This is a genomic window from Allosalinactinospora lopnorensis, from assembly GCF_000981225.1.
GTDB lineage: Bacteria > Actinomycetota > Actinomycetes > Streptosporangiales > Streptosporangiaceae > Allosalinactinospora > Allosalinactinospora lopnorensis.
The window spans coordinates 1-52,287 of sequence record NZ_LAJC01000039.1 but is presented as its reverse complement, the minus strand read 5'-3'; the positions used below and the strand labels follow the sequence as shown (position 1 = coordinate 52,287).

38 protein-coding genes and 5 pseudogenes are annotated in these 52,287 nt (G+C 68.5%); 22 read left to right on the top strand and 21 right to left on the bottom strand.

Annotation, left to right across the window (positions count from 1 at the left end):
* The 8 genes and pseudogenes from infB to VS93_RS15290 form a co-directional block, all read left to right on the top strand.
* Positions 1-1,947: translation initiation factor IF-2 (gene infB, locus VS93_RS15325; RefSeq protein ID WP_052745787.1), on the top strand; the 1,947-nt coding region annotated here is incomplete at its 5' end.
* Between the two features lie 124 nt (positions 1,948-2,071).
* Positions 2,072-2,368: a DUF503 domain-containing protein gene (locus VS93_RS15320; RefSeq protein WP_046470600.1), complete on the top strand. Its 297-nt coding sequence runs from the start codon at positions 2,072-2,074 to the stop codon at positions 2,366-2,368.
* Between the two features lie 5 nt (positions 2,369-2,373).
* The gene (gene rbfA / locus VS93_RS15315) at positions 2,374-2,814 is read left to right on the top strand and encodes a 30S ribosome-binding factor RbfA (protein WP_046470599.1); all 441 of its coding nucleotides are present in this window, start codon (positions 2,374-2,376) and stop codon (positions 2,812-2,814) included.
* Between the two features lie 37 nt (positions 2,815-2,851).
* Positions 2,852-3,739 carry a tRNA pseudouridine(55) synthase TruB gene (truB, locus tag VS93_RS15310; RefSeq protein ID WP_046470598.1) on the top strand — a complete coding sequence of 296 codons (888 nt, stop codon included), beginning with the start codon at positions 2,852-2,854 and terminating at the stop codon, positions 3,737-3,739.
* A 102-nt stretch (positions 3,740-3,841) separates the two neighbouring features.
* On the top strand, positions 3,842-4,792 hold the full coding sequence (locus VS93_RS15305) for a bifunctional riboflavin kinase/FAD synthetase (protein WP_046470597.1): 951 nt from the start codon (positions 3,842-3,844) through the stop codon (positions 4,790-4,792).
* 255 nt (positions 4,793-5,047) lie between these two features.
* The gene (gene rpsO, locus VS93_RS15300; RefSeq protein WP_046470596.1) at positions 5,048-5,317 is read left to right on the top strand and encodes a 30S ribosomal protein S15; all 270 of its coding nucleotides are present in this window, start codon (positions 5,048-5,050) and stop codon (positions 5,315-5,317) included.
* A gap of 366 nt (positions 5,318-5,683) precedes the next feature.
* Complete coding sequence (locus tag VS93_RS15295; protein WP_046470595.1) at positions 5,684-7,969, top strand: polyribonucleotide nucleotidyltransferase; 2,286 nt, start codon at positions 5,684-5,686, stop codon at positions 7,967-7,969.
* Between the two features lie 100 nt (positions 7,970-8,069).
* Positions 8,070-9,403: pseudogene (locus VS93_RS15290) on the top strand (M16 family metallopeptidase).
* Between the two features lie 86 nt (positions 9,404-9,489).
* Here the strand turns inward: VS93_RS15290 and VS93_RS15285 are convergent.
* From VS93_RS15285 to VS93_RS15265, 5 genes are all read right to left on the bottom strand, one after another.
* Positions 9,490-9,909, bottom strand: a complete 420-nt coding sequence (locus VS93_RS15285) for an Hsp20/alpha crystallin family protein (RefSeq protein WP_046470594.1) — start codon at positions 9,907-9,909, stop codon at positions 9,490-9,492.
* 64 nt (positions 9,910-9,973) lie between these two features.
* Positions 9,974-11,629 (bottom strand): BCCT family transporter, encoded by a 1,656-nt coding sequence (locus VS93_RS15280; protein WP_394298825.1) that lies wholly within the window; start codon positions 11,627-11,629, stop codon positions 9,974-9,976.
* A gap of 796 nt (positions 11,630-12,425) precedes the next feature.
* The gene (locus VS93_RS15275; protein WP_046470593.1) at positions 12,426-13,367 is read right to left on the bottom strand and encodes a glycine betaine ABC transporter substrate-binding protein; all 942 of its coding nucleotides are present in this window, start codon (positions 13,365-13,367) and stop codon (positions 12,426-12,428) included.
* Between the two features lie 129 nt (positions 13,368-13,496).
* On the bottom strand, positions 13,497-14,747 hold the full coding sequence (locus VS93_RS15270; RefSeq protein WP_046470592.1) for an ABC transporter permease: 1,251 nt from the start codon (positions 14,745-14,747) through the stop codon (positions 13,497-13,499).
* Entirely contained in the window at positions 14,744-16,021 is a 1,278-nt protein-coding gene (locus VS93_RS15265; protein WP_046470591.1) for a quaternary amine ABC transporter ATP-binding protein, read from the bottom strand. The genes VS93_RS15270 and VS93_RS15265 overlap by 4 nt, the downstream gene beginning before the upstream one ends.
* A 766-nt stretch (positions 16,022-16,787) precedes the next feature.
* Between VS93_RS15265 and VS93_RS15260 the strand changes: the two genes are divergently transcribed.
* On the top strand, positions 16,788-17,099 hold the full coding sequence (locus VS93_RS15260) for a hypothetical protein (protein ID WP_156184855.1): 312 nt from the start codon (positions 16,788-16,790) through the stop codon (positions 17,097-17,099).
* Positions 17,100-17,676: 577 nt separating this feature from the next.
* Here the strand turns inward: VS93_RS15260 and VS93_RS27050 are convergent.
* The gene (locus tag VS93_RS27050; protein ID WP_082126912.1) at positions 17,677-18,741 is read right to left on the bottom strand and encodes a DUF917 domain-containing protein; all 1,065 of its coding nucleotides are present in this window, start codon (positions 18,739-18,741) and stop codon (positions 17,677-17,679) included.
* A 1,447-nt stretch (positions 18,742-20,188) separates the two neighbouring features.
* On the opposite strand from VS93_RS27050, the gene VS93_RS15250 reads away from it, so the two are divergent.
* A complete protein-coding gene (locus VS93_RS15250) occupies positions 20,189-21,442 on the top strand; it encodes a cytosine permease (protein WP_201776655.1) in 1,254 nt (417 codons plus the stop codon).
* 428 nt (positions 21,443-21,870) lie between these two features.
* Here VS93_RS15250 and VS93_RS15245 read toward each other — a convergent pair whose 3' ends face one another.
* From VS93_RS15245 to rpe, 12 genes and pseudogenes are all read right to left on the bottom strand, one after another.
* Positions 21,871-23,469, bottom strand: a complete 1,599-nt coding sequence (locus VS93_RS15245) for a hydantoinase/oxoprolinase family protein (protein WP_236700568.1) — start codon at positions 23,467-23,469, stop codon at positions 21,871-21,873.
* A complete protein-coding gene (locus VS93_RS33030; protein ID WP_338022750.1) occupies positions 23,466-24,068 on the bottom strand; it encodes a DUF917 domain-containing protein in 603 nt (200 codons plus the stop codon). The genes VS93_RS15245 and VS93_RS33030 overlap by 4 nt, the downstream gene beginning before the upstream one ends.
* A gap of 63 nt (positions 24,069-24,131) precedes the next feature.
* Positions 24,132-24,556: pseudogene (locus VS93_RS33025) on the bottom strand (S-methyl thiohydantoin desulfurase domain-containing protein); the annotation flags it as partial.
* A 142-nt stretch (positions 24,557-24,698) separates the two neighbouring features.
* A complete protein-coding gene (locus VS93_RS15235; RefSeq protein ID WP_052745782.1) occupies positions 24,699-25,166 on the bottom strand; it encodes an ATP-binding protein in 468 nt (155 codons plus the stop codon).
* Positions 25,163-26,251, bottom strand: coding sequence for a DUF917 domain-containing protein (locus VS93_RS15230; protein WP_046470589.1), 1,089 nt, complete (start codon positions 26,249-26,251; stop codon positions 25,163-25,165). Before VS93_RS15230 ends, VS93_RS15235 begins: the two co-directional genes overlap by 4 nt.
* A gap of 517 nt (positions 26,252-26,768) precedes the next feature.
* Positions 26,769-27,095: a hypothetical protein gene (locus VS93_RS31760; protein WP_236700567.1), complete on the bottom strand. Its 327-nt coding sequence runs from the start codon at positions 27,093-27,095 to the stop codon at positions 26,769-26,771.
* A complete protein-coding gene (locus tag VS93_RS15225; RefSeq protein WP_236700566.1) occupies positions 27,074-27,994 on the bottom strand; it encodes a helix-turn-helix domain-containing protein in 921 nt (306 codons plus the stop codon). Before VS93_RS15225 ends, VS93_RS31760 begins: the two co-directional genes overlap by 22 nt.
* A 219-nt stretch (positions 27,995-28,213) precedes the next feature.
* A complete protein-coding gene (locus tag VS93_RS15220; protein ID WP_162231688.1) occupies positions 28,214-29,653 on the bottom strand; it encodes a PucR family transcriptional regulator in 1,440 nt (479 codons plus the stop codon).
* Positions 29,654-30,567: 914 nt separating this feature from the next.
* Positions 30,568-31,515 carry a phosphoribulokinase gene (locus VS93_RS15215; RefSeq protein ID WP_046470587.1) on the bottom strand — a complete coding sequence of 316 codons (948 nt, stop codon included), beginning with the start codon at positions 31,513-31,515 and terminating at the stop codon, positions 30,568-30,570.
* Between the two features lies 1 nt (position 31,516).
* Positions 31,517-31,894 (bottom strand): transketolase-like TK C-terminal-containing protein, encoded by a 378-nt coding sequence (locus VS93_RS33020; RefSeq protein WP_394298824.1) that lies wholly within the window; start codon positions 31,892-31,894, stop codon positions 31,517-31,519.
* A 113-nt stretch (positions 31,895-32,007) separates the two neighbouring features.
* Positions 32,008-33,474 (bottom strand): annotated as a pseudogene (locus tag VS93_RS15210) (transketolase family protein); the annotation flags it as partial.
* A gap of 116 nt (positions 33,475-33,590) precedes the next feature.
* On the bottom strand, positions 33,591-34,283 hold the full coding sequence (gene rpe / locus VS93_RS15205) for a ribulose-phosphate 3-epimerase (protein WP_046470586.1): 693 nt from the start codon (positions 34,281-34,283) through the stop codon (positions 33,591-33,593).
* Positions 34,284-34,468: 185 nt separating this feature from the next.
* On the opposite strand from rpe, the gene VS93_RS15200 reads away from it, so the two are divergent.
* The 3 genes and pseudogenes from VS93_RS15200 (at position 34,469) to VS93_RS15195 (ending at position 36,361) form a co-directional block, all read left to right on the top strand.
* Positions 34,469-34,966: a response regulator gene (locus VS93_RS15200; protein WP_236700565.1), complete on the top strand. Its 498-nt coding sequence runs from the start codon at positions 34,469-34,471 to the stop codon at positions 34,964-34,966.
* Positions 34,957-35,067 (top strand): annotated as a pseudogene (locus VS93_RS31755) (response regulator transcription factor); the annotation flags it as partial. The gene VS93_RS15200 and the pseudogene VS93_RS31755, both read left to right, overlap by 10 nt.
* A gap of 79 nt (positions 35,068-35,146) precedes the next feature.
* On the top strand, positions 35,147-36,361 hold the full coding sequence (locus tag VS93_RS15195) for a GAF domain-containing sensor histidine kinase (protein ID WP_046470585.1): 1,215 nt from the start codon (positions 35,147-35,149) through the stop codon (positions 36,359-36,361).
* A 7-nt stretch (positions 36,362-36,368) separates the two neighbouring features.
* Here VS93_RS15195 and VS93_RS15190 read toward each other — a convergent pair whose 3' ends face one another.
* Positions 36,369-37,289, bottom strand: a complete 921-nt coding sequence (locus VS93_RS15190) for a LysR family transcriptional regulator (RefSeq protein WP_046470584.1) — start codon at positions 37,287-37,289, stop codon at positions 36,369-36,371.
* Positions 37,290-37,407: 118 nt separating this feature from the next.
* Between VS93_RS15190 and VS93_RS15185 the strand changes: the two genes are divergently transcribed.
* From VS93_RS15185 to VS93_RS15170, 4 genes are all read left to right on the top strand, one after another.
* Complete coding sequence (locus VS93_RS15185; protein WP_046470583.1) at positions 37,408-38,844, top strand: form I ribulose bisphosphate carboxylase large subunit; 1,437 nt, start codon at positions 37,408-37,410, stop codon at positions 38,842-38,844.
* Between the two features lie 13 nt (positions 38,845-38,857).
* On the top strand, positions 38,858-39,292 hold the full coding sequence (locus VS93_RS15180; protein ID WP_046470582.1) for a ribulose bisphosphate carboxylase small subunit: 435 nt from the start codon (positions 38,858-38,860) through the stop codon (positions 39,290-39,292).
* On the top strand, positions 39,289-40,347 hold the full coding sequence (gene cbbX, locus VS93_RS15175) for a CbbX protein (RefSeq protein WP_046470581.1): 1,059 nt from the start codon (positions 39,289-39,291) through the stop codon (positions 40,345-40,347). Before VS93_RS15180 ends, cbbX begins: the two co-directional genes overlap by 4 nt.
* Positions 40,348-40,740: 393 nt before the next feature.
* Positions 40,741-41,280 (top strand): hypothetical protein, encoded by a 540-nt coding sequence (locus tag VS93_RS15170; protein WP_046470580.1) that lies wholly within the window; start codon positions 40,741-40,743, stop codon positions 41,278-41,280.
* Positions 41,281-41,586: 306 nt separating this feature from the next.
* On the opposite strand, the pseudogene VS93_RS15165 reads toward VS93_RS15170, so the two are convergent.
* Positions 41,587-43,853: pseudogene (locus VS93_RS15165) on the bottom strand (glycosyl hydrolase).
* Positions 43,854-44,625: 772 nt separating this feature from the next.
* Between VS93_RS15165 and VS93_RS15160 the strand changes: the two are divergent.
* From VS93_RS15160 to VS93_RS15140, 5 genes are all read left to right on the top strand, one after another.
* Positions 44,626-45,528, top strand: coding sequence for an ABC transporter substrate-binding protein (locus VS93_RS15160; protein ID WP_236700564.1), 903 nt, complete (start codon positions 44,626-44,628; stop codon positions 45,526-45,528).
* A gap of 300 nt (positions 45,529-45,828) precedes the next feature.
* Positions 45,829-46,818 carry a carbohydrate ABC transporter permease gene (locus VS93_RS15155; protein ID WP_082126909.1) on the top strand — a complete coding sequence of 330 codons (990 nt, stop codon included), beginning with the start codon at positions 45,829-45,831 and terminating at the stop codon, positions 46,816-46,818.
* 21 nt (positions 46,819-46,839) lie between these two features.
* Positions 46,840-47,757, top strand: coding sequence for a carbohydrate ABC transporter permease (locus tag VS93_RS15150; RefSeq protein WP_236700563.1), 918 nt, complete (start codon positions 46,840-46,842; stop codon positions 47,755-47,757).
* Between the two features lie 35 nt (positions 47,758-47,792).
* Positions 47,793-49,244, top strand: a complete 1,452-nt coding sequence (locus tag VS93_RS15145) for a GH1 family beta-glucosidase (RefSeq protein WP_046470602.1) — start codon at positions 47,793-47,795, stop codon at positions 49,242-49,244.
* 97 nt (positions 49,245-49,341) lie between these two features.
* A complete protein-coding gene (locus VS93_RS15140; RefSeq protein WP_046470579.1) occupies positions 49,342-50,388 on the top strand; it encodes a LacI family DNA-binding transcriptional regulator in 1,047 nt (348 codons plus the stop codon).
* A 105-nt stretch (positions 50,389-50,493) separates the two neighbouring features.
* On the opposite strand, the gene VS93_RS15135 is transcribed toward VS93_RS15140, so the two are convergent.
* Positions 50,494-51,717 carry a styrene monooxygenase/indole monooxygenase family protein gene (locus VS93_RS15135; RefSeq protein WP_046470578.1) on the bottom strand — a complete coding sequence of 408 codons (1,224 nt, stop codon included), beginning with the start codon at positions 51,715-51,717 and terminating at the stop codon, positions 50,494-50,496.
* Positions 51,718-52,287: the final 570 nt, after the last annotated feature.

Below are 52,287 nucleotides of genomic sequence, written 5' to 3'. Positions count from 1 at the left end.
GGCCGTGGCCGCGGCGGCGGTACGGCGGGTGCGTTCGGCCGTCCGGGCGGTCGGCCGGGCCGCGCGCGCAAGTCGAAGAAGCAGCGCCGCCAAGAGTTCAACGACATGCAGGCGCCGTCATTCGGCGGTGTCAAGATCCCGGGCGGGAACAACCAGACGATCCGACTGTCGCGCGGTGCCTCCCTCTCGGACTTCGGCGACAAGATCGGTGTCAACCCGGCTTCCCTGGTCCAGGTCATGATGCACCTGGGCGAGATGACGACCGCGACCCAGTCGCTGCCGGACGAGACCCTGCAGTTGCTGGGTGAGGAGCTCAAGTACAAGGTCGAGGTCGTCAGCCCCGAGGACGAGGACCGCGAGCTGCTGGAGTCGTTCTCGATCGAGTTCGGCGAGGACACCGGGTCCGACCAGGACTTGCGTCCGCGCCCGCCGGTCGTGACCGTCATGGGCCACGTCGACCACGGTAAGACCAAGCTGCTGGACACCATCCGGAACAGCAACGTGGTCAGCGGCGAGGCCGGCGGCATCACCCAGCACATCGGTGCCTACCAGGTCGGGACCCGGGTCGACGAGGAAGACCGCAAGATCACCTTCATCGACACCCCGGGCCACGAGGCGTTCACCGCTATGCGTGCCCGCGGTGCGCAGGCGACCGACATCGCTGTGCTGGTGGTCGCCGCCGACGACGGCGTGAAGCCCCAGACGGCCGAGGCCATCGACCACGCCAAGGCGGCCGACGTGCCGATCGTGGTGGCGGTCAACAAGATCGACGTCGAGGGCGCCGATCCGCAGCGGGTGCGGGCCCAGCTCACCGAGTACGGTGTGGTCGCCGAGGAACTCGGCGGCGACGTGCAGTTCGTCGACATCTCCGCCCTGAGGGGCCAGAACCTCGACGCACTGCTGGAAGCCGTGGTCCTCACCTCCGACGCCGCTCTGGACCTGCGGGCCAACCCCGACATGGACGCCCAGGGGCTGGCGATCGAGGCCTATCTCGACCGCGGCCGCGGCTCCATGGCCACGGTCCTGGTGCAGCGCGGCCGGCTGAAGGTGGGCGACTCGATCGTCTGCGGCGACGCCTACGGCCGCGTGCGCGCCATGCTCGACGAGCACGGGAAGAACGTGCAGGAGGCGGAGCCGTCCCGGCCCGTCCAGGTGCTCGGTCTGACCAACGTGCCCAGCGCGGGCGACAGCTTCCTGGTCGTCAAGGACGACCGGGTGGCGCGCCAGATCGCCCAGCAGCGCGAGGCGCGGGAGCGGTTCGCCCAGCAGGCGCGGTCCAGCCGCCGGGTCACCCTCGACAACTGGCAGAAGACCCTCGAGGAAGGGGAGCGCAACGAGCTGCTCCTGCTCATCAAGGGTGACATGTCCGGTTCGGTCGAGGCCCTGGAAGAGTCCCTGCAGAAGATCGACGCCGGAGGCGACGAGGTCGGCATCCGCGTCATCGGCCGCGGTGTCGGTGCGATCACGCAGAACGACATCAACCTGGCCGCGTCCGCCGATGCGATCATCGTGGGCTTCAACGTCCGGCCGGAGGGCAAGAACAGCGAGCTCGCCGACCGGATGGGCGTGGACATCCGGTACTACTCGGTCATCTACCAGGCGCTCGACGAGATCGAGTCCGCGGTCAAGGGGCTGCTCAAGCCCATCTACGAGGAGGTCCAGCTCGGTTCCGCAGAGATCCGCGAGGTCTTCAAGGTTCCGAAGGTCGGCAACATCGCCGGCTCGATCGTCCGCAGCGGTACCATCCGGCGCAACGCCAAGGCGCGGCTCATCCGCGAGGGCGTCGTCGTCTCGGAGAACCTCACTGTGGAGTCGCTGCGCCGGTTCAAGGACGACGCCACCGAGGTCCGCGACGGCTACGAGTGCGGCATTGGGCTCGGCTACAACGATCTCCGGGTCGAGGACGTCATCGAGACGTACGAGATGCGCGAGAAGCCGCGTGAGTGACGGGCGATAGGCGCACCTGCCCGGACCCCGGCCCGTTGGCCGGGGTCCGGGCAGGTTTCGCCGCACCGCGGCGGCACCGGCGCCAACAGCCCACACTGTCCAATGCGTGAACCGGGGTGAGTGCGTGTTCGTCGGAGCCTTGACGCTCGACATCCTGCTCGGTGACGTCCGATCCTTGAAGCAGAAACGTTCGGTCGTCCGGCCGATCGTGGCCGAGTTGCAGCGCAAGTTCTCCGTGTCCGTCGCGGAGACCGGAGAGCAGGAGTTGTACCGGCGGAGCGAGATCGGTGTCGCGGTGGTCGCATCAACGGCAGCGCACTGTTCCGACGTGCTCAACAACTGTGAGCGCCTGGTCGCCGGGCGCCCCGAGATCGAACTGCTCTCGGCGCGACACCGGCTTTTCGGTCGAGAGGAAGAATAGGATTCATGGTTGATGCGGCACGCGCGCGCAAACTCGCCGAGCGGATCCAGAAGATCGTGGCGGAGATGCTGGAGCGGCGTATCAAGGACCCGCGTCTGGGCTTCGTCACCGTGACCGACGCGCGCCTCACCAACGACCTGCGCGACGCCACGGTCTACTACACGGTGTTCGGCAGCGACGAGGAGAAGACGGGAACGGCCGCCGCCCTGGAGAGCGCCAAGGGCGTGATCCGGACGGAGGTCGGCAGGCAGACGGGGCTGCGCCACACGCCGAGCCTCACATTCGAGAGCGACGAGGTCCAGCGGAACGCCGCGCACATCGAGGAGCTGCTGGCCAAGGCGCGCAGCTCGGACGCCGAGGTGGCCCGGGCCGCCGCGACGGCCCAGCCCGCGGGCGATCCTGATCCCTACAAGGAACCGCGTGAGCACGACGAGGAGGACGGCTGAACCCCGGCGATCCGGTATGCGAGGAGCATCCACCCCTATGACCGAAAGCGGCGTCGTCATCGTCGACAAGCCCGCGGGCCAGACGTCGCACGATGTGGTCGCGCGTACGCGTCGGCTCGCGGGAACGCGCAAGGTCGGCCACGCCGGCACGCTCGACCCCATGGCCACCGGTGTGCTCGTTCTCGGTATCGGGAAGGGGACCAAGCTGCTCGGCCACCTCGCGCTCACCGAGAAGGTCTATGAGGCCACGATGCGGCTCGGCCTGGCCACCACCACCGACGACGCCGAAGGCGAGACAGTGGGCGGCGCCGGCGCCGAGGAGGTCGCGGACGAGGCGATCCACGACGGTGTCGCCGCGCTGACCGGAACCGTGTCGCAGATACCACCTCAGGTCAGCGCGATCAAGGTGGGGGGAAAGCGGGCGTATGCCTCGGCGCGGGCCGGTGAGGACGTCGAACTCGCCCCCCGGCAGGTCACGGTGGCGGAGTTCTCGGTGCGGGAGATCCGCCGTGTTCCCGGCGAGAGCGGCGCGCTGATCGACGTCGACGCCCGGATCACCTGCTCCAGCGGTACCTACATCCGGGCGCTCGCCCGGGATCTGGGGACCGCGCTCGGTGTGGGCGGGCATCTCACGGCGCTGCGCCGCACCCGGGTCGGCCCCTACGAGCTCTCCCGGGCGGCGACACTCGAAGAGCTGGCCGAGAAGTTCACCGCGGTGCCGCTCGCCGAGGCGGTGGCGGCGGCTTTCCCGGTCCGCGTCCTCAGCGCCGACGAGGCCGGCAAGATCTCGCACGGCAACCGCATCCCACCGGGTGACCTGGGACCCGGCCCGATCGGCCTGTTCGCCCCCGACGGCACCGTTGTCGCACTCGGCGAGCAGAAACCCGGGTACCTGAAACCGACCGTGGTCTTCGATCCCGCCTGATCCGCGCGGTCGAGTCGCTGCCGGGGCGGAGCCCGCAACGTGGCACCCTGGGGGCGAGAAGCAAGGCCCGTCCGGGCATCCGTTCGAGGGGAGCTGTTCGACGTGCGGCGCTGGCGCGGACTGGAGGAGATACCCGACGACTGGGGTCCGTCCGTTGTGACCATTGGTGTCTTCGACGGTGTCCACCGCGGCCATCAGAGCATCCTGAGCCGGGCCGTGGAACAGGCCCGGAAGCTGGAGCTTCCGGTGGTGGTCCTCACCTTCGATCCGCACCCCGATTCCGTCGTGCGCGGGCTGCCGCGCCCGGCGGTCCTCACGCCTTTCGACCGCAAGGCGCGGCTGCTGGAGCGGTACGAGGCCGGCGCCGTCTGCGTGCTGCCCTTCACGCGGGAGCTGTCGGGGCTCTCCGCCGAGGAGTTCGTACAGCGCGTACTGGTGGACCGGCTCCGCGCCGCCGCGGTCGTCGTGGGGGAGGACTTCCGCTTCGGCCACAAGGCCTCGGGTGACATCGGTGTGCTGCAGACCCTCGGGGAGAAGTACGATTTCGCGGCCGAGGGCGTGCGGCTGGTCTCCGACACCGGGGTCATCACCTCCACCCTGATCCGGCGCTGCATCGAGGAGGGGAATGTGGAACGGGCGCGCGCCGGGCTCGGTCGGCCGCACCGGGTCGACGGCGTCGTCGTGCACGGCGCCGCACGGGGGCGCGAGCTGCTCGGCTTTCCCACCGCCAACCTCGACTGTCCGGCCGGTACCGCGATCCCGGCCGACGGCGTCTACGCCGGCCGCCTGCTCCGGGCGGAGCCGCGCGGCGGCGCCGAGTCCTCCTGGCTCGCGGCGATCTCGGTGGGCACCAACCCCACGTTCGAGGAGGGGGCCCGCAGTGTCGAGGCCTACGCCCTGGACCGCGACGACCTGGAGCTCTACGGCGAGGCGATGGGAGTGGAGTTCCTGAACCGCATCCGGCCGATGCTGCGCTTCGACGGTGTCGAGGAGCTGATCGAGGCGATGCGCAACGACGTCGTCCGGGCCAGGGAACTCCTGGCCGGGTCCTGAACGCGTCCGGTACCTCGTTCTTTGCTGTAGACTGCACTGCGTTGCCCGTGCCGCTGTTGTGCGCCGGTCGCCTTCGGACGACCGGGCGCGAGTGACCAGGTGCGCGGCACCCCGCTGATCTCTCGCGGGGAGGACGCCTGGTCTCCCTTACGGTGACTGTTCGTACGCGTGGTCACCGAAACCGCACCCGCCCCCCTGCGGGGAAGTGTGCGGCGGCTTCAAGCGAACCTGCGTACCGATACGAGAAGGAGCGCCGTGTCGATCGACACCGCCACGAAGGAAAAGATCATCTCCGAGTTCGCCACCAAGGAAGGCGACACCGGTTCCCCTGATGTCCAGGTCGCGCTGCTCACGCACCGGATCACCCAGTTGACCGAGCACCTGAAGACGCACAAACAGGACCACCACAGCCGCCGTGGCCTGCTGCTGATGGTCGGGCGCCGCCGTCGGCTCCTGAAGTACATCGCGGACCAGGACATCACCCGCTACCGCAGGCTCATCGAACGCCTCGGCCTGCGACGTTAGCCCAGGTAAAGCGAGGGAGTGGTCGCGGCCACTCCCTTTCTTAGTAGTGTGGAACTACTATGGCCGCTGTGGCCAGGGAGTATCGTTCCCGGTGCCCACAGTGGTAGATATAACCAAAACCTGAAGCATTCCCGACCCCACCCTCGGCTCAAGCGTCGAGGCCGGTCCTCGGTAGTGGTCTTCGGCCCGCCCGCGCAGGGCATGCCGAGGGCTTCGATCGATGGCCGGCAGTCAGGGACCAGCGAGCGCCGCACCGGGCACGCCCCGTGCCGCTCCGACGGTCGAGACGACTTCTCGACGACGAACTCTTTCTCCGGGGTACGGCCGCGGGATCTTCGAGTATCCGACCCGTACAGGAGGTCGCCCATGGAGGGCGCGTATTCCGCCGAAGCAGTGATCGACAACGGTCGCTTCGGCACCCGAACCATCCGCTTCGAGACCGGGCGCCTCGCCCGGTTGGCCGCCGGCTCCGCCGTCGCCTACCTCGACAACGAGACCATGGTGCTGTCGGCGACCACGGCTTCGAAGCGGCCCAAGGAGAACCTCGACTTCTTCCCGCTGACAGTCGACGTCGAGGAGCGGATGTATGCCGCCGGGCGTATTCCCGGCTCCTTCTTCCGGCGCGAGGGCCGTCCCTCCGAGGACGCCATCCTCACCTGCCGGCTGATCGACCGGCCGCTGCGCCCGTCGTTCCAGCACGGTCTGCGCAACGAGATCCAGGTCGTCGAGTCGATCATGGCGCTGCACCCCGACCACCTATACGACGTGGTCGCGATCAACGCGGCGTCGATGTCCACCCAGCTCGCCGGGCTCCCGTTCTCCGGTCCCATCGGCGGTGTCCGCGTGGCGCTGATCGAGGGGCAGTGGGTGGCGTTCCCCACGCACAGCGAGCTGGAGAACGGCACGTTCGACATGGTCGTCGCCGGCCGGGTGCTGGACGACGGCGACGTCGCGATCATGATGGTCGAGGCCGAGTCCACCCTGAACACGCTGAAGCTCGTCGCCGACGGCGCCGTCGGTCCGAACGAGCAGACCGTGGCCGAGGGGCTCGAAGCCTCCAAACCGTTCATCAAGGTGCTCTGCCGGGCCCAGCAGGCGCTGGCCGACCAGGCCGCCAAGGAGACCGGTGAGTTCCCGGTCTTCGTCGACTACGAGGACGACGTCTACCAGGCGGTCGACACCGCGGTCCGCGAGGAACTGTCCCAGGCGCTCACCATCGCCGACAAGCAGGACCGCGAGTCCGAGCTCGACCGGGTCAAGGCCGTGGCCGGCGAGAAGCTCCTGGAGGACTTCGAGGGGCGTGAGAAGGAGGTCGCCGCGGCGTTCCGGAGCCTCACCAAGCAGCTGATGCGGGAGCGGGTACTTCGGGACAAGATCCGCATCGACGGTCGCGGTCCCAAGGACATCCGGCAGCTCAGCGCCGAGGTCGGGGTGGTCCCGCGGGTGCACGGCTCGGCGCTGTTCGAGCGCGGGGAGACCCAGATCCTGGGCGTCACCACGTTGAACATGCTGCGCATGGAGCAGATGGTCGACACTCTGAACCCGGAGAAGACCAAGCGCTACATGCACAACTACAACTTCCCGCCGTACTCCACCGGTGAGACCGGCCGCGTGGGCTCGCCCAAGCGGCGCGAGATCGGCCACGGCGCGCTCGCCGAGCGGGCGCTCATTCCGGTGCTCCCGTCCCGCGAGGAGTTCCCCTACGCGATCCGGCAGGTGTCGGAGGCCGTCGGGTCCAACGGCTCCACCTCCATGGGGTCGGTCTGCGCCTCGACGATGTCGCTGATGTCGGCCGGCGTTCCGCTCAAGGAGATGGTGTCCGGTATCGCCATGGGCCTGATCAGCGAAGGGGACGAGTTCGTCACGCTGACCGACATTCTCGGCGCGGAGGACGCGTTCGGCGACATGGACTTCAAGGTCGCCGGCACCCGCGAGCTCATCACCGCGCTGCAGCTCGACACCAAGCTCGACGGTATCCCCGCCGCGCAGCTCAGCATGGCGCTCCAGCAGGCGCGGGGCGCCCGCCTGGCCATCCTGGAGGTCATGCAGGAGGCCATCGAGCGTCCGGCGGAGATGAGCCCGCACGCGCCGCGCATCCTCACGGTCAAGGTGCCTGTCGACAAGATCGGCGAGGTCATCGGCCCCAAGGGCAAGATGATCAATTCGATCCAGGACGACACCGGCGCCGAGATCACGATCGAGGACGACGGCACCATCTACATCGGTGCCACCGACGGCCCGTCCGCCGAGGCCGCGCGCGACACGGTCAACAGCATCGCCAACCCGACGATGCCCGAGATCGGTGACCGCTACCTCGGCACGGTGGTGAAGACCACGGCGTTCGGCGCGTTCGTATCGCTGCTTCCCGGCAAGGACGGCCTGCTGCACATTTCGCAGATCCGCAAGCTGCACGGCGGAAAGCGCATCGAGAACCTCGACGACGTCATCAGCATCGGCGAGAAGATCCAGGTCGAGATCCGTGAGATCGACGACCGCGGCAAGCTCTCCCTGGTCCCGGTGGAGGTCGTCGAAGCCGAGACCGCCGGTGAGGAGGCTGCGGAGGACTCGGCCGAGGAGGCCGACACCCAGGCTGAAGGCGGCAAGGAGCGCCGCCGCCGCCGCACCCGCGGCGCCCGGGCCGAGAACACCTGATCACGCCGGAAACGATGGGGCGGTCGCGCGGTGGTGCGGCCGCCCCGTCTCTTTCCCCCCTTCTCGGCCGACCCCCTTACGACCATCCCGGAGCGGAAGAATGAGCCCAATCCCTGTCGCAGCCGAGCAGGACCCCGGTAGCACCATCACCCTGCTGGAGTCCAGCGGCGGTTCGGGACTCGTGCGTCGGACCGTGCTGCCCGGTGGTCTGCGCGTTGTCACCGAAGCACTCCCGGGAACGCGTTCGGCCGCTTTCGGAATCTCGGCCACCAGCGGTTCCCGGGACGAGGACAGCGAGCACGCCGGAGCCGCGCACTTCCTGGAACACCTGCTGTTCAAGGGGACCCGCGAGCGGGACGCGCTGCGGATCTCCGCGCTGCTCGACGGGGTCGGCGCCGATCACAACGCCTACACGACCAAGGAGTCCACCACCTACTACGCGAAGGTCCTGGACCGGGACCTGCCGCTGGCCATCGACGTCGTGGGCGACATGGTGGCGAACTCGGTGCTCGACCCGAAGGAGGTGGAGACCGAACGCGGGGTCATCCTCGAAGAGATCGCGATGTACGAGGACGAACCGTTCGATCTGGTGGACGACGTCTTCGCCGCGCAGATCTTCGGTGACACGGCTCTGGGACGCCCGATCCTCGGCACCAACGACACCATCGGGGCGCTGGCCCGGGAACGGATCCTGGAGCAGTACCGGGCCGGCTACGTCCCCGGGGAGCTGGTGGTCGCGGCGGCCGGCAACCTCGACCACGACGAGGTGGTGGCGGGAGTCCGCTCGGTGTTTCGCGGGCTGCTCGACACCGCGGGCGACTCGGTCCCGGCGCTCCCCGGATCGGCGGCGCTCCGGTGGCCGTGCGTCCGGGAAGCAGGCTGCTGTCGCGGGACACCGAGCAGGCCCACCTCATCCTCGGGTGCGAGGGAGTGCGGCGGATCGATGAGCGCTGGTACGCGCTGCGGGTACTCGCCTCCGCGCTGGGCGGAGGCATGTCCTCCCGGCTCTTCCAGGAGGTCCGGGAGAGGCGCGGCCTGGCCTACGCGGTGCACGCCTACCACACCAGCTACGCCGATACCGGGATCTTCCAGGTCTACGTGGGGTGCCTGCCGGACAAGATCGACGAAGTACTGGGGGTCTGCCGTGCGGAGCTGGCCGCCGTCGCCGCCAACGGACTGACCGAGGAGGAGCTGGCCCGAGCCAAGGGGCAGATCCGGGGCTCCTGGGTGCTGGGCAGCGAAGGCAGTACCTCGCGCATGGGCCGCCTGACGATGCACGAACTCGGCTACCCGGAACACATCTCGCTCGACGACGACCTCGCCCTGTTCGACGCCGTGACGTCGGAGGACGCGGCCGCGGTCGCCGCTGAGGTCCTGGGCCGCCCCGAGATCCTGGCGGTGATCGGACCCTACGAGGAGGGGCGCCGGTTCTAAAGGCGGAGGCCCCGCTGCGGCGGGGAGCCGACACGAAACGGCCCGAACGGAGAGCATCCGCCCGGGCCGAACCGTGACCGGGTCCTCTACTGGCGCTTCCGCTTGCTCTGCACGGTGATCTGCTTCGGGCCCGACGCCTCGGCGGCGTTCTTCACCCGGACCTCCAGCAGCCCGTCGTCGATCTGCGCCTCGATGTCGTCGTCCTCCACGCCCTCCGGCAGGGTGATCTCCCGGCGGAAGGTGCCCCGGAACCGTTCGGAGGCGTAGTAGATGACGTCGGAGTCGTCCTGCCGACGCTCGCCCGCGATCGTCAGGTACCCGTGCGAGAGCGTCACCTCGCAGTCTTCGGGGAGCACTCCCGGCAGCTCGCAGCGGATGATCAGGTCCTGACCACGCGCGAGGATGTCCGTGGTCGGACTCCACGCGTCGGAGTACCCCCGCAACTGCGGCGAGCCGGTCTCCAGGTTGGTCATGGTCTCGGAGATCCTGTTCATCTCGCTCATCATGTCCAGGACTCCGCGGAAGGGGTTACCCCTTCTTCTCTTCGTGCTCACCGTCGTGTCCGTCCCTTCACTGTTCGCCGTCGTTGGCCTGCGGAGGGTTCTTCGCCGGCGTGCCCGAATCGGAGGCGGCGCCGTGACCCGGCGTGTACACGGCGGTGTCGCCTGAAGCATCGGCGACTGCGCCCGGGGCACTGGAACGGTCCGAGGGGACCGTCACCACCGGAGTGTAGGCAGACGGATGCTCGTCGCGCAGTGCCCTCACCAGGCCGAGGCAGACGAACATGAGGACGATCGCGAACGGTAGGCCGGTCACGATGGCTGCGGCCTGGAGCCCCTGCACCGCCGCTTGGCCGCCGACGATCAGCAGGACGACCGTGATCAGCCCCTCGGTGATGGCCCAGCCGGCCCGCTGCACCTTGATCGGGTGCGGGTCGCCGCCGTTGGTCAGCATGTCGACGACCAGCGAGCCGGAGTCGGACGAGGTGATGAAGAAGAGCGTCACCACGACGATGGCGAGGAGCGCGAGGAGAGCCAGAACGGGACCGGAGAGGCCAAGCTGGTTGAGGAGCATGTACGTCGCCTCCGCCTCGCTTTCGGCGGCGCCGATCATCTCGGTCTCTGGGCGGAACAGGTCCTGGAAGAGACCGGATCCGCCGAAGACTCCGAACCAGACGATGGTCACACCGACCGGGGCGAACAGCGTCCCCACGACGAACTGCCGGATGGTGCGGCCGTAGGAGATGCGGGCCAGGAACATCCCGACAAAGGGCGACCAGGAGATCCACCAGCCCCAGTAGAAGACCGTCCAGGCGGTCATGAACGCGTTCTGGTCCGCGTCGAACTGCTCGGTGGGGAAGGCCAGGCTCATGTCCACGAGGTTCTGCAGGTAGTCGCCGGTGCCGGTGACCATGAGGCTCAGCATCCACAGCTTCGGCCCGACAAGGAAGAGGAACAGCAGTAGGGCCGCCGCGAGCCAGAGGTTGATGACGGACAGCCGCCGGATGCCCTTGTCGATCCCCGCCAGCACGCTGACCACGGCGATCGCCGTGACCAGACAGATGATCGCGGTCTGGGTGAGCTGCGTGTTCGGAATGCCGAACATGCTCTCCAGGCCGGTGTTGATGTGCAGCGTACCCAGGCCCAGCGAGGTGGCCAGACCGAAGAGGGTACCGAAGACGGCGAGGATGTCGACGAGGTTGCCGACCCACCCGTAGATGCGGTTGCCGATGAGTGGGTACAGGGCCGCCGCGGGCCGCATGGGCAGGCCCTTGCGGAAGCAGAAGTAGCCCAGGGACAGGCCGAGCGCGATGTAGATCGCCCAGGGGTGGAAGCCCCAGTGGAACAGCGTGTACTGCATGGCGCTGCTGGCGTCACTGCCCTGGAGGTTCTCCGGGTCCGCGACGACGGCCGGGTCCTGGATGTGCAAGGTGGGTTCCGCGACACCGTAGAACACCAGGCCGATTCCCATGCCGGCGGTGAACAGCATGGCGAACCAGGCCCCGGTGCTGAACTCCGGCCGGGAGGAGTCCGGGCCGAGCCGGATCCGCCCGAACCGGCTGAGCATCGCCCACACCGCGAAGATCAAGAAGAACGTCGACGCGAGGACGTAGAACCATCCGAGGTTCGCCCCGATCCAGTCGCGCGTCGTCTCCGCCCCGGTCTGGAACCCCTCGGGGTTCACCAGACCCGCGATTATGAAGGCAAGGACGACCGCGCCTGAGATGAAGAAGACCGGTGGATTCGTATGCTCCTGTATATAGGACTTAGCCCGATTGATGACGACTCCTTCCCGAGCTCCGGACCATCCGTCCCGGTTTCCGCGACCGCCGGTCAAAGCGCTTCGCACATCAGGCGCCGTCCAAGCGCGAGCTCGCCGGCCGCCCGCCGGGGACCGTCATGGGTGCCGGATATCGAATTGTGTACGGCTAATCGCAGTCCTCAGATTAGGATCCTAAGCCCGAAGTCGCGGAAGTTCGGCGGATAAACGCCGTTTGGTTATCGTATATTGATCCGGTTGTGCGGGGTTTGGTTATCCAGGGCCGCCGTCCGGAACCGTGTGTATCCGGGAAGTCGCTCTTGGTCGCCGCCTGGGTCGTGTTGTGCAGGTGGCCCTCTCCTCGTATCGTGTCACAGCTGGCGTGCGAATACGAAGGACGAGGCAGGGAGCCTTCCGCATCGCCGCTGCGTAGAGGGCCTATGTAGGTAGCGGGGGTGCCCGCCCGGATGCGCCCCTGCCGGCGTGCGGTCGGCGGCGTCCGTCGCGGTCCGGCCCTTCCCCGGCTCCCTCCCGAAGAAAACGGACGGAAAAAAAGGAGAGCCGCCGGAAGTCCGTTGACTATTCACCGCGGGGGACGGAATTGGCCGATGGCGGCCACAATGACGTACGGCCACTGTTTTCCTGCTAATAGGGGCCGGCGCGTTCCTCGATTGGGGCCGCCGATATCAGCGGCGGCAAAGTGCCTGTGGACCGGGCCCGCACCCGAACACGGATACGGGCCCCGTTACCGGAGGACACGCGTCTAGGAACTGAAGTCCAGCCCCTCGGCGTCTTCACCCAGCGTCCGCTTCACGAAATCCGCGTTCTCGTTCAGCCAGACGCGGGCACCCTCCTGCTGGTCGTCGGAGTACTCGTTGATGATGGCCTCCTCAAGGCTCTCCAGCTCCGCCTCGGACATGGTGAACTCCTGCAGCCACCCGTTGAGTTCGGGGAAGTCCTCCGAGAAGCCGCCGCGGGCGACGGTGTGGATCTGCTCGCCCTCACCCAGCGCGCCCATCGGGTCTTCCAGGTCCTTGAGGTCGTAGTCCACGTAGGCGATGTGCGGGCGCCACAGGGTGACGACGATCGGCTCCTCGTTGGAGATCGCGCTGTCCAGCTCGGCCAGCATCGCCGGTGTGGAGGACTCGACGAGCTCGTAGTCGTCCAGTCCGTAATCGGGGATGACGTCCTCCTGGGTGCGCTGCACCAGGCCCGACCCTGCTTCGATCCCGACGATCTGGCTGTCGAAGAGGTCCGCGTTGTCGGGGAGGTCCTCGATGGAGTCGACTTCGTCGACGTAGGAGGGCACGGTCAGGTGCAGCGTCGCACCCTCGTACCAGACGCCGACATCCTCGATCTGCTCGCCGTACTGGTCCCAGTACTCACCATGCGTGTCGGGGAGCCAGGCGTCCATGAACACGTCGAGGTCCCCCTGCGCGATGCCCTGGAAGGTGGGGGCGACGTCGACGTCCTGCACGGTGACGTCGTAACCCTTCTCCTCCAGGAGCACCTGCCACATGTTGGTGACGGCGATGTTCTCGTCCCATGGGATGAGGGCGATGGTGACCGACTGCGCTTCACCCTCGCCCTCCTCGGGGCCGGTCGCCACACCGTCCCCGCCGTTGCAGGCGCTCGCCACGAGAGCCAGCGACGCCACCGCGGCCGCGAACCCCGTTATCCGGGCGGTACGGTTGATCGATCGCATGTTCTTTCCCTCTCTTCCTCTTCTCGCTGTTCTTCCCTGGCCTGTTGTGGAGAAAGAGAACGGGACGGAGGGGCGTCGCATTCTCATGTGTGCTGCCGCGGCACCGGAGGGGCCCGCGGCCCGCCCAGATCACCCGAGCGCCATCCGTTTCGCCCGCGCCGCCGGCGAGAACCGGGGAACGGCCGCCGTCAACCGGTCCAGGAAGATGGCCACGATCACCACCGCTATACCTCCCTCGAACCCGAGCACGATGTCGGCGCGGGCGATACCCGAGTAGACGACGTTGCCCAGGCCGCCGGCGCCGACCATGCCGGCGATGACCACCATGGACAGACTGAGCATGATGACCTGGTTGATACCGGCCATGATCGTCGCCAGGGCCAATGGCAGCTGGATCCCTCGCAGGACCTGGATGTCGGGCGCCCCGAACGCTTCGCCGGCCTCGACGAGCTCCTTGTCCACCTGCCGGATCCCCAGTTCGGTGAGGCGGACACCCGGCGGCATCGCGAACACGACGGTCGCGATGACCCCCGGGACCTGGCCGACACCGAAGAAGGCGATCGCGGGGATGAGGTAGACGAAGGCCGGCATGGTCTGCATGAAGTCGAGGACCGGTTTCAACAGCATGCTCACCCGGTCGCTGTACGCCGCGATGACCCCGATCGGAATGGCGAAGACCACCGCGACACCGGTGGCGACGAGCACCAGGGCCAGGGTGCTCATGGCCTCGGCCCACCGCTCCATGCTGATGACCAGCAGGAACCCAAGGACGGTGAAGACGGCGAGCCGCCACCCGGCGATGAACCACGCCAGCGAGGCGAAGATCAGCACGGCGAACAGCTCGAACTGGACGCCCACGATGTACACACCGATGAGGAGGAGCAGCCACGCACCGGTGACCCCGGCCGCCAGGATCCACTGGTGCCGCGACGCCGTCCGCACCGCGCTGGTGACGAGCAGGGCAGCGAGCAGCAGCAGGACGAGGACCAGCGGCGGGTAGACGTAGGCGGCCCCGAACAGGTTCATCGCCCAGATGAACAGCGCGCCCGGAAGCGAGCTGATGACGACCGTGACCGCGCCCGTGAGGGCTTCGAGAAGGACCAGCGCCAGGTACGCGGCCACCAGGACACCGACGAGCCGCAGCTGACCGCGGCGGATGAGGCCGATGGCGATGACCAGGCAGGCGATCAGGGTGAGCTGTGCGGCGGAAGGGTCGGTGAGGAACCCCGACAGCGCCGCCACGCTGCTGTCGATGACGTCGCCGATGATGTCGAACAGGGCGGCGAGGTTGTTCCGCAGCCAGTTGATGACGCTCTCGAACATCGCGCCGACCGGAAGCCGGGGGATGTCGATGGCATAGCCCGAGCCGTACGCGCTCATCGCGCCCCCTCTTCGCTCTCGACCGGCCGCTGCGTCGCGCCCGCGCCGGCTTCGGCGCGCGCGGGCGGTGAGCCGGCGGATATCCCGCTTCCGGCGCCGTCGCCGGAGGCCAGGGCAGCCAGCAGCGCGGTCCATGGAATGACACCGACGAGGTGGCCGGCGTCATCCACCACGGGCAGCGGGTGCGGGGTCACCGCGGACCGGTGGAACAGTTCGGCGACGGTGGTGTCGGGGTGCACCCGTTCGACGCCGGGGTCGACGAGACCGGTCAGATCGGTGGCGCCGGTGCGGCCGGCCTCGCCGATGGCGCCGTCCCGGACCACACCGACGAAGGTCTGGTCGCTTCCCACGACGAACGCCGAGGAGGTCTGGTTGTCCCGCATGGTGCGCAGTGCGGCGCGCGGGTCGTGGGCGGGGCCGAGCACCGCGGTCGGCGGCTCCATGACGGAGGAGGCCCTGAGTACGCGGCTGCGGTCGACGTCCTCGATGAACTGCGCGACGTATTCGTTGGCCGGAGCGTTGAGGATCTCCTCGGCAGTGCCGATCTGCGCCACGCGGCCGTCGCGCAGCATGCAGATGCGGTCGCCGAGCCGCATCGCCTCGTTGAGGTCATGGGTGATGAAGACGATCGTCTTGCCCAGCCTGGCCTGGAGCTGCAGCAGCTGGCTCTGCATGTCGCGCCGGATCAGCGGGTCGAGCGCGCTGAACGCCTCGTCCATCAGGATGATCTCGGTATCGGCGGTCAGCGCGCGCGCCAGACCCACGCGCTGCTTCATGCCGCCGGAGAGCTGCTCTGGGACGTGGTCCTCCCAGCCCTCCAGGCCGACCAGGTCGAGAGCGTAGCGGGCCTTCTCCCGCCGCTCCGCGCGCGGGACGCCGCGGACCTCGAGACCGTAGGCGGCGTTGTCCAGCACGGTGCGGTGCGGGAACAGCGCGAAGTGTTGGAAGACCATGCTGATGTGCCGGCTGCGGAGCCGCCGCAGCTCATTCGAGGGGAGGGTGGTGATGTCGGTTCCGTTGATCTCGACAGTCCCGGCGGTGGGTTCCAGCAGCCCGTTGAGCATGCGGATCAGCGTGGACTTGCCGGAGCCCGAGAGCCCCATGACGACGAAGATCTCACCGGCGTCGACCTCGAAGGACACGTCGATCACGGCCGCGGTGACGTTCAGCTCCCGGAGCTGGTCGCGGGGCCGTCCGTCGCTCAGCAGCTCGACGGCCTGGTCCGCACGTTTCCCGAAAACCTTGTAGAGCTTGTCTGCGCGTACTGCTGGCACGATCTCCTCTTTGCCCCTCCGGCCGCCGGGTACGGCGGCTCACCTGGATCGGCGGTGCCTTGCCCGTTGCTCCACGGCCGCGACCAGGGGATCACCCGATCGAGGCGCGGAATCTCGCGGAGTGGCCATGCCTTCTGCCCTCCGGGCCCCTCTGTGAGTCGGTAGATCGTTTCAGGCCACTACCTGGAGTTGCCTTGGGGTGCGTAGTCGCGGAATACGCGTCGGGCCCCGCCGAAAGGATGAAAACCGATCTACATCGCCTGAGTGCCCCCTGGTGCCCGAAGGTGTGACATCAGTCACAGTATAGATCGCTGCATGGCGCATCGTTGAAATACGCAGCAGCCCAGCTCAGCTCTACTACACAACGGTTTTTGCCGTGTGTCCACCATGCGGCTCCGGGGGAAAGCGCGATCCGGCCCGGGGAAAGCGGGCGAGGGCGCCACCCTGTGTGCCGGGGGCGGTACACAGAGAACCGCCGTGGCGCCCCGAGGGCAACGTTTGTGACGGAGAGTATTCACGTGGATTCTCTGGCGGTCATGGCGCCCCGGGGTGGTTGCCTCCAACGGTGACACAATCGTGTCGCTTTTGTCGTGTTCAGACGGTGCAGCGCCACTGCCGGCCCGTGTCCGGGGGCCTTCCGGGCCGCCCCGTGACCGGGAGACGCTACAGGCCGCCATGTAGCGGCCTCTCTCTGTCCACGCCGGCGCCCGGGACGCAGCATGGAGACATGCCCATTGGGCCTTTCCGACCGGCAAGAGGTGGGGAGATGTCGCTCCTGCACGCTGGGTTCGAGGAATTACCGCACCGCGTCGCCCCGAAACGGTTCACACTGTGGAGCCGTGCGCCGGGAGGCGGTCTTCACCAACCGATGTTCGTGGGGCTGTGCTACCCCGATAGGACGGTGGTCTACGCGCGGGGGAGACGCGGCGCATGCGGCCTGTTCTCCTCCCCTCAGATGGCACTGGCGACCCTGGGCCGCTGCTGGAGTCTCGAACTGGTGTGGTCCGAGGAGGAGGCCCCGCCGACGGCCCCGACCGCCGCGGAGCATGACCACCGGCTGCCAGGGTCGGTGGGGTGAATCCCGGCTCCCGGCCGGTGCGCGGACGTGTCCGGCAGGGGCTCGCCATGGGCAGCCTTAGGGCTGGAGCACTGAGTTCAGTTGCGTGGGCACGTGAGCCGGGCCCACACGATCTTGCCGCCGGGCAGCGGCTCGCATCCCCACCGCCCGCGCGTCAGCCGGTCCACGACCTGGCGGAGCCTGCGGGCATTCTCGGACAGCGGTTCGGGGGTACATGGACCGGGGAGCTCCGGGGAGGGGTCGATGACCCCGATCCATATCGAACCCGGTGGGCAGTAGGTGCAGGAGGATCCGGTCGCAGGGGCAGGCCACGGCATAGCGAACAGCGTTGGTGACCAGTTCGCTCGTCACTGTCTGGGCGTCCTCCGGCAGGGATGCCACCCCCCATCTGCGCGTGTGCTCGGCGACCAGGCCGCGGGCGATGTGGGGCAACTGATCGAGCGGCCGCTCAGGTTGGGTGAGGCGAAAGAGCCCAGCGAAGGGGGGCGACTAGGTGGTGACGCGGGGCGGCAGCTGTGCGCTGCCCGCCGACCGTTTCGGACGTCATCGTTCTTCACTGTTTCCGGATGAGTGAGGATTATTCCAGGGGTTGGTAGTCGAAGTCGTAGCTGAACGTGCGTGGACTCGCGATCGCCAGACCGTCGGGTGTGGGCCAGATGTCGGGGGCGGGAGAAACCACCAGGGTGCTGCGCTGGCCGTGGCACAGGTTCTCGGGGGAGGTGACGTCTCCGGTCTGGGCGTCGAGGAGGGTGATGATGCTGGGCTTCGAGGTCACGACTCCGCCCTCCTGCAGCACCAGGAGGTTTTCTTTTCGGATTTCGACGCGGACGAGCCGGAGCCGGCCGTGGTCGATGCCCGTGCTGTCCACCATGGCCTCCCCATGGCCGAAACCACCGTTCGTGCGGTGCTCGATGCCGCTGACCTTGCCGGTCATCAGCACACGGCTACCGAGATGGTCCAGCAGGGTGTGGACTCGGTCGACGGGCGCCTCGGCCAGTGCCCGCCCGATCCGCAGGGCACGCGAGACACTTCCGGGGGTCGCGATGCCCCTTGCTTGGGCACCGGTGAAGACACGGTCGGTTATGTTCGTGGCGCAGTCACGCGCCGCGTCCGTCGGATGCGGGACGTGTTCCAACAGGACGGCGTCCATGTTACGCAGGACCGTCTTGAGCCCGCGTTTCTCGATCAGGCCCGATCGGGTCGCGGGAGTCCTCGCGACATGCATGTTGATCATCTGCGCTTCGGGTAGAGCACGACCCGTTCCGTTCGCGTCGACGATGGGAAGGCCGGTGTGCGCCGCCCATTTCACCGGTGCGAGACCATTGCTCCCACCCACCTCTCCCGGCATGAGGGCGCAGACCCGTTTCCCGGTTTCCCACTCGATCATCTCCTGCAACCACATGCCCTCTCTGGAATCGCAGAGCTGCTTCTCCAGCAGAACATCGGGCGAATCGAACCTGCCACCCGGGATGATCAGTTCGTCATGGGGCACGTCCTCAAGAGAGATCATCTCAACGGGGCCCTTGTCCTCCACAGCTTGGAGGGCCGCAAGCAGCCCAGTACGGGTAGGACCTCCACGGCCCGCGCCGAGGATCGCCGTCCCCCTCGCGTAGACGGGGAGTGTGGTCTCGTCCAGTTTCATGGGACCTGAGTTTAGGGCGGTGCGGTGGAAGCGTTATTGGCGCTGTGCACTGTATTGCCTTTGATTCTTGTGCGGGGTGCACAACGCGGGATTGTCGATAGGTGCGCCGGATATCGGTTCCTCGGCGGTCTCCCTTTGAGATGCGGTTCGCAAAGAGGCTTCGCGCTTCGTGTCTGCGTGAATGTGGCCTCCCGGGACGCGGTGCGGCGGCGCTGTCGGTCTACCGGGCCGGCCGGTTCGCCGAATCCGGCCACAGCGGCGTTGAACAGCGGGCCCGTCTCCCAAGGAAGGGGAACGCGATCGTCGAATACGTGGATGGACCGGAAATTCGGCTGGCTTGAACACCAATAGCGCCCGGTCCGGAACACGCAATTTTTCCGGGGTGCGATACGGGGGCATATCATCCCATGGATACGATCACTGCTCCATGCCGAGGGTGCATTTTGTACCCCCAGTATTGACGTGTGCTTTCCTCTGGACGCGTGATAGTGAGGTGATCCCGGAGAATCCGGAGCGGGCGATGCGCGGCGAAGTACGCGAACCAGGAGGTCGGGAAAACCCTGTTCCCAGGATATAGGTGTGAAGCCCCAGGCGGAAGGCGAGGTGACTAAGCCCCGCGGGTTCCCGTGGAAGGCTCGATTCCGTCCCCGGGTCCCGACCTTCACCAGATCCTGGAGCAGGCGAGGAAGGCCGAAGCCGCTCTCGTTCTCGCCCGCTTCAGACATAGACAGGTCGAGTGAAACTCGCTGGATTCACCTCAGTGGCACATTACTCAACAGGCCGCGCGAAATGCTGTTGCTGTTGCTGATCGGCACGATCGGCTGCGCCATGGGAGCGCTCGCCGAACGCCGGAGCGGTCCTTTGTGCACACCCGAATGCACGTGCATCCCGTCTTGGCTGCTGGCGCCGCACCTGCGCTGGCTATGCGGGGGATCGTCCTGTCATCCCCTTTTTGCGAAAAACCCCACTGCGCGCCCCCGCCCCCGTAGGCTCGTGGCCGTGCTCGTGACACGCCTTATGCCAGAGCCGTGGCGCTGGCAGCACTTCCCCCGCTGTTTCCCCCAAGAGGTTCCGATGCCAGTAGTTATCGATGGCTATGGCCATCGAAATCCGCTCCGCACTGGTGCCCGCCTCCAATTGATATCGGTGCGGGGCTGTGTGGCATGGCCAGCGGCTTTCCCACGCTGGGGCGTCGCGTTCACACGTAGGGACGCCTGATGCTGCGTGGACGGGCTTGAACTCGTGGATCCGCGCTCTTTGGAACAGCCGCATCAATGACGTCCTGGCCGAGAACCGTTCTGGTTCCTTAGTTCCACAATTCCACAGGGAGTGAGGCCATGCAGAACCAAGACCAGGTCAGCATCGTCAAGGACTACGAGCGCGAGCCAGTCCCCGATGACATGCGCAAGAACTGGCTGCAGATGGGGGTCGTCTGGGTCGCGTCGGGATGACGATTGCCGCGTTTCTCCTGGGTGGCACCGTTGGGAGCGGGTTGCCGATCCGCGACGCGTTCATCGCGGTGTTCGCGGGTTCGCTCGTGCTCACGTTCGTCGCGGTATTGTCCGGGATGGTAGGGGCGCGAACGCACCTGTCCACCGCGATGATCTCCCGCTTCGCGTTCGGAGAGAAGGGCTCCTACCTGACAGCGCTCGTCCTCGCGCTGGGCAGCTACGGCTGGTTCGGTGTGCAGACGGGACTGTTCGGGGAGACCGCCTTCACGGTGTTCCAGCACGGCGGGTTCGAACCCCCGGTGCTCCTGCTGGTGTTTGTCGGCGGGCTGCTCATGACATCAACCGCGATCTTCGGCTACCGGGCCATAGAAAAACTCAGCCTGATCGCGGTGCCGGCACTGGTCATCCTCATGTTCGCATCGCTGGTCATGGTGCTCCGGGACAACCCGTGGGGCGAGCTGGTCGCCGCCCCGGTGCCTGGCGATCCGATGCCTATGGGCGTCGCCATCTCCATCGTCGCGGGATCGTTCATGGTGGGTGCCGTCGTCGCCCCCGACATCACCCGGTACGCGCGCAACTCGACGCATGCGGTGCTGGCCGCTGTACTGGGCTTCCAGGTCGGTAACGTCATCATCGTGTTCGTCGGGGCGATCCTCGCCCACGCGACGGGAGAGTCCGAGATCGTGCAGATCATGCTGACGCTCGGCTGGGGCGTCGTCGCGTTCCTGGTCCTGATCCTGTCGCAGTGGACGACCAACGACAACAACCTCTACTCGGCCGCACTCGCGTTCTCACTGGTCTTCCGCCGCTGGCCGAAGTGGAAGCTGACCGCCGTCGCCGGCGTCCTCGGCACGCTGCTGGCCATGGTCGGCATCCTCCAACAGCTCGAACCGTTCCTGCTCGCGCTGAGCGCCTTGGTTCCACCGATCGGCGGGGTGTTCGCCGCGGACTACTTCGTCGTCAACCGGCGCGTGTACCGTTTCGAGAACCTGAGCCGCGTGCCCGCGATCCGCCACGTCTCCTGGACAGCCTGGGTCTGCGGAAGCCTTGTGGCGTTCATGACTACCCCCGAGTTCCCGGGCCTGGGACTCTTCCAACTGACGACCGTCTCCGCGATCGACTCGTTCCTCGTGGCCTTCGTCCTACAACTCGTCCTCGCCAAGGCGTTCCAGCGCGGCGAATGGGGCAGCCTTACGTCGCCGGCGCCTCTCGAAGACCAGGCCGGACCGACGTCGAATCCCATCACATGACCGGCAACGTGAGGAGTAAACCCATGCGCATCGACTCGACGTAAGCAGAACCAACTCTGCTGCCGCCTGAAGTTGATGCGGCAACCATCGTTAGTCACGACCCGTGGCTTTCCGCGATCGGCCGTGGCTTAGCGGCAGTCACGATCTAAGGAGAGCCACGGGTCTCTTACGTCCCACGGCAACCGCCACACCCGGATCGAAGCGAATGATCACACCAGCCGATCCCCAGCGGAAGAAGACATCGGGCACCACCGCACGGTAGATCTTGCCCTCGCGGGTGGGGTGCGCAGTGACATTCCTGCCCACAACCGGGTGAGCTCGGTGCGACAGAACCGGCGATCGGCCAGTCGTCCTAACTCGACACGGGCGCATCCACACCCGCATGCCACCTCGACCGGGATACCTTGCGCTTGCGTGGTCTTGGATGTTCACACGTTGCTCAGCGGGCCAGCGGCTTTCACGCGCAGCCGAATGGCCGGCTCCCGGAGATACGTCAGCGGGATCTCGTCGATGTCCACGATCTCGACGGCGGACGGCTCGGCCCCTGCGGCCACCGCGTTGTCGATGGCGGCCTGCCGGGCTACCTCTATGACACGTGCTCGCCCTCCTGTTCCGGCCCCAATCTCCACAATCTGGTCGACCTGCCCGCTCACCGTGCCGATGGCAGCGCCGATGGCGTTGGCCACGTCGTAATCGTCGGGCCGGACGATCTTGCTGACCCCGGGCAGAGCGTCGGGCAGGAGGACGCTGCCCCCACCGACAGCAACGAGCGGGACGTCGCCACGCGCGACCTTGACCCGATCCACGGCCTCGGCGAGTTCGTGGTCGGAGCGGGACAGCGCCTCGCGCAGCAAGGACGCCGAGGTATCCGGTGGTATCCGGTCGCCGATCCGGGCACGCCCCTCAACAGCGGCGGCATCGGTCAGGGTCGGGGTGTCACCGCCGAAGGTGAGCGCGCAGTGCAAAAGGTCGTGGCCGACACTCTGCGGACCGAGCTGGACGGTGCCATCCTCCGCGCGCCGCACGATCGTGCCGCCGCCAATCGCGATGCTCACCAGGTCGGGCATGCGGAAGTTGGTGGCGACCCCGCCTACCTCCACACCAAACGTCGACTCGCGTGGGAAGGACTGAACGAGCGCGCCGACGTCGGTGGAGGTGCCGCCGATATCGATGACGAGGGCATCGGACAGGTCGCTCAGGAAGGCGGCGCCCCGAAGGCTGTTGGCCGGCCCGCTGCCGATGGTCAGCACCGGTGTGCGCTCCGTGAAGTCCAGGCTCATGAGAGTGCCGTCGTTCTGTGTGAAGTACGGAACGACGTGGTCGAGGTCGAAGCTGGCCAGTGCGTCCTCGATGGCCGCCACGATCTTCCGGGCCACGTGGCCCAGCGCCGCGTTGATGATGGTGGCGTTCTCCCGCTCCAGCAGGCCCAGGGAGGCGATCTCGTGGGAGAGTGAGAGAGGGATGTCGCCGAGTTCTCGGCGGACGATGTCGCGGGCGAGTAGCTCGTGGCGGGGCGAAACCGGGGCGAAGACGCTGGAGATGGCCACCGCCTCGGCCTTTCCGGCGATCTCCTCGCAGAAACGGGTGACCTCATCGGCGTCGAAGGGGACGCCGTCGCTTCCGTTGAGTTCGACCCCGCCGCGCACGATCCGTGACCCGACCGACACGTGCTGGTGCAGGTCTTCGGGCCAGCCGAACATCGGCCGCACCGCGACCGAGGCGGGGGCCCCGATCCGGATCACCGCGACCCGGCGCAGGTCGCGACGCTGCAGCACGGCGTTGGTCGCGTGGGTCGTGCCGAGCATGATATGGCCGACGCGTGTGGCATCGACACGGGGGTTGGCCAGCACTTCGCCTAGCGCCCGGCGGATACCGGAGGTGATGTCGATGGTCGTGGCCACCTTCGCCTTGGCCACCGGCGTCGAGGAGGTGTCGAGGGCGACGGCGTCGGTGTTGGTGCCACCGACGTCGATCCCGATACGCAGATCCTGTCGAGCGCTGGCGGGCTGGGGGATGCCGGTCGTCACAGTGCGACCTCCGAGGCGGACGATGGCAGGCATGCTTCCAGGGGCTCGTAGTCGAAGTCGTAGCCGAACGCGCGCGGACCTGCGACCGCCAAGCCTTCGGGTGTGCGCCAGATGTCGGGGGATGGTAGGGCAACCAGGGTGACGCGCTGGCCGTAGCGCACGGTGTCGGTGAAGATGACGTCTCCGGTCTGGGTGTCGAGGAGGGTAATGATGTCGGGCACCGAGGCCAGGACATGGCCTTCTTCCAGCGCGACGAGATTCTCGTTCTGGATCTCTACGCGGACGAGTCGATCACGGTCGGCGCCGACCCCGTCGATTAGGGCCTGCCCGCGGACGAGCCCGCCCGTTGTCTGGCGCTCGATGTCGCTGACCTTTCCGGTGATCACAACACGGCCGTCCAGGTGATCCAGCAGAGCACGAATCCGGTCTCTCGGCGCGTCCGCCAACACCTGCCCGATCCGTAGGGCACGCGCGACACTGCCTTTGATCGCGGCGCGTCTGGCTTGGGCTCCGGTCAGGACATAGTCGACCAGGGCGAAGAAACCCCCCAACGCCACGACCGCCGCGCGGCTGGCGTGTTCCAGCCAGACGGCATCCATGTCCTGGAAGACGAGTTCGCGGCCGTGTTCGTCGACCGCGACCGCCGGCGTGGCGGGAGTGCCGGCGACGTTCATGCTGACCATTTGAACCTCGGGCAGGGCGCGCCCCATCCCGTCAGCGTCTAGGACGGGGAGTCCCGCGTGGACTGCCCAGATCACCGACAGCAGGGCATTGGAGCCGCCGATCTCGACAGGCATCAGGGCGGTGACCGGCCTTCCGATCTCGCGCTCGATCATCTCCCGCAGCCATACGCCCTGCTCGGGATTGCCAAGTTTCTCCATCATGATGTCAGGGGATCCCAGACCCCCGGCGGGGCGACCAGTTCGTCGTCGGAGAGGTCGTCGAGGGAGACCACCTCGACGGGGCCCTTGTCCTGCACGGCTTGGAGGGCGGCCAGCAGTCCAGGGTGCGTGTGGCCTCCGCCTCCTGCGCCGAGGATCGCCGCGCCTTTCGCATAGACGGGAAGTGTCGTTTCGTCCAGTAGCACGGGTCAAAGTGTAGAGGCGGAGCGATTGCTGGTCATGGGGGCGAGTGCACGATATTTGGCGCACTTTTGGGCAACGAGCACAACCTGTACTGCGATTGTCACAGACGACAAGATCCAGCGTTCGGGCTGAGTGTTTTCACGTTTACTCGCGCCTGAGCCTGGCCCACACGATCTTGCCGTTGGGGAGCGCCTCCCATCCCCACTGCCCGTCTGTCAATTCATTCACGATCAAGGAAAGTCCGCGCCCACTATCGGTCAGTGAGTCCGAATCGCCGGGGCCGGGAGGCTCTGGGGAAGGGTCGACAATCCCGATCCATATCGAGCCCGGTTCGGGGAGTAGGCTTAGCAGGACCTGGTCAGAGGGGTACAACACGGCGTGTCGAACGGCGTTGGTGACCAACTCGCTGGTTACTGTCTGAGCGTCATCGATCAAGAACGCCGTCCCCCACTTGCGGAGCTGCTCCGTGACCAGTCGGCGGGCGATGCTGGGCAGCCGGTCGAGCGGACGGTCTTGCTGGGTGAGACGAAAGGTGGCGGTGTGGGGGGCAACAAGGTCGCGGTTTGGGAGGATGGCATCGTTGCGCTGCCCGTCGACCGTTTCGAACATCATCGTTCTTCACCGTTTCGGGAAAGTGTGAGTAGTTCCAGGGGCTCGTAGTCGAAGTCGTAGCCGAACGCGCGCGGGGCTACGAGTGCCAAGCCCTCGGGTGTGCGCCAGATGTCGGGGGAGGGAAACGCTACAAGGGTGCCGCGTTGGCCGTAGCGTATGGTTTCGGTGAAGATGACGTCTCCGGTCTGGGTGTCGAGCAGGGTGATGATGTCGGGCACCGAGACCAGGACCCCGCCTTCTTCCAGTACGATGAGGTTCTCGTTCTGGATCTCTATGCGGACGAGTCGGCCGCTGTCGACGCCGACCCCATCGATGAGCGCGTGTCCGCGGACGAAACCACCGGATGTGTGGCGTTCGATGTCACTGACCTTTCCGGTGATGATGACCTGGCCACCCAGGTGGTCCAGCAGTGCGCGGATGCGGTCAGCAGGTGCGTCGGCCAGCACCTGTCCGATCCGCAGTGCGCGCGTGACACTGCCCGCGATCACCGCCGTCCGAGCCTGGGCACCGGTGCAGACATAGAGCGCGTTGCCGGCAGAACCGCCGAAAGCGACCACCATGGAACGTGCGCAGCGCTCGTGCCGCAGCGCGTCCAGATTACGGAGCATCACCTTGTGTCCACGCTCATCGATGAGCGCCGATGGAGACGGCGACACGCCCGCGACGTTCATGCTGAACATCTGCGCCTCGGGAAACGCGCGTCCCATTCCGTCGGCGTCGACGACGGGAAGTCCGGTATGCGCCCCCCAGATCACCGGCGCGAGAGCGTTCTGCCCGGCGATCTCGGCCGGCATGAAGGCACAGACTCGCTTCCCGGTTTCGCGTTCGAGTATGTCCCGCATCCACGCGCCCATTTCGGGGTTGCCGAGCTTCTCTTGACTGACATTGGGTGAACCCATCAGGCCCGCCGGGACGATCAGTTCGTCGTCCGGAACGTCGTCGAGGGAGATCACCTCGACAGGCCCCTTCTCCTCCACAGTCTCGAGGGCCGCTAGGAGTCCGGGGCGTGTGCTGCCCCCGCCCCCTGCGCCGAGGATCGCCGCGCCCTTCGCGTAGACGGGGAGTGTGGTCTCGTCCAGCCTCATGGGCCTTGAGTTTAGGGCGGTGCGCTGGAAGCGTTATTGGCGCTGTGCACTGTATTGCCTTTGATTCTTGTGCGGGACGCACAACGCGGGATTGTCGATGGGTACGCCGGATATCGGTTCCTCGGCGGTCTCCCTTTGGGGTGCGGCTGCGCAAGGGGGCATCGCGCTTTGTGCCCGCGTGAATGTTGCTTCCCGGGGGGCGATGTGGAGGCGCCGCTGTCGTCTCCCGAGCCGGCCGGTTCGCCGGATCCGGCCACAGCGGTGTTGATCAGCGGGTCCGTCTCTCATGGAAGGGGGAACGGTTATCGAATACGTGGGTGGACCGGAAATTCGGTGGGCTTGAACGCCAATAGCGCCCTGCCCGGAATGCGCAATTTGCCTGGGTCGTGATGTGCGGAGCCGGCTTCCCGGCGGGCTAACCATTACCCCCGTTCCATGGGTACGTTTTATACCTGCGGTGGGGATACGTGTGCCCCTCCCGTAAAGCTCACGGGTGTCCGGTGGGAACAGTTCCGCCTTATACGACGACTCCGAGGTCCTGGGCGAGGCGTCGGGTGTCTTCCCGCAGGACCGCGCTTCCCGAGGCGGTCAGCTCCGACACCGTGGAGTGCGCGAACACGTTGAACCGTGTTGTTTCCGGGGATTCGGTGTAGGACCGGTTGAGCAGGTACACGACGGCCACGTTGTCGCGGCGCAGGCTGTGCGCGCGGGCGGCCTCGATCAGGTGGAAGCTGCGGCGTGTGGCCGAGGGGATCGAGGCGGGCTCGATACGGTTGGCGGCGGCCACGGCCTCGTCGGCGCGCATAAGGTCGGTGTGGATCGTTACCGCGTAGGCGTCCACCATGCCTGGCCGAAGATCAGGAACGGGTGGACGTAGGAGGCACCCAGCGCCCGCGCAGCCCGATTGGCTCGTTCCCAATAGCGCCATGCGGGCTCCGATAGCCCTTCCCGTGCGAAGGAGAGCGCCGCCGCCAGTTGCAGCAGCCCCCAGCGGGCGAGGTCCTCGGCCCCCGATTCTGGCCGCAGGAGGGCGGCGGCGCGCGTGGTCAGATCGAGCCGGGCCTCGTGGCGCTGGCCGCTGTCGCGAAGGACGTGGCTCATGTACCAGGCGGCGACGGCGATGGCATGGGGGTCGTCGGCGTCTTGTGCGGCCTGCATAGCGCGGTCGCCCGCCAGCATGACGAGCCCGGGCACCGGCTGGAAGCTCAGGTAGAGCTGGGTCAGGTGGTAGGTCTGCGCGAGCGCGGAGAGAACATGGCGCTGGTCGGCATGGTCGCGGACGCGGGACGCGCGCCTCAAGTCGGACAGCAGGGCGGGAAGTACGGTGGCGATGCGGGTCCGCTGGTTGGGGCTGTGGTGCCATAGCCGCCACGCCTGCCGGACGCGCTCGCACAGGTCATCCGTCCCGCCCTCGCTGGTGCTCGCCTGGTCGAGCGGGTAGGCGGTCAGCGATTCGGCGACCGTGAAAACAGCCGCGTGAGGTGGACTGATGCGGGTGGGTACGGAGAGTCCGCTTTCACCGGTCAACTCGCCGAGGTCGTTGACTCCGAGCACGCTGGCCAGTTGCAGGAGCAGCGGGAGGCGGGGCATCTTCAGCCGCCCTGCCTCGATCGCCTTGACCCACTCCGCCGAGCGTCCGACCAGGTTGCCCACGGTTGCCCGGGTTTGGCCATTGCGCTCGCGCAACCGCCGGACGCGCTGACCAAAGGTCAGTGAGCTCCGCTGAAGACCATTACCGGACATGCTGCTCTCTCCCCGTAGCTGCGGCGAGGCCGCTGAATCTGTGCGGTTCGGATGTGTCCGAACGCGCCCACGGCGCGAGGACGTGGACCTACGAACAGAGCCTAGGAAGAGGGGCCGCTCTAAGGTACGGTCACGCCGCATCGAGCTGACCGGTGCCTTTGTGCATCCGGCACAATCACCGACGCGACCAGCGGGACGTCGGGAAAGGGCGGGCGAACTTCAGCACAGTTTCCAGGCCCGGCATGCGAGGTGGACGGCCAGGCGCTGGTTGGGGTCGTCCAGGTCGGCGTCCAGCAGCGAGAGGATGCGTTTGATCCGGTAGGACACCGCGTTGCGGTGCAGGTTCAGCGCCGTGGCCGTGGGTGCCACAGCGCCCTGGTTGTCCAGGTAGACACGCAGTGTGTGGATCATCATCGAGGCTTTGTCCGGGCCCTCCTGTTCCAGGGGGGCCAGCAGGTCGCGCACTGCCGCGCGTGCTGTCTGGGTGGTGTACCACTCCACCAGCGTGCGGTGCAGGCCCAGGTCGTCGAAGAGGACGACTGGCGAGGACTGGTTGGAGGCGAAGCTGTTTCCGGTGATGAGCGTCGATCGGGCCTCGGCCCATGAGGAGCGCAGGCCCTCGACGCTTTCGTGGACTCCGCCCACGCCGCAGCGGATGTGGCGGTCCGGCCAGCGCCGCCGCAGCTCACCATGGACCGTTGCCGCGGCGGTGCGCAGCGCCTCAACGTCCCGATCCGCGGGCTCCCGCTTCCACGTGCGGATCAGGACCGGCGCGTGGTCGGCGTAGGCCAGGTGCCAGCCCGTTCCCTCTCCCAGACCGGTGCTGCGGCCCGCGCGCCCCACAGCCTGCATGACGATGGCGCCAAGGGTCTCCAGGAATGCCGCACCGGTGACCGCGTCGAGATCGGTGGTGTCGACCTCGACGATTACGGTGGCGTGCCAGGCATCGACTCCCAAGCCGAGCGAGCGTGCACGGGGCAGGAGCTCGGCCAGATACTGTGGCCCGGCCACCAGGATCTCACCGAGCAGCTGTGTCTGTGAACGGATGGGGAGTTCCGAGGCCCTGCGGCTGTAGGCCACGGCCCGAGAGGCGGACTCCGCTGTCAGGCGGATGACCAGCCGGGCGAGCTGGTCCGCCATGGTGGATGGGTGGGGGGCCGCCGTCACGTGGTCGACTTCGATGCCGTCCACCCTCACGGGGGCGCTCAGCTCGCCCGGTTCGGGCTGGCGCGCCGCGATTGCCTGCCCGCTGGCTGCGGAGGCCAGTTCGCACAGTCGAGCGGTTGCGACCCCGCCGCTCGGCGCTTCGTCGACCGCGTTGGCGAGCACGTCCGCGGTATGCACGGCCCGGCTCAGGGCCTCGGCGGCCCCGGCATCCATCGCCCGTCCGATGTCGACGATCAGACCTCCGAGAGAGATATCAGCGGGTACGCACCCCAGCGCCATCCGGGAACGCTTGGCGACCCGGACGCTGCTGCGCGGTATGTCCTCGGGCTGCAGTCCGCTGAAGAGCACGATGGAGGCGCCGCGCTCAGCCGCGGTACGGCACCAGATGTCGAGCTGGTAGCCGTAGGCCTCATCGGCGAGTACCGGTGTGAGGAGGACCAGGCTGTCCCTCGGCACCATGGGCAGCCGCTTGGCGTCATCCAGCACAGCCACACGGGACACGACCCGCCGCGTGTCGTGTCCCGTGACCAGCGATATAACCTCAAGGCCAGGACTCGACAGAAGCTCCGGAAGGTTCGCCATAAACAGTAAGTCTGCACCACACCGACAGCAGGAGGAGAACGTACTGTGTTTCTGTTCCTATAGACACATATGTATTTTTCGGCGAGCTATATAAACGTCTCCCGAGTGATTTCTCTCCCGGCCGGAACGGTCTTCCGGTCGTAGGAACAGTTCTCCCGGAGGCCCGTCGGGCGCCACGAGGGTGCTCCGAAAGCCGCGGCCGTCCGGACCGCGCTTTTTCGTCGCCTCCAGCAGCGGTATCAGATCCCTTCCCTCAGCCATAGGAAGACTTGCCCGAACAGTGTTCTACCTATCTTCCGGCGGGATCCGAGGGAATGGTCGAGGGGCGCGGGGGTGGGGGCAGGCCAGCCGCCGGGGCGGAAACGTGGTGTCCATGGCGGTGGGCCCGCGCGTTGAGACCGACTGGCCTGTCCGTAGCACGGCTGAGTTGCCCTATCGGCGAGCGGGGCATCGGCGTGGCCGTACGCTCAGGGCGCGAAGCGCGCATGCGGGGTGAGCGGGCGGAACGGAGCAGGGGCGTCCCATCGACGACGAGACGCTGATGCAGACCGGACCGAGCATGATCCCCGGATCGAGCCCGGACGCCGATGTCGTGGCGAGCCGTGCTGACGACCTTCGACAACGACGAGTACATCACCGCAGCACTACGCGAAGGGCAGCAGGCTACCTGCTCAAGGACACCGATCCCGACCGACTGGTCCATGCGGTGCGGCTGCTGTCCGCGGGCAGCGCCGTCTTCTCCGCTGCGGTGGTCAGGAACGTCATGGAGGGCCACCTGCCCCGGCTGCGCGGATGCCGCCCGCAGCCGGGGACGGGCTCTCCGGCTAACGCGCGGCCGCGAGAAGGTGGTAGAGCAGCAGCAGTTGCGTGATGGCCAGCGGTTCGCTGCGTCCCTCCTCACCGAGGGACCCCAGCGCGTTCGGGAGTTCGGCGTCGATGCCGAGCTGGGACCAGATCGCCTTCTCCACCACCCGGCTCTGCTCGCGCGGCGCGTAGCCGTGCACGTGCAGCATGTCCACCGGCCGCCCGTCCGCCTCCCGGACGAGTTTGAGATGGATCGTCTGCTGGTCGACCCATTCCGGTATGCGCGTGAGGTCGGGGTGGGGGATCATCGGGCGCAGTGTGAGCTCGGCCGACAGCGGTGTGGTCGGCGGATCCTGGCGCTCGGCGACAGGGGCGAACCGCACGACGATGTCGGCGTACTTCCGCTGCGGCCGGATGAACTCCGCCGACTCCGGTTCACGCTTCTCCAGCTCGGCGAGCACCTGTTCGGGCTGGTAGCCGCGCTTGGTCGAGTCGCGCCGCACCTTCCAGTCGCGGCGGATCTCCTCCGGAGGGTCGAGGTAGACCGTGGCGTCGAAGCATGCGCGACTCAGCTTCGTGTGCAGCGGTAGCAGCCCTTCGACGATGACGAAGTCGCGGGGCTCGATGAGCTCGGGCCGGGCCAGGGCTCCCGTGGAGTGGTCGTAGACCGGTTTCAGGATCGGCTGCCCCAGGGAGAGGAGCTGCAGGTGCTGCTCCATGGTGTCGATGTAGTTGCACTTCGGGTGCAGCGGTGTGAACGGGAGCTCCGCACGCTCCGCGCGGTCGAAGCGGTGGTAGTCGTCGACGCAGATCGAGGTGATGCGTTCGGCCCCCAGAGCGCCGACAAGCCCCGCGGTGAGGGTGGTTTTCCCGCTGGCGCTGTCACCGGCGATCGCGAGCATGACCGGTCGGCGGTTCCGGCCTCCCGGAATATCGGCGCGGTGCATGCGTAGCATCTTGTCGGGCATGTCAGCCCCTTTCCTTGGTCGACGTCCGCCGCGGACTGCCGGCCGCGGCCGAGGCGGCGGTGGCGACCGCCTCCGGTGTCAGGCCGAGTTCTCGCATCAGGACCGGCCCGGGCGCGCTCGCGCCGAAGTCGTCCAGTCCGACCACGCGGTCCCCGGGCCGGGCGAGCGCGTGCCACCCGGTGGTGGATCCGGCCTCGATCCACACCGCCGGGCAGTCGGCCGGGACGGGGGCGCACCCCGCGTCGAGCCGGTCCCGGAACCGCTCCCGCCAGGGCACCGACACCACGCGGGCCGCAAGACCGTCTTCGGCGAGCAGCTCCGCGGCGGCCAGTGCCACGGCGACCTCGGATCCCGAAGCGGCGAGAGCGACGTCCGGCACCCCCTCGCAGTCCCGCACCGTCCAGGCGCCGTTCGCGACCAGCGCCCGGTAGGCGCGTTCGGCAGGACCGGCACGTCCTGGCGGGTGAGGATCAGCGCCGTGGGGCCGCCGGTGTTCTCCAGGGCCATGCGCCAGCAGGCGGCGGTCTCGTTGGCGTCGGCGGGCCGGAGCACCGTCAGCCCGGGAATGAGCCGCAGGGACTCGATGTGCTCGATGGGCTGGTGGGTCGGCCCGTCCTCGCCGACGGCGATCGAGTCGTGGGTGAAGACGTAGACGACGGGCAGCCGCATCAGCGCCGCCAACCGCAGGGACGGCCGCAGGTAGTCCGAGAACACCAGGAACGTGCTGCCGTAGGGCCGGAGTCCCCCGTGCAGCGCCATGCCGCCGAGCACCGCGGCCATGCCGTGTTCGCGGATCCCGAAGTTCAGGGTGCGCCCGCCGAAGTCGTGCCGGGCCACGGGCCGCGTGCCCGGGATGGTGGTCTTCGTGGATCCCGCGAGGTCCGCCGAGCCGCCCACGAGTTCGGGCAGGACCGGACCGACGGCGGCGAGGGTCTGCCCGGAGGCCGTACGGGTGGCCGTGCTCGCACCGTGCGGGAATTCCGGCAGCCGCGCGGCGGTCCCGGCGGGAAGCCGTCGGGCGAGCGCGCGCTCCCATTCGGCGGCCAGCTCGGGGTGCAGGGCGGCCCACTCCTCGCGCACGGCCTGCCACTTGCCGTGCGCCGCTCGCCCCCGCTCGGTGATATGCCCGCAGTACCCGGCTACCTCGGGCGGGGTCACGAACGGCCGGTCCGGCCAGCCGAAGCGCTCCCGCAGCGCGGCCACCTCATCGGCGCCCAAGGGCGCCCCATGGACGGTGTTCGTGCCCGCCAGGGTAGGTGAGCCGTAGCCGAGCGTGGTCCGCACCGCGATGAGACTCGGACGGTCCCCTTCGGCGGACGCCTCGCGGTAGGCCTCCGTGAGCGCCCTGAGATCGTTGCCGTCGCCGACCTCGATCGTGTGCCAGCCGTACGACGCGAAGCGGGTGAGTACGTCGTCGCTGCAGCTCTGCGCTGCCGGGCCGTCGATCGTCATGTTGTTGTCGTCGAAGATCACGGTGAGTTTGCCCAGGCCGAGGTGTCCGGCGAGCGATCCGGCCTCGTGGCTCACGCCCTCCATGAGGTCGCCGTCGCTCGCGAGGACCCACGTGCGGTGGTCGAGGACCGTGTGCCCGGGCGTGTTCAGCCGCGCAGCCAGCATCCGCTCGGCGAGGGCCATCCCCACCGCGTGCCCCAGGCCCTGCCCCAGGGGGCCTGTGGTCATCTCAACGCCGGGGGTGTGCCCGTGCTCGGGGTGCCCCGGGGTCCGCGAGCCCCACTGGCGGAACTGGCGCAGCTCCTCCAGCGGCACGTGGTAGCCGCACAGGTGCAGGAGCGCGTAGAGGAGCGCCGAGCCGTGCCCGGCCGACAGGACGAAGCGGTCGCGGTCGGGCCAGTCCGGCGATACGGGGTCGTGGCGCAGGAAACGGGACCACAGAATCCAGGCGGCCGGGGCCGCACCGAGGGGAAGCCCGGGGTGGCCGCTGCGGGCGCTCTCGACCATGTCCACGGCGAGCATCCGCAGCGTCGCGATCGCGCGGCCGTCGAGGTCGCGCGGCGCGGGGGCGAGATCGCCGGGAGCCGCCGTGGTGCGGGTCGCGGGGGAGGGGGAGAACGTGCTCATCGGATGGCCTCCTCAGCGCGTCGCCGCAGTTCGGCGACTGCGGACTCCAGACCACGGGGAGCGCGGAACAGTGCGCTGCCCGCGCAGAAGGTGCGCGCGCCGGCTTGGGCGGCGCCGTCGATGGTCTCGGTCGTGATACCGCCGTCGACCTCAAGCTCGATGTTCCGCTCCGGTGCGGCGGCGTCGAGCAGGCCCCGGGCCGCCGCGATCTTGCGTTCCTGGGAGGCGAGGTAGGCCTGGCCGCCGAAGCCCGGGTTCACCGTCATGATGAGCAGCAGGTCGACGAGGTCGATGACGTGTTCGACCAGAGACAACGGGGTGGCGGGATTGATCGCCACTCCGGCCCGCACACCGAGACCGCGGACCGTCTGGAGCGTGCGGTGCAGGTGCGTGGCCGCCTCGGCGTGCACGATGATCGTCGCGCAGCCCGCGTCCACCCAGCGGGGCAGCAGGCGGTCGGGGTCGTCGACCATGAGGTGCGCCTCGAACGGCAGCTCGACGAGGGGACGGCAGGACGCCACGGTGTCCGGCCCGAAGGTCAGGTTGGGAACGAAGCGGCCGTCCATGATGTCCCACTGGATCCGGTCGGCACCGGCCTTTTCCAGTTGCCGGCAGGCCTCGCCGAGGTTGGCGAAGTCGGCGGGCAGTACCGAGGGGACGATGAGCGGTCTCGATGCGGGTGGTGTCACCGGGGCTCCTATCGTCGGGTGGATGCGAACTGAACGCGCGGTGCTGCCGTGGGCGACAGTGGCCAGCGGTCGGCAGTGTGTTACCGGACGGTAGAAACGCGGGGCCCTCCGAAGGATCCCCCATCCGGGGGAACTCAGGGGGGAGCGGGGCGGGCCCCTACCCCGCCCCCGGGCAATGCGTGATCATGCGTGCAGATTACGCTCTGTGCATGGAACGTCGTCCCCTGCGACTGGTCCTCATCGATGACCACGAGATGGTGCTCCACGGCCTCAAGGCGATGCTGTCCCGGTACGACAGCCGGGTCCGCATCGTCGGGCACACGCCCGAGGTGCGGGAGGCGGAGCACATGGTCACCACGCTCAATCCCGATGTCGTGCTGTGCGACGTACGGCTGCGCGGCGCGAGCGGACTCGACCTGTGCCGCCGCCTCCTGGATCGGCAGCCCGCCCGGCGGGTCGTCTTCCTCAGTGTGTACGACGACGAGCAGTACCTGTTCCAGGCGCTGCGCGCGGGCGCGTCGGGTACCTGCTCAAGCGGGTGGGAGGCGAGGAACTGGTCCGCCATCTGGAGCAGGTCGCCTCGGGTGAGACCGTCATCGACCCGACACTGGCCGGGCGCGCGGCCGCCTCCGCCGCCCATCTGCACAGCGGCGAGTTCTGGCCGGGCTCGCGCATGGGGTTGACGCAGCGTGAGAGCGAGGTCCTGGCGCTGCTCGTCTCGGGTCTGTCCAACCGGGCCATCGCCCAGCGTCTCGTAGTGGGGGAGGAGACGGTCAAGAGCCATCTGCGGACCCTCTACCGCAAGCTGGAGGTGGGCGACCGCGCGGCGGCCGTCGCGGTCGCCTCCGCGAAGGGATCTTCCGGTGACGGCGCACGGACTGGGGCTGCCCGACCGCGACCGCGAGATCGAGGTCCTGCTCCGGCTGACCGAGCTCTTCTCCAGCGAGTGCGAGGCAGAGGCACTGGCCGGGGGGCTGTCCCGGATCGCCAACGACGTCGTGCCGGCGGACGCGTGCGCGGTCCTTGTCCTCGACAGGCGGCGCTCGCTGTGCCTGCTCGGTGCCACCGGCCCGGCGTCGGAGCTGGTCGGCACCGCCGAGGTGCCACTGGGGCAGGGGGTGAGCGGATGGGCCGCGAGCCACGGGCGCCCCCTCGCGGTGCCCGATCTCACCGCTGATCCGCGCGGGCGGGACGAGCCGCTTCGCGCGGCGGGCCTGGCGAACCTTGTCGCGCTTCCCATGCGGGTGCGTTCCCGCGGTGCGGTCGGGGTTCTGGTGGCGGGATGGCGCCGTCCGGGCGGGTTTCGGGTGGCGGAGACGGAACTGCTCGCCTCGCTGGGCGACCTGGCCGCCGTGGCACTGCAGCAGGCCCGGCTGCGCCGGCAGCGAGCGGACCGCCGCAGGACGCGCGAGGCACTGAGCGAGCAGGCGGTGGCGGCCCAGGAGGCCGAGCGGCGCTGGCTCGCCGCCGAGATCCACGACGGCGTCTCGCAACGTCTGGTCAGCCTCTCCTTCCGTCTCGCCGCCGCCGCGGACGCGCTGGACAACGCCCCCGGATTCGCCGCCGAGCAGTTGCGGGTCGCCCGGGAGCTGGCGGATCTGGCCCTTGTGGAGACCCGGGCCGCGATCACCGGGCTGCGCCCCCCGGTACTCGACGATCTCGGGCTGGCCGACGGTCTGGAGAGCCTGGCGCGCACCGCCCCGTTCACTCGGGTCACCGTGGAGGCCGACCGGTTCCGGCTGCCCGACCACGTGCAGACGATGCTGTTCCGCATCGCACAGGAGGCGGTGCAGAACGCCACCAAGCACGCCGAGGCCGAACACCTGCGCATCGAGCTGCGCCACCGTCCGGACGAGGTGGTCATGCTCGTCGTGGACGACGGGTGCGGCTTCGACCGCGCCGGCGTACCCCCGTCGCCCGAGCGCTACGGGCTGACCGGTATGGCGGAACGGGCCAGGCTCATCGGCGCCGAGTGCGAGACGGTCTCCGCCCAGGGGCGGGGGACCATGGTGCGGGTCACCCTGCCACTGCAGGACGGGGAGGAGCCCGGTACCACCGGCCAGGGCGAAGGCGGCTGACCTGGCCTTACGTCCCCGCCTCGCCGGCCGTCCAGTGCCGCGGTGCGGCGGTGTCCGCGCCGGCGAAGCGCCATCCCCCGCCGTGCCGGACCAGGTCGTCGACGGCGAGCAGCGTCGTGGCGGTGCTCTGGCGGTGGGACACCGCGTGCCAGGGCCGGCTCAGGGGCACACCCGGCATCTCGACCGTTACCAGCCGGTCCGCGGCGAGCTCGTCGGCCACCGCGTCGTGCGACACCAGTGACACCCCGAGTCCGGCGACGGCTCCGGCCACCACGGCGCCGTTGGATCCCAGCGTGAGGCGGGGCGGGTCGATCTCGAGACCGGTGAGCAGCGACTCGCAGGTCGAGCGGGCTCCCGAACCGGGCTCGCGGAGCAGCCAGGTAGCGGTGGCCGGAGTGAAACCGCGCGCCACCTCCGCGCTCGCCACGATGACCAGGGTGTTGGAGCGCACGGCGCGCACGGCCGCATCGCCGGCCGTCGGGGGCCGCCCGGCGATGGCGAGGTGCACCTCGTGCGCCTCGAGCAGCGCCCACACCCGGTCCTTGTTGGCGACCTCCAGGTGCAGCCCGACCTGCGGGTAGCGGCGGCGGAAGCCGGCGAGCCAGGCCGGCAGGACATGGTCGGCGGCCGTCGTTACCGCGGCGAGCCGGATCTCTCCCTGGTCCGGAGCGAGCTCGCCCCGCGCGGCGGCGGCCCCTTGGTCGAGCAGTCCGAGAACCCGCCTGGCATAGCCGGCGTAGACCTCGCCCGATGGTGTCAGGCGGATCCCCCGGCCTACGCGCGCCGTGAGCGGAACCCCCACTTCGCGTGTGAGCGCCGCGATGGCCGCCGACACCGCGGGTTCGGAGACGACCAGGCGGTCGGCGGCGGCGCGGACCGACCCCGTGTCGGCGAGGGCGACGAAGGCGCGGAGTTTGGCGTTGGCCACTGGCCACCTCTCTTAAATATTTACTTAAGCATAGGCGGTAAATATCTCATGGACGTTATAAGTGTCGGGTGGCGAGGATGGCCCTGTCGATACGCAGACGGCCATGGAAGAAGGACACATGTCGGATTCCGGGCGCTGGGGCGCCGGAGTGATCCCCTACGCAGAAATGGGCTATTGGCAACCGGACTACGAGCCGAAGGACAGCGATGTGCTGGCCGCGTTCCGTGTCACTCCGCAACCGGGCGTTCCGCCTGAGGAGGCCGGAGCGGCGGTCGCGGGCGAGTCGTCGACGGCCACCTGGACCGTGGTCTGGACCGACCGCCTCACGAGCTACGAGCAGTACCAGGCCAAGTGCTACAGGGTCGAGGCGGTTCCCGGCCAGGAGGGCCAGTACATCGTCTACATCGCCTATAGCCTCGACCTGTTCGAGGAGGGGTCGATCGCGAACCTGACCTCCTCCATCATCGGCAACGTCTTCGGGTTCAAGGCGCTGCGCGCGCTGCGGCTGGAGGACATGCGCATCCCGTCGCACTACGTCAAGACGTTCCAGGGGCCGGCGCACGGCATCGTCATGGAGCGCGAGTACCTGAACAAGTACGGGCGCCCGCTGCTCGGCGCGACCGTGAAGCCCAAGCTGGGGCTCTCCGCGCGGAACTACGGCCGTGTGGTCTACGAGGCGCTGCGCGGCGGGCTGGACTTCACTAAGGACGACGAGAACATCAACTCCCAGCCGTTCATGCGCTGGCGCGACCGGTTCCTCTACTGCATGGAGGCGGTCAACCTGGCACAGGCGGAGACCGGGGAGATCAAGGGGCACTACCTGAACGTCACCGCCGCCACGATGGAGGAGATGTACGAGCGTGCCGAGTTCGCGCGCGAACTCGGCAGTGTGATCGTGATGATCGACCTCACCGTCGGCTACACCGCCATCCAGTCGATGGCGAAGTGGAGCCGCCGCAACGGCATGCTGCTGCACCTGCACCGCGCGGGGCACTCGACCTATACGCGGCAGAAGGCGCACGGGGTGAGCTTCCGCGTCATCGCCAAGTGGATGCGGCTGGCCGGCGTCGACCACATCCACGCCGGGACCGTGGTGGGAAAGCTGGAGGGCGATCCCAACTCGGTGCGGGGCTTCTACGACGTGCTGCGGCTCGGCCGGGTACCCGCCGACCCGGTGCGCGGGCTGTACTTCGAGCAGGACTGGGCCTCCATGCCGGGTGTGATGCCGGTGGCGTCCGGCGGGATCCACGCCGGGCAGATGCACGAACTGCTGCACTACCTGGGCGAGGACGTCGTCCTGCAGTTCGGCGGGGGCACGATCGGCCACCCGATGGGGATCGCGGCCGGCGCGGCCGCGAACCGCGTCGCGCTGGAGGCGATGATCAAGGCCCGCAATGAGGGTCGGGACTTCCTCGCCGAGGGCAGGGACATCCTGCGCTCGGCGGCCAGGCACAGCAACGAGCTCGACATGGCGTTGGGGACCTGGGGGGACATCACGTTCACCTACGAGTCCACCGACACCCCCGATGTCGTCGCGACCCCGACCACGAACTGACCCGGAGGGCAGTGTGCGCATCACCCAGGGAACGTTCTCGTATCTGCCCGACCTCACCGACGAGGAGATCTCCCGCCAGGTGGAGTACGCCCTCGGCCACGGTTGGGCCGTTTCCGTCGAGTTCACCGACGACCCGCACCCGCGCAACGACTACTGGCAGATGTGGGGGCTGCCGATGTTCGACCTCCCCGCCCCCGACGCGGTGCTCTACGAGGTCAACGAGTGCCGCCGCGCGTACCCGGAGCACTACGTCCGGGTCAACGCCTACGACGCCGGCTACGGTCGCCAGACCACCGCGTTGTCGTTCATCGTGCAGCGGCCCGCCGTCGAGCCCGGATACCGCCTCGACCGGACGGAAGGGTCCGACCGGCGCATCCGGTTCGCGGTGCACCCCTACGCGCTGGACCGGCCGCGCGGTGACCGGTACGGACAGGATCCCGCGTCATGACGGAGACCACCGGTAACGGGAACGGGGCGGCGTCCCGCCCCTCCTTCGGGATGGCGCGCCCCGGCGCGCCGTCCCGCGCCGCCTCGGACGCGGACGCCGCCGAGGCGCAGGAGGGCGCGGAGGCGGCGCCGCTGCCGCCCGACACCGTCATCGACCTCGCCGCCGCCCGCTCCAACTCCGGGGTCGACGAGGTGCTGGAGGCGCTCGACAGGGAGGTGATCGGCCTCGTTCCGGTCAAACGGCGGATCGCCGAGATCGCCGCGCTGCTGCTGGTCGACCGGGCGCGAGCGCGTTTCGGCCTGACGGCGTCCCGGCCGAGTCTGCACATGTCGTTCACCGGCAGCCCGGGCACGGGCAAGACCACCGTAGCCCTGCAGATGGCCAACCTGCTGCACAGGCTGGGATACCTGAGGAAGGGGCACCTCGTCGCCGTCACCCGCGACGACCTTGTCGGGCAGTACGTGGGGCACACTGCGCCGAAGACGAAGGAGGTGCTCAAGCGCGCCATGGGCGGGGTGCTCTTCATCGACGAGGCGTACTACCTCTACCGGGCGGAGAACGAGCGCGACTACGGACAGGAGGCCATCGAGATCCTGCTGCAGCTCATGGAGAACCAGCGCGAAGACGTCGTGGTGATCCTGGCCGGCTACCACGACCGGATGGAGGCGTTCTTCGCCTCGAACCCGGGGATGAGCTCGCGCATCGCCCACCACATCGACTTCCCGGACTACACGCTGGACGAGCTGCTGGCGATCGCGCGGCTGATGGTGGAGCGTGAGCAGTACCGGCTGTCGCCGCAGGCGGAGGACACGCTCGCCGAATACCTGCGGCGGCGCATGCGGCGGCCGCGGTTCGCCAACGCGCGCAGCGTCCGCAACGCGCTGGAACGGGCGCGGCTGCGGCACGCTCAGCGACTGATCACCGGGGAGGACCAGCAGTGCGGCCTGGAGGAGCTGACGCGGCTGGAGCCCGCGGACTTCCGGGCGAGCCGGGTCTTCGACGATGGGGGAGAGCAGGGCGCGGCGGCATACGCGGGCCGCAGCCTGGAAGGCTGAACAGCGCGGCACCTCCGCGCCGCCGTCTTTGAGCCCGGTACCCGCCCGCGCCCGCACCGGGCTCACCGCGGTTCTTCTCGCTCCTCCCCGCAGGCGGGCCACCATGGTCGCGGAGTGCTGACCGCCGCCCGCGGTCCCGGGCGGCGGTCCTGGAGCAAGGGGCCGGATCCCGCTCCAGTGCGCCGTCCGGGAATCCGGCATACTTGGCGGGACTTTGCGCAGGCCACGTACTGTCCCGCCGTGCCGGGCGCTCCAGCGGCGAATAGCCGAGCGAACCCGACCGGCTCCCCGCGCGTGTCCTGAGCGATACGGCCGAAGACTTTTCGCCGAGTCCGAGGCCGTTGGCGCCTGCCCCATTCCGCCGGGGCCGCGTCCCCTGTACAGGAGGAGCCAATGAGGTACGACGCCGACCTCAACAACAACAAGTTAAGGACCCAGCTTCGAGATATTCTCGGTCCCTATCCCGATTTCGATCTCGTCCTCAAAACCATTGAGGAGGCCATCTACGAGGAAGCGGCCCGCCGCCACCCCACCAACGCGCCTGTGGATGACGATGGGCACGCCCTGGCCCGAGGTATGTACCAGGCCGCCGAGGTCATCAGAGCCGCCCGACTCAACACTCCGGAGACCACCGAGCCGAACGGATACGCCTCCTGGTCGACCGCGGATGTCGAACCGTCGCCGTTCGCGGCGGAGGAGCTTCCTGCCGACGCCGCATCGGGATGGTCGCCCGGGGCGCGCGGGCAGTGGACACCGGGCGACCAGCTCTACGTCACGGACACGCTGGACGCGTACTCCCGGATGGAGGACGCCTACTCCCGGTTGGAGGACGCCTACTCCCGGTTGGAGCGCGCCGCGCCGGCGCGCTCCCCGTGCACCGCGTCGAGCGGGCATGTGCCGCGTCATCGCCAGGTCGATCTGCTCTACCCCTGAACGCCGCCGGTAGGACGCAGGCGGTACCGGGGGCCGTATAGCGGCGCACAACCCGGATCAGGGCTCCGCGGTCCTCTCATACGGGGGGTCGCGGGGGATGTGCCCCGCAGGCACGGGCGGCCGACCGTGAGGCCGTTCCCGCCGCCGTGGAGCACACCGCGGGTGCGGACGGCGGCGGGAAGGTCCGACTTCGGGGGCGGTCGCGGGGACGCGTGCTGCCCGAAAACCCGGCGGTCCCCGGCGGAATCGGGGCCGGGGTGGGTACGGAGAGGCCTCTTCGCACCCACCCCGGCGCGGGTGTGCGGGTCAGCCGGTGGCCACTTCTCCCGGCTCCACGGTCAGGGTGGTGCCGTCGGAGAAGGCGACGTCGATCGGTGACGTTTCGGGGTTGAACGCCACGTGGCTACGTGTGCCGCCCTCCTCGAACACCGCGTAGTGGGCGGTATCAGCGGTGACGGAGGTGTCCACGTGGCCCATTCCGGCGAGCGTGGTGAGCCACTGGTAGGTGTGCGCCTTCGACGACCCGTCTTCGGGCTCGTAGCTCTGCCACTGCTCCTCGAACGCGGCCAGCGCGCCTTGGGCGTCCGACAGCGCGCGATGCGCCCAGTGGATGTCGCGCCACGTCTCGGGTTCCCCGCCGATCCGATCCGTCAGGGAGTCGTACATCGCCCCCGCGTGCTCGGGATCGTGGCCGAGGTAGAGGGAGGCCGCGGTGATCGGCAGGTAGTTGATGCCGTAATGCTCCTCGTCGGCACCGTCCCACCAGATCCGGTAGTCGCCGCCGTCGCCCCAGATCATCGCGGCGATATCGGGGTCGAACTCCTCGGGGAAGACGTCGCCGTCGGCGTTCTGCCAGTAGCGGCTCATCGCCGAGGCCTGCGTGGTGTGCATGTACACCCCCAGGTCCCGCAGCTCCTCGTCTCCGGTGGACGCGCCGAAGAGGGCGGTGGCCGCCGCGAAGTGCATGCCCTCGGAGGAGGACTCCTGGTTGTTCCCCGAACCGAAGCCGGCGTGGCCGGAGGCCCAGCCGTGGCCCGCGTAGGGGGAGAAGGACCTGAGGAAGGGGAACATCTCGTCGTCGCGGTCGGGGCTGTTGGCGTCCCGGATGAGCAGCTTGATCATCCCGCCCCAAGCGTCGTCGGCGGCCCAGTCACGGTCGTAGCGGGCGACAGTGGCTGCGGCCTGGATGTAGTACCCGTAGTGGAAGTCGTGGTCGTTGATCTGCTCGTCCGCTCCGAAGCTGGAGGGGTAGCCGATCATGGTGTGCCACGTCTCGTCGTAGTAGAACCGGCCGTCACCGTTCGAGTCGGCGGTCAGCCAGTCCTCCAGCCTCTCCCGGAGCAGGTCCAGGAGCGCGTCGCGCCCCTCGGTGTAGTCGATGGACTCGGCGATCGGAACCAGTTGCGCGAGCCGCCCCAGCGCCTTGCCGGTCCAGTAGGTGTCGGTGGCCCCCTTCCAGGGATCGTCGGCGTTCAGCTCCTCGTCGATCAGTCGGCGCAGCCGGTCGTGGTCGGCCTCGTCAACGGTGGGCATGCTCGGCAGCAGGCCGTGGGTGGTGAGCTCGGTGGTGAAGCCGTCCCCCTCCACGACACGCATCTCCCCGCGCGGGGAGGCGTAGCTCAGGTCGGTGAGCTCCGTGCCGCTCTCCTTCCACTGGTGGGGGTAGAGCGCGAGCAGGCTCCCGGTCTCCGGGCCCTCGCGCGCCTCGGTGGCGACGTTGTAGTCGGTGCTCAGCGTCGCGGCCGCCTCGTCGTAGTCGTAGGACACGGTGGTGTCGGTCACGAACGAGTAGGCGTAGGGCTCGAAGGTCGCCAGGTCGTCCGGGCTCGTCAGCAGCGCCACCGAGACATAGCCCGGGGACTCGTCCTCGGTGCGCAGCACGGTTCCGGACTCCGTCCAGGCGGTCGCGGACGGGGCGAACAGGGCGTAGTGGTTGCCGTTGACGGTGGCACCGACGACGGAGCCTCGTCGTGCCAGATATCGGGCTCCGCGGCGAAGGTGACCTCGGCCGCCCCGCCGTCGAGGTCGGCGTAGGCGAAGGGGAGGCCCTGCCCGATCGTGGCGCGCAGGGTCCGCTGCCCGTCGGACCACTGGGGGGTGACGGTCCAGTCGCTGTAGTCGGCGACGCGGGTGTCGGGTGACTGGAGGCCCTGGACGCCGAGGGTGAGGTCGGGGCTGTGGCCGAATTCGTACTTCAGGCCGTCGGCCACGATCTCGGGCTCGCTGGAGTAGCCGATCTCCAAGCCGTCCTCGGAGGGGTGGAACGAGAGGGGATGGGCGAACAGGTTCTCGCCGTACGGGTTGTCCGAGTAGCGGGGGAAGATCAGCGACGACCACCAGTCGTTGGTGGTCGGCGGCTGGTCGAGGTCCTCGGTGACCGTGGGCTCGACGGGCGCGCCGTCCATGTCGCCGGGGCCGGACTCACCCGAGGGGAGGGTGGTGGTGTAGCTGCCCGCCCCGGTCTCGACTTCGTCGGCCCATGCCGGAGCGGCATGGGGGGTTATGAGCACGGCGCTGAGGAGCGTGGCCGTGATGGGGATACGCCGCCATCGGCGGCGTTGTTCGGTGGGCATCTTCGCGGACTTCCTCTCATGGTGCGGGCGGTTGGTCCTTTCGTTTGGGAGCGCTCCCACAGTGGTGTGTAACACGCAAGGGGTTGCCGTGAGAACCGGGTCTCGTCGGAGAATTTCAAACTGAAAACAATATTTCCTTTTTGTTGGTCTCATGCGACCGGTCGCGCACCGCTCCCCCTGTTTCCGCGGGCGGCTCGTCGGTGGCCGCCTTTCCATGCCTTCGGAGTCGCGGCCGCGCATCCGCTTCGGGTGCGGGCCGGGTAACGATTCCGTTTCACCGCATTGCGCGGGGATTGACGCGCTCCCCTCCGAGGGAGTCCTCTTGTGGGAGCGCTCCCACACTAAGAGGCTGGGATGCGATCATGGGTTTCGCCTGGGTAAGGGGCCGCACTATGACCAGATGTGCGCGCGGTGGACGAGCGGCCGCCGCGGTCGTGATGAGTGGAGTGTTGCTGGCGACGGCCGCGTGCAGCGGTGGTGGGGACGCCGCCGATGGCGACGTCGAGCTGGTGATCGAGACGTTCGGCACCTTCGGCTACGAGGAGCTCATCGAGGAGTTCGAGCAGGAGACCGGCATCGCCGTCGAGGAGCGGGTCTACGGCGAGCTCGAGGACTGGAACGAGCAGCTCACCCAGAACATCGCCGCGGGCAGCGGCCTCGGTGACGTGGTGGCGATCGAGGAGGGCATCGTCCTCGACGTCATGCAGTCGGCGGACGCCTTCCACGACCTGTACGACTACGAGGCCGGTGAGATGGAGGGCGACTTCCTGCCGTGGAAGTGGGAGCTGGGGCACACCCCGGAAGGCAGTTGCTGGGCCTTGGCACCGACATCGGCGGAATGGCGATCTGCTACCGCGCCGACTACTACGAGGAGGCGGGTCTGCCCAGCGACCGGGAGGAGGTCTCGGAGCTCTGGGAGACATGGGAGGACTTCGTCGAGGTCGGCGAGGAGTTCGCCGAATCCGATGTCGACGCCGCCTTCGTGGACACAACCACGGAGTTCAGCAACGCGATCATGCGGCAGTCCGGCGATGTGATGTTCTTCGACGAGGACGGCGAGCTGATCATCGAGGAGAGCGAGTCCGTCGACTATGCCTGGGACATCGCCGGACAGATGATCGAGAAGGACCTCACCGCGCAGCTGGAGATGTGGTCCGACGACTGGACCGCCGCGATCCAGGCCGGCACCTTCGCGACGATGCCCTGCCCCTCCTGGATGCTCGGGCAGATCGAGGAGAACGCCGGCGAGGACAGCGAGGGCCTGTGGGATGTGGCCGAGGTTCCCGGCGGCGGCGGCAACTGGGGCGGGTCCTGGCTGGCCGTGCCCGCCCAGACCGACCACCCCGAGGAAGCCGCGGAACTGGCCCGCTTCCTGACCGGGCCCGAAGGGCAGCTGGGTGCCTGGGAACTGCGGAACAACCTGCCGTCCTCCCCTGAGGTGCTGCAGAGCGATGAGGTGCGGGGGCACACCAACGGCTACTTCCGCGACGCGCCGGTCGGGGAGATCTACGCCGAAGGCGCACTGGAACTGGAGCCGGTCTTCTTCGGCCTCAACCACTTCCCGGTGCAGCAGAGGACCAACACCGAGGCGCTGCTGTCCTGGGAGCAGGGGCAGGCCACCCGGGGCGAGGCCTGGGACCAGGCCGTGGCGGAAGCCGAACGGATCGCCGGGTAGCCGCTCCGGCGGCCCGGCTCCCGCGCCCCCTTCGCGGCGGGGCCGAACCGCCCCGCCTTCCCCAGGGGCCGGGCCGCCACCCCCACGAACGAGACGGCCGCGCCGAGGCCGTGCCGGTCCGGCGGGGGAGCCGCCTGCGGCCCCACCGCACGGGTCCCGACCGGCCTCGCGCATGGGGGCCGGCGCCGCTTTCCGCCGGACCGGCCCCGCCGCCGGGCACGGCAACCGTGCCGCAGAGCAGAAAGGAGGGAGGGGCTTGCCCCCCACGGCTCACGCCGGAGGCCTCCGCCCCGGGAAACGATGAGAGTCCTCAACCACGACGAGGCCTCCGCGGACGTCGGGCCGCCCGCGCCGCCGGACGCCCCGAGGGAGAGCCAACGGCGGCGGGAACGCCGGCAGGCGCTGCGTTCCCGGCTGGACATCCGGTTGTCCCCCTACCTGTTCGTGGCCCCCTACTTCGTGCTGTTCGGTGTCTTCGGCCTGTTCCCCGTGCTGTTCACCTTCTGGATATCGCTGCACGACTGGGGGCTGCTCGCGGGCAACCAGGGGTTCATCGGACTGGATAACTACACGTTCCTGGCCGGCGACGCCAAGTTCTGGCGGGCCCTGGTCAACACCCTGGGCATCTTCGTCATCGCGGTCGTCCCGCAACTGGTGATCGCGCTGTTGCTGGCCGACACCCTCAACCGGCGGATCCGGTGGCGCGGATTCTTCCGGGTCGGGGTGATCATCCCCTACGTCACCTCGATCGCGGCGATGGCGGTCATCTTCGGGCAGCTCTTCGGCCGGGACTTCGGGCTGATCAACTACACGCTGGACTTCCTCGGCCTCGGGACCGTCGACTGGCCCAACGAGCGCTTCGCCTCCTGGGTCGCGATCGCCGCGATGATCGACTGGCGCTGGACCGGGTTCAACACGTTGATCTACCTCGCCGCCATGCAGGCGATCCCGCGGGACCTGTTCGAGGCCGCGGCCCTCGACGGCGCGTCGCGGATGCGCCAGTTCTGGCAGATCACCATCCCGATGGTGCGGCCCACCATCATGTTCACCGTCATCATCGCCACGATCGGCCAGATGCAGTTGTTCACCGAGCCGGTGATCTTCGGCCGAGGGTACGAGGGCGGCACCCAGGGCCAGTTCCAGACCGTGGCGATGCTGATGTTCCAGGAGGCCATGGATTACCAGAACTTCGGCTACGGCGCCGCGATCGCCTGGGTGATCTTCCTGTTGATCGTGCTGTTAGCGCTGATCAACGTGCTGTTCATCAGTCGCATCCGCAGTGCGGACTAAGTGATGCCGGAGATGACGACCATGCCTACCTCCACGGACGCACCCCAGCGGTCCGCACCTCGCGGCGGTACGCCGATCCGGCCGCTCCAGCGGCGCCGCACCTGGGGGGTCTCTCCGGTGCGCGAAGCCGGACCACTCACCTACATAGCGCTGACCTTCGCGGTCCTCCTTTTCATTTTCCCGCTGTACTGGATGTTCGTGGTCGCCACACGCGGCAACGCGGCGATCGCCCAGCGGCCCCCCGCGATCGCCCCCGGCGGCGAGTTCGCCGAGAACGTCGCGCGGACCTTGGAGAACGAGCAGGCCAACTTCGCGCTGGGACTGATGAACTCCGCCATCGTGGCCTCGGTCACCGCGGTGTCGGTGGTGCTCTTCTGCTCCCTCGCGGGCTTCGCCCTGGCCAAGCTGCGCTTCACCGGCCGCAACGCGATCACCCTCGGCGTGATCCTCACGATGATGGTGCCGGTCCAGATGGCCGTCGTCCCGATGCTGATCATGATGGACGCCTTCGACTGGCGCGGTGATCTCAAGGCGGTCATCCTCCCGTTCATGTGCACCGGGTTCGGCGTGTTCATGATGCGGCAGTACGCCCTGCAGGGCGTGCCCACCGAGCTGCTGGAGTCGGCCAGGCTCGACGGCTGCTCGACGATCCGGACGTTCTGGAGCGTGGTGCTGCCCGCGCTGCGTCCGGCCATGGTCGTGCTCGGCCTGCTGACCTTCATGCAGAACTGGAACGAGTTCATCTGGCCGATCGCGGTGCTCGGCCCCGACAACCCCACGGTGCAGGTATCGATCAACCAGCTCAACCGCGGCTACACGACCGACTTCGCGCTGATGTTCACCGGCGCGACCTTCGCGACCCTGCCCCTGCTACTGGTTTTCGTCCTGTTCGGCCGCCAGCTCATCGGCGGCATCATGGAAGGTGCGATCAAAGGGTGACTTCCCACTACTCTCTCTCCTCCCGCTCCTCGGCCGTGGCCGCGCCGCCCCTCCCGCAACCCGAGGCCTCCTTCGAGACGCGCTTTCCCGCGGACTTCGCCTGGGGCGCCGCCACCGCCGCGTTCCAGATCGAGGGCGCCACCCGGGCCGACGGGCGGGGCGTGAGCATCTGGGACACGTTCTCGGCGACGCCCGGGCACGTCATCGGCGGCGGCACCGGGGAGCCGGCATCGGACCACTACCGGCGCTACACCGAGGACGTGGCGCTGCTGAAGTCCCTGGGGATCGGCAACTACCGGTTCTCCCTCGCCTGGCCCCGCATCCAGCCGGACGGAACCGGCCCGGGGAACCCCGCGGGCCTCGACTTCTACGACCGGCTCGTCGACGAGCTGCTCGCGGGAGGGATCGAGCCGTGGCCGACGCTGTACCACTGGGACCTGCCGCAGCCGCTTGAGGACGCGGGGGGCTGGCCGGCCCGAGACACCGCCCTGAGGTTCGCCGACTACGCCGAGACCGTCTACGGGCGCCTGGGAGACCGGGTGGGTACCTGGTGCACCGTGAACGAGCCGTGGGTGATCGCCTTCCTCGGCTACGCCTCCGGAGAACACGCTCCGGGGCGCCGCGAGCCGGCTTCCGCCCTCGCGGCCGTGCACCACCTGCTGCTCGCTCACGGGCTGGCGGCCGCGGCGATCCGGGACCCCGGAGTACCGGGTGCGCCCGCTGTGGGGATCGCGCTCAACCCCCAGCCGATCCGGCCGCACAGCGGCTCCGTGGCCGACCTGGACGCGGCACGCCGGGTCGACGGTGTGCGCAACCGGATCTTCCTCGATCCGCTGTACCACGGCCGCTACCCCGACGACGTCCAGGCGGACCTCGCCGGCGTCTCGGACTTCGCCTTCGTGCGGGACGGGGACCTGCCGGCTATCGCGGCGCCACTGGACTTCCTCGGGGTCAACTACTACAGCCCGGCGAGCGTGACGGGGGCCGCCGGAGCGGTCGACCGCGAACTGCTGGAGCCGGACGGCGCCGACCCCTCCCCCCTGGTGGGCTGCGAGAACGTCGGTCTCCTGAGCGGAGCGGCGCCGCGGACCGACCAGGACTGGGAGGTGGACGCCAGCGGCCTGACCGAGCTGCTCGTCCGGCTGGCGGTGGATTACCCGGGAACGCCGCTGTACGTGACCGAGAACGGCGCGTCCTACCGGGACGAGATCGGCGACGACGGCGCCGTCCACGACCCCCGGCGGGTCTCCTACCTCGACCAGCACGTGCGCGCCGCCCACGCCGCCCTGGCGGCCGGGGCGCCCGTCAAGGGGTATTTCGTGTGGTCCCTGCTGGACAATTTCGAGTGGGCCTACGGCTACCGCGAACGGTTCGGGATCATCTACGTCGACTACGACACGCAGCGCCGGATCGTCAAGGACAGCGGCCGGTGGTACGGCCGGCTGGCCTCGACCGGTGCCGTGCCCCCGCTCGACGGGTCCGCCTGACGTGGGAGAGGGCGAACAGAACCCGCCTGGCGTGCGCGAAGATGGAGAAGGGCGCGTCCCGGGGCCACCGGCGTGCCAGGCGAGGACTGGGGGCGAGATGAGCGGCCGACAACGGCCGACGCTGGAGATGGTCGCCGAGCGGGCGGGCGTCGGACGCGGCACGGTGTCCCGCGTCATCAACGGCTCCGCACGCGTCAGCGAGCTGACCAGGAAGGCCGTGCTGCAGGCGGTGGCGGAACTGGGCTACGTGCCCAACCACGCCGCGCGCACCCTGGTCACCCGGCGCACTGACACAGTGGCGCTGGTGGCCTCCGAGCCGCACGAGCGGGTCTTCGCCGAGCCGTTCTTCGCGCAGGTCGTCAAGGGCGTCAGCGGGGTGCTGAACGAGCGCGGCCTCCAACTGCTGCTGACCATGGTCGCCTCAGGTGCGGAGCACGAGCGGGCGAGCCAGTACCTGACCAGGGATCACGTGGACGGGGTACTGCTCGTCTCCGAGCACCGGGACGATCCGCTGCCGGCGCGGCTGGCCGAGTCCGGGGTCCCCTGCGTGCACGGCGGCCGCCCGCTGGGCCGGGAGCGGGAGCACCTCAGCTACGTCGACATCGACAACATCGGCGGCGGGTACATGGCCACGCGACACCTGCTGGCCGGTGGCCGGCGTGCCGTCGCGACGATCACCGGGCCGCAGGACATGGTGGCCGGCGTGGAGCGGCTGCGCGGCTACGAGAAGGCCCTGCGCGATGCCGGCCGGCAGCCGGTCCCGGAGCGGATCGCGACCGGGGACTTCAGCTACGAGGGCGGCGCGCAGGCCATGCGGGAGCTGCTGCGCACGGCTCCCGAACTGGACGGGGTCTTCATCGCCTCGGATCTGATGGCGATGGCGGCGCTGCGCGTCCTGCGCGAGGCCGGCCGCGCCGTTCCGGAGGACGTGGCCGTGGTCGGCTACGACGACATATCCATCGCGCTGCACGCGGATCCGCCGCTCACCACGGTGCACCAGCCCGCCGAGCGGATGGGCCAGGAGATGGCGCGGCTGCTCGCCGACCGGATCTCGTGGACTCCCGGTGACCACTCCGCGGTCGCCGACCCGGGGGCGGCCACGGTGATCCTCGATACCCACCTGGTCGTGCGGGACACCACGTGACCCCGGTGCGGCGCCGACACGGCCCTGGGAGGCGGCTGGTCTCCGCCGCGGCGGCCCTGGTGTTCCCGCGGTGCTCAAGGAGCCGCGGGAACACCAGGGCGGGCGTCACCGCGTTCCCTCCCCCTTCGTGATTATCGCGCGGGTCGTCTCCTCGTCGACGAACCACGAGGCGAGGCCGGGCGGGTCGTTGAAGCCGTTGACGAAGCGGTCGGCGAGCTCCTGGTCGCGGTTGGCGGCCACGCACATGTCGATCACGTAGGGCGGGGTGTAGTGCAGCCGCGCCGCGATCTCCCCGGTGAAGTGCCCCGCATACTCCATGTAGCGCGCGAAGGTCCGGGACATGAACTCCTCGTCGAAGGGCGCGTCCTCCTGTTCGAGGATGGAGCGCAGGTAGATCTCGGCGGCCTTGCTGGCGTTGTTGGCGTCCTGCTGGAGAGCGGGAGAGGTCACCACCACGGTGTCGCCCATCCCCATCACGAGCCGGCCGCTCGGCGTCCGCGCGGCCGGGTGGCGCACCAGGGGATTCGCCTGATCCAGGGCCACGGCCTGGTCGTCGGCGAGTTCGGCCCCGGCGTAGACCTCGTACCGGTGCGGTAGGAACTCCCGCATCAGGTCGAGCATCCGATCGAGATGCCCCTGCGGCGTGATCCGCTTCGGCCAGTCGGCGAGAGCGCCGTCGGCGGGGCCCGTGAGGAAGACCAGGCGGCACCGGCCGTTCACCGAGTAGGTCGGCCAGGAGATCATGTGGCCCAGGCCGGGCACGAGGTCGACGCCGATCCCGTCCCGGTCGGGATTGCCGTCGATCTCCTCGACGTAGGCGATCGCGGTCGCGACCGGTGGCATCCGGGCCAGGGGACGCGCGCTGTCGACGGAGAACATCTCGGCGAGCCCGCTGTGCCCGGCGGCGATGATCGTCAGGTCGAACATCTCGGCGAGATGGTCGAGGTCGGAGACCGTGGCCCCGTGAATGATCACCTTGCCGCCCCGATGCTCGAAGAGGTCGAGCCATGTCGACATCTTGACCCGCTCGTCGATCGATTGCGCGGGGGCCGCGAGTCGGCCGGTCCAATCGAAGGGGGGCATCTCCCCGCTGGCGGATATCCGGAAGTCGGTGATCGGCTGGGCCGCGTCGTCCCAGAAACCGAGGTCGTACTCACGCTCGGCCCGGCGCGGCTCGTCGTAGAGGATCTGTACGGAGACCGCCCGCCCCATGTGCAGCTCATCCGGGTCGTGCACGGTCATGACCGTCACGTCGTAATCGTGTGCCAGCAGTGACAGTGCGAGCTGCAGGCCCGACTGCCCACCCCCAACGATCAGCACTCTCCGCATTGGTCCCCTCCGCTATGGCATATCGCACACGAATGTGAAAGCGCAGGGAGTTATGGTTGTGGCGTACTGTCCGATTTGTCAAACTACAATCAGGCCTATACGTGCATTGATTACTTTCCGTTATCGATTTCGGGTTCTGTTGGTTTCCCCTTCTCGTTCCCGGTGGTCGTACCGCCAATTCCGCGGGTCGGCCGCACACCGTCATGGGGCCGCGTCAAACCATTCTGAGCTGCGATTCTCTGTTGGCGGCCGCAGCTCGCGAGGGAGTTCGCGCACGTGGCCCGATCGAGCGGATCCGCTGTTAGCGCCATGACAGTGCGCACAGCCGTGTGCTCCTTCCGGCCTCCCGTCCCGTACTCACCGGTTCGGGTGTCCCCGTTGCGGCGAGCGGGGTGATTCCGGCGGCGGGGAGGGGCCTGACGTACGGCTGTGCCTGTGGCGCCGGTGGAAACGAAGGCCGGAGGAGGCGCGCCTGTCCTCCGGCGACCTTCTCCGCGAACCGCGGCCCTGTTCCTCGCACCGCTGTTTCCGCCGACGAGGCGGGAGGGGCGCCGCGTCTGTGCGGGTGGT

Coding starts and splice junctions, on each gene's coding strand:
- rbfA (WP_046470599.1), top strand. CDS start 2,374: ATGGTTGATGCGGCACGCGCGCGCAAACTCGCCGAGCGGATCCAGAAG.
- truB (WP_046470598.1), top strand. CDS start 2,852: ATGACCGAAAGCGGCGTCGTCATCGTCGACAAGCCCGCGGGCCAGACG.
- VS93_RS15295 (WP_046470595.1), top strand. CDS start 5,684: ATGGAGGGCGCGTATTCCGCCGAAGCAGTGATCGACAACGGTCGCTTC.
- VS93_RS15285 (WP_046470594.1), bottom strand. CDS start 9,909: ATGATGAGCGAGATGAACAGGATCTCCGAGACCATGACCAACCTGGAG.
- VS93_RS15275 (WP_046470593.1), bottom strand. CDS start 13,367: ATGCGATCGATCAACCGTACCGCCCGGATAACGGGGTTCGCGGCCGCG.
- VS93_RS15270 (WP_046470592.1), bottom strand. CDS start 14,747: ATGAGCGCGTACGGCTCGGGCTATGCCATCGACATCCCCCGGCTTCCG.
- VS93_RS15260 (WP_156184855.1), top strand. CDS start 16,788: ATGTCGCTCCTGCACGCTGGGTTCGAGGAATTACCGCACCGCGTCGCC.
- VS93_RS27050 (WP_082126912.1), bottom strand. CDS start 18,741: ATGAAACTGGACGAGACCACACTCCCCGTCTACGCGAGGGGGACGGCG.
- VS93_RS15250 (WP_201776655.1), top strand. CDS start 20,189: ATGACGATTGCCGCGTTTCTCCTGGGTGGCACCGTTGGGAGCGGGTTG.
- VS93_RS33030 (WP_338022750.1), bottom strand. CDS start 24,068: ATGGATGCCGTCTGGCTGGAACACGCCAGCCGCGCGGCGGTCGTGGCG.
- VS93_RS15235 (WP_052745782.1), bottom strand. CDS start 25,166: ATGATGTTCGAAACGGTCGACGGGCAGCGCAACGATGCCATCCTCCCA.
- VS93_RS15230 (WP_046470589.1), bottom strand. CDS start 26,251: ATGAGGCTGGACGAGACCACACTCCCCGTCTACGCGAAGGGCGCGGCG.
- VS93_RS31760 (WP_236700567.1), bottom strand. CDS start 27,095: ATGGTGGACGCCTACGCGGTAACGATCCACACCGACCTTATGCGCGCC.
- VS93_RS15225 (WP_236700566.1), bottom strand. CDS start 27,994: ATGTCCGGTAATGGTCTTCAGCGGAGCTCACTGACCTTTGGTCAGCGC.
- VS93_RS15215 (WP_046470587.1), bottom strand. CDS start 31,515: ATGCCCGACAAGATGCTACGCATGCACCGCGCCGATATTCCGGGAGGC.
- VS93_RS15200 (WP_236700565.1), top strand. CDS start 34,469: ATGCGTGCAGATTACGCTCTGTGCATGGAACGTCGTCCCCTGCGACTG.
- VS93_RS15185 (WP_046470583.1), top strand. CDS start 37,408: ATGTCGGATTCCGGGCGCTGGGGCGCCGGAGTGATCCCCTACGCAGAA.
- cbbX (WP_046470581.1), top strand. CDS start 39,289: ATGACGGAGACCACCGGTAACGGGAACGGGGCGGCGTCCCGCCCCTCC.
- VS93_RS15170 (WP_046470580.1), top strand. CDS start 40,741: ATGAGGTACGACGCCGACCTCAACAACAACAAGTTAAGGACCCAGCTT.
- VS93_RS15155 (WP_082126909.1), top strand. CDS start 45,829: ATGAGAGTCCTCAACCACGACGAGGCCTCCGCGGACGTCGGGCCGCCC.
- VS93_RS15150 (WP_236700563.1), top strand. CDS start 46,840: ATGCCTACCTCCACGGACGCACCCCAGCGGTCCGCACCTCGCGGCGGT.
- VS93_RS15140 (WP_046470579.1), top strand. CDS start 49,342: ATGAGCGGCCGACAACGGCCGACGCTGGAGATGGTCGCCGAGCGGGCG.
- VS93_RS15135 (WP_046470578.1), bottom strand. CDS start 51,717: ATGCGGAGAGTGCTGATCGTTGGGGGTGGGCAGTCGGGCCTGCAGCTC.